Origin of the sequence: Ferriphaselus sp. R-1 (genome assembly GCF_000746095.1) — a bacterium.
Lineage (GTDB): Bacteria > Pseudomonadota > Gammaproteobacteria > Burkholderiales > Gallionellaceae > Ferriphaselus.
In genome coordinates, this window is sequence record NZ_JQKP01000012.1 from 1 (window position 1) to 57671 (window position 57671).

Below are 57671 nucleotides of genomic sequence, written 5' to 3' on the forward strand. Positions count from 1 at the left end.
ATATTGAGCAGAGAAGAAACGTATCGAGTCGCAGAATAGAAATAACAGGGCTGCTCGCAAGCGGAAGCAAACGGGCAGCAGACAACAGAGTTTTAGCAGGAGACAACCGACAGCGATTGCATGGCAAACGAATTGATGGCAAACAGGTCAGACCGGCGCAGGCAATTCAGTTAATTGCGATGGCTCCCTGCCGCAGCAACACACGGCAAAGCCGCTAGGGCGATTTGAAACTTGCGCGCGAATTCCATCATGGCTCGGACGGCTCGCCGCCCAACAGGAAGCCGGATATACGGAAGCAGTTGCACCCAAAACCATCAACACGCGTTGCTTGCAAAACGGGAGGTGTCCATATACGCAATCGTTATTGCGCCGGATGTTTCCCTTTTACCCATTCGGCGCAATAACGATTGCGCCCTACCTCTGGGTGCCGGAAGCATACCCGATTTCAATCCGGGTATGACAAATCGGCTTTCCCACCACCCGCCCAATCGGCGGGATAAACGCCCAATGCCACTTGGCGATGAAATGTCAAATGCGGCCAATCCACCACCCGCGTAACCAGGCCGTGTTTGTATGGATTGATGTGCACGTAATCCACATGCGCCTGGAAATCTCGTTCGTCGCGAATCAAGTGTTCCCAATATCTGCGCTGCCAAATCCCGCGCTCACCCCGGCGTTGTCGCACCTCTGAAATGTGCTCGTTGCGCGGCAACAACTTGGAAAACTTCATTTTGATGAGCCGCCAGCGCAGGGCGAAATCGGCATCGCCTTCGGGCAGTTCGATGACGCAATGAAGGTGGTCGGGCAGGACGACCCAGGCATGGATGACAAAGGGGTGCAAGGCCCGCACTTCCCTGACTGCTGCACGTAAAGGCTCGATGTGGCGCACCAGCAAGTCGTTGCCGTTGCGCTGGAGCAGGTTGACGGTGAAGAAGTAGGTGCCGCCGGGATGCCAAGCGCGGCGATAGTCGGGCATGTCGCGGCTCCTTGTGGTGGAAACATCGGGCGCAATAACGATTGCCATTCGGCGCATTACGAAATGCGCCCTACTCCACTCACCCCACCAGCTTCCAAACCATCATCTCCCCCGCCCTCAACGGCACGAGCTTGGAGCCGCCGAATTCGACGGTGTGGGGCATGTGCCATTCATCGCGGCGCAACGTGATGGTGTCGGCGTTGCGCGGGAGGCGGTAGTAGTCGGGGCCGTGGAAGCTGGCGAAGGCTTCGAGTTTGTCCAGCGCGCCCGCCGCTTCAAAAGCTTCAGCGTACAACTCAATCGCGGCGTGGGCGGAGTAGCAGCCGGCGCAGCCGCAGGCATTTTCTTTAGTGTGCTGGGCGTGCGGGGCGCTGTCGGTGCCGAGGAAGAATTTGGGGTTGCCGCTGGTGGCGGCTTTGACCAGCGCTTCGCGGTGCGTTTCGCGCTTCAGGATCGGCAGGCAGTAGAAGTGCGGGCGGATGCCGCCGACCAGCATGGCGTTGCGGTTGTAGAGCAGGTGCTGCGGGGTGAGGGTGGCGGCAACGTTCGCAGGGGCAGCGGCGACGTACTCGGCGGCATCCTTGGTGGTGATGTGCTCGAACACCACGCGCAGCTCGGGTAGGTCCCGCATCAGCGGCTGCATCACCCGTTCGATGAACACGGCTTCGCGGTCGAAGATGTCGATGTCGGGGCTGGTGACTTCGCCGTGCACCAGGAACGGCAAGCCGCATTCCTGCATGGCTTCCAGCGCAGCGTAGGTCTTGCGCAGGTCAGTCACGCCCGCGTCGGAGTTGGTGGTTGCTCCAGCGGGATACAGCTTGACGGCGTGGACGACGCCGCTGGCCTTGGCTTTGCGGATCTCGTCGGCACTGGTGTTGTCCGTCAGATACAGCGTCATCAGCGGCTCGAATTTCATCCCGGCGGGCAAGGCTTTGAGGATGCGCTCGCGGTAGGCCACGGCCTGTTCGGTGGTCGTCACTGGCGGGCGCAGATTGGGCATGATGATGGCGCGGGCGAACTGGCGCGCCGTGTCGGGCAGAACGGAGGCCATCAGCGCGTCGTCGCGCAGGTGCAGATGCCAGTCGTCGGGGCGGGTGAGGGTCAGGGTGGTCATGCTCAAACCTTTCAGATAAACCGTCATTCCCGCGCAGGCGGGAATCCAGCCGATCAAATATCGCCCGCGACGCGGGACAAAAGCTGTCGATCTTGTCCGCTACGCGGAATTGTTGATTAGGACTGGATACCGGCTTTCGCCGGTATGACAGCCTATTTTCCTTCCACCTGCGACACGTCGCGCACCGCGCCCTTGTCGGCGGAAGTCACCATCGCGGCGTAGGCGCGCAAGGCTGCCGACACCTTGCGCGGACGTTCGGCGGCGGGCTTCCACGCTTGCTTGCCGCGCGCTTCCATCGCGGCGCGGCGGGCGGTCAGTTGCTCGTCCGAGATCACCAGGTCGATGGTGCGATTCGGGATGTCGATGGCGATGGTGTCGCCCTCTTCCACCAAGCCGATGGCACCGCCGCTGGCGGCTTCCGGCGAGGCGTGGCCGATACTCAAGCCCGAAGTGCCGCCGGAGAAGCGGCCATCGGTGAGCAGCGCGCAGGCTTTGCCCAGCCCCTTGGACTTCAGGTACGAGGTTGGGTACAGCATCTCCTGCATCCCCGGCCCGCCCTTGGGGCCTTCGTAGCGGATCACCACCACGTCGCCCGCGACGATCTGATCTTCCAGAATGCCGTGCACCGCCGCGTCCTGACTCTCGAACACGCGGGCACGCCCGGTGAACTTCAGGATGCTGTCGTCCACACCCGCCGTCTTGACGATGCAGCCGTCCAGCGCGATGTTGCCGTGCAATACCGCCAAGCCGCCGTCCTGCGAGTAGGCGTTCGCCTTGTCGCGGATGCAGCCCGACACGCGATCCGCATCCAGATCGGGGTAGAGCATGGATTGCGAGAACGCGATCGTGGTGGGGATGCCGCCGGGCGCGGCGCGGAAGAAACGCTTCACGTCGTCGCTGTCGGTCGTCACGATGTCCCAATGTTGCAGCGCGGCGCGCAGGCTAGGGCTGTGCACCGTGGCGACTTCGCCGTGCAGCAATCCGGCGCGATCCAGCGCGCCGAGGATGGAAGCGATGCCGCCCGCGCGATGCACGTCTTCCATGTGGTATTCGGAGGACGGCGCGACCTTGCACAGCGTCGGCACGTGGCGCGACAAGCGATCCATGTCCTTCATGGTGAAATCCACGCCCGCTTCGCGCGCGATGGCGAGCAGGTGCAACACGGTGTTGGTGGAGCCGCCCATGGCGATGTCCAGCGTCATCGCGTTCTCGAAGGCTTCAAACGTGGCGATGCTGCGCGGCAGCACGCTCGCGTCGTCCTGCTCGTAATAACGCTTGCACAGTTCCACCGCCAGACGACCGGCGCGCAGGAACAACTGTTTGCGTTCGGCGTGGGTGGCGACCAGCGAACCGTTGCCGGGCAGGGACAGGCCCAGCGCCTCGGTCAGACAGTTCATCGAGTTGGCGGTGAACATGCCGGAACAGGAGCCGCAGGTCGGGCAGGCGGAACGCTCAATGGCATCCACTTCCTCGTCGCTGCAATGGCTATCTGCGGCAGCGACCATCGCATCCACCAAATCCAAGCCCTTCACCTTGCCCTGCCAGTTGACCTTGCCCGCTTCCATCGGGCCACCGGAGACGAACACCACTGGGATGTTGAGGCGCATCGCCGCCATCAGCATCCCCGGCGTGATCTTGTCGCAGTTGGAAATGCACACCAGCGCGTCGGCGCAGTGGGCGTTGACCATGTACTCCACGCTGTCGGCGATCAGGTCGCGCGACGGCAGCGAATACAGCATACCGTCGTGGCCCATGGCGATGCCGTCGTCCACCGCGATGGTGTTGAATTCCTTGGCAATGCCGCCCGCACGTTCGATCTCGCGCGCCACCAGCTGGCCCATGTCTTTCAGGTGGACGTGGCCGGGTACGAACTGCGTGAAGGAGTTGGCGATGGCGATGATGGGCTTGCCGAAGTCGGCATCGGACATGCCGGTGGCGCGCCACAGGGAGCGCGCGCCAGCCATGTTGCGGCCATGCGTGGAAGTGCGGGAACGGTATTGAGGCATGATGCGGATTCCGGTGAGGTTGCGAAGACCGGATTCTAAACCACGCCACCCGTCTCGACACATCGCAGTTTTCGTCCGCGCAACTTAAATCGGTATAATCCGGCGACAGAACAATGAACGGATGGCAGCCTCCGCTCCAGATCGAAGCCACAGCCCATGCACCCCAGCCATCCCGCACCCGACACCCCGCCGCTGCACCCGAAATACCGCCCCGACATTGACGGACTGCGCGCCATCGCCATCCTCGCGGTGGTGGTGTTCCACGCCTTCCCGCAGTGGCTGCCCGGCGGCTTCGTCGGCGTGGACATCTTCTTCGTGATCTCCGGCTTCCTCATCAGCAGCATCATCTTCGGCAATCTGGAGCGCGGCAGTTTCAGTTACGCCGATTTCTACGCGCGGCGTGTCAGGCGCATCTTCCCCGCGCTCATCGTCGTGCTGGCCAGTTGCTACGCGGCGGGCTGGTTCCTGCTGTTGCCGGACGAGTACAAGCAATTGGGCAAACACATCGCCGGTGGCACGGGCTTCGTCTCCAACCTGGTGTTGTGGAACGAGGCGGGCTACTTCGACCGGGCCAGCGAGGCCAAGCCGCTGCTGCATCTGTGGTCGCTCGGCATCGAGGAGCAGTTCTACATCTTCTGGCCGCTGCTGCTGGGCGCGGTCTGGAAGTACCGGCTGAACTTTCTGGCGACCACACTCATCATCGCCGCCGCCTCGTTCCTGCTGAATGTGCTCAACGTCGGCAGCGCCCCCGTTGCCGGTTTCTATTCGCCGCTCGCCCGCTTCTGGGAGCTGATGGTGGGCGGGCTGGCGGCCTATCTGTTGCTGCACCGCTCGCAATACCTGCCCAAGCATGCCGAGTGGCCGTCGCTGCTCGGGCTGCTGCTGATCGCCCTCGCCCTCGTCTGCATCGACCAGAGCAAGAGCTTCCCCGGCTGGTGGGCGCTGCTGCCCACGGCGGGCGCGTTCCTGATGATCTCGGCGCAACCCGCGTCTTGGGTCAATCGCCAACTGCTCGGCAATCGCGTGATGGTCTGGATCGGGCTGGTCAGCTATCCGCTCTACCTCTGGCACTGGCCGCTGCTCGCCTTCCTGCGCATCCAGGAATCCGGGCAGCCGTCGGCTCAGGCGCGGGCGGGTGCGGTGCTGGCCGCTTTCGTACTCGCGGCGCTGACCTACTGGCTCCTCGAAAAACCGATCCGGCAGCGGGCGCGCACGCGCTGGATCGTCGCCGTCCTGTGTCTGGCGCTGGCCCTGGTCGGGGCCGTCGGCTTCAAGACTTACCAGCGCGACGGGCTGAGCTTCCGGCTGATGCGGATCAGCCCGGAGTTGATGGGCATCAAGCCCGACATCGGCAGCGAGTGGCGCCGCGAGCAATGCTTCCTGGAAGGGGCGGACCGGTTCGCCGATTCCTGCGTGGAGGATGCCCGCCCCGCCCTGTTCCTGTGGGGCGACTCGCACGCGGCGGCGCTCTACCCCGGCCTCAAGCAGATGCAAGCGGAACACTCGTTCGGCATCGTGCAACGCACCGCATCGGCCTGTCGCCCCCTGCTGGGCAAGAACTTCCCGGGCAGCCGCTCATGCCGGGAGCTCAATGACGACACCCTCCGGCTGGTGGCCAGACTCAAGCCGGAGTACGTCCTGCTGCATGCCAACTGGACCGACCTCGGCGACCTGCCCACGCTGGAAGCCACGATCACGGCGATACGCGCCGCCGGAGCGGGCCGCATCGTGCTGGTCGGCCCCGACCCGACCTGGAACGACGAGCTGCCGCGCATCCTGTTCGCCTACCATCGCAAGGAGCACCGCCGCCCGCCGCTGCGGATGACGGAGAACAATGCGCAAGCCGCTCATGCGATCGATGTCGCGATGCGGGAGTTCGCTCAGACGCACGGCGTACACTACCTATCCAGTCTCAACCTGCTGTGCGACGCGACAGGCTGCCTGACCCGGACGGCGGAGACTGCGCAGGACATCATGACCATGGACGGCTCGCACCTCACCCCGCAAGGCGCGCGCTATCAGGCCAGCCACTTCCTCCCGGAGATATTCGCCGCACGGCCGTGATAGCCATCTTGCCGCCCCGGCATGAACGCCGCGCTCTGTGATACATTCCCGCCCCATGTTGACCTACCCGAATATCGACCCCGTCGCCATCCACCTCGGCCCGCTGGCCGTGCACTGGTATGGCCTGATGTATCTGACCGGCTTCGCCTGCTTCATCTGGCTGGGGCGCAAGCGCTTACGCAGCCTGGACCGCCCAGGCTGGGACGAGAAGTTCCTCGATGACCTGATGTTCTTCGGCGTACTCGGCGTGATCCTCGGCGGCAGGCTGGGCGAGGTGCTGTTCTACAACCCCGGCTACTATTTCAGCCACCCGGCCAAGATCCTCGCGGTGTGGGAAGGCGGCATGTCGTTCCACGGCGGCTTCCTCGGCGTGCTGGTGGCTATGGCATGGTTCGCGCGCAGCCGCAAAGTGCAGTGGCTGCCGCTGATGGATTTCGTCGCGCCGCTGGTGCCGCTGGGCCTGGGCGCAGGCCGCATCGGCAACTTCATCAACGGCGAGCTGTGGGGGCGACCGAGCGATGTGCCCTGGGCGATGGTGTTCCCGACCGCCGACGCGCTGCCGCGCCATCCCTCGCAACTGTACGAATTCGGACTGGAAGGCTTGGCACTGTTCGCCCTGCTCTGGCTTTATTCCGCCAAGCCGCGCCCGGTCGGCGCGGTGTCCGGCCTGTTCCTGATCGGCTACGGCAGCTTCCGCTTCCTCGCCGAATTCACCCGCAACCCGGACGACGGCATCTTCGGCTACATGACGTTCAACATCAGCATGGGCCAATGGCTCAGTCTGCCCATGGTGCTGGCGGGCATCGCGCTGATGCGCTGGAGCCGACGCGCGGTGTAGAATCCGCCCCCCGTCCTGGAGAGACATCGTGTCCCGTCATCTTCCTTACCTCACTTGCCTGACCGTCGCCCTCTGTGGCTTGGTTACGCCCGTACAAGCCGGGGCTACTGAGGCCGACTTCCTGCGCTGTGCTGCGCTGCACGATGCCCCCGAACGGCTGCGTTGCTACGATGCGGCGGCACACCCGACACCACCGGCTCCGGCAGTGCGTGAAGTGCAAGTTCCCGCCGCACCCAGCGCCGCAGCGCCGTCCGCGACCGAGTCGGCACCGCCGCCCGTCGTCGCCATCCCCGCCGCCGCACGTTCATACCTGACCCGGGTGTGGAATCTGGACGGGCGCGGCGACAACGATGACATCACCCGTGCAGGGCGGCTGCGTCCGCATCACCAAAGTTACCTGCTGCTGCGGCGCAGCAGCCACGTGAACAACTTGCCGTACACGCCCGCACCAGTACACCAAGCCATAAACGCGTCCCAGCTCGATTTGACCGAAGCCAAATTCCAGTTCAGCTTCAAGTCCGAGATCATGGACACTCACGATCTGAACTGGCTGGGATTCGACAACCTGCATGTCTGGGCCGCGTACACCCAGCAGTCGAACTGGCAGGCATTGAACGCCCCGTCTTCCTCGGCATTCCGGGAGACCAACTACGAACCGGAGATCATCGCCTCGTTCGCCACCCGGAACAACGACGGCCTGAAGCTGGTCAACCTGGGATTCAACCACCAGTCCAACGGCCAGAGCCTGCCATTGTCGCGCAGCTGGAACCGCGTCTACCTGCAAGGTGGCTGGGAGTGGGACGTGTACGGCAAGTTCTCGCTGCTGGCCCGTAGCTGGTGGCGTGTGCCGGAGAGTCCGCTCAAGGATGACAACCCTGACATCCTGAACTATCTGGGACGCGGTGACATCGTCGCCCACTGGGAGCCGAGCAGCCAACAGTCGGTCACGCTGCTGATGCGCAACAACCTCAGCCGCACCAAGAACCGTGGTTTCATCCAGCTCGACTGGGCCACCCCGTTCATGCTCGGCAAGATGGGCAAGACCCACGTCCAGATCACCGAGGGTTATGGCGAAAGTCTGGTGGATTACAACTTCCACCAGAACACCATCGGGATAGGTGTCTCTTTCCGCGACTGGTGATCAGCCCCGAGGGTGATGTTCGGCGTGCAGTTGCTTGAGCCGCTCGCGCGCCACGTGGGTGTAGATCTGGGTGGTGGAGATGTCGGCATGGCCGAGCAGCAGTTGCACCACGCGCAGATCGGCACCGTGGTTGAGCAGATGGGTGGCAAAGGCGTGGCGCAGTGTGTGCGGCGACAACGGTTTGTGCACCCCGCCCTGCCGGGCGTGCTTTTTGATGAGATACCAGAACATCTGCCGCGTCATCGCCTCGCCGCGCTGGGTCACGAACAGGTCGTCACTCAACCTTCCCGCCAACAGTAAGGGCCTGGCTTCCGCCAGATAGCGCCGCACCCAGTCCTGCGCATTCTCGCCGAACGGCACCAGTCGCTCCTTGCCGCCCTTGCCGGTGACGCGCGCCACGCCGTCGTTGAGGCTGACCTGCACCACCTGCACAGTCACCAGCTCCGACACGCGCAGGCCGCAGGCGTACAGCACTTCCAGCATGGTGCGGTCGCGCAGGCCCAGCGGGGTCGCCACGTCCGGCGCCTCCAGCAGCGCCTCGACATCGGCTTCGGAGAGCGTCTTGGGCAGGTTGCGCGGCAGTTTGGGAGAGCCCAGCAACTGGGTCGGGTCGTTGGCGATGCGGCCCTGGCGCAGCAGATAGCGGTACAGGCGCTTCAGGCTGGAGATCGCGCGACCGGTGCTGCTCGCCTTGGATTTGTGCTGATGCAACCAAGCCAGAAACTCCTGCATCTCGATCTGGCCGACCTGCGGCAGCGACGAGCCGCGCTGCGCCAGCCAGCCGGAGAACTTGTTGAGGTCGCGCCGGTAGCTCTCGATGCTGTTGCGCGCCAGCCCGTCCTCCAGCCACAGCGCGTCGCAGAACTCGTCCAGCAACTCGGCATCAGTCATGCAGATAGCCCTCGTGGCGGAGCAACCAGCGCTTGATCTCCAACGCGTAACCGTCGCCGTGGTGCATGAAACCGCCCAGCCCGGCGCGCCCTACCACGCGGTGACAGGGGATGACGATGGGGATGGGGTTGTTGCCGCAGGCCTGGCCGACCGCACGTGGCGCGGAGCCGATGTCGCGCGCCAGCTCGCCGTAGGTGAGCGCCTGCCCGCGCGGGATGGCGCACATGCGCTGCCAGACGCGGTTCTGGTGCAGCGTGCCGCCGGGGGCGAGCGGGAGGTCGAAGGCGAAATCGGCAGCGCTGAAATAGGCCGCCAATTGCGCGGCGACCTGTGCCGCCAGCGCATTCCGAGGTGGCTGTTCGGGCGTGTCTGGCGGCAAGAACTCGACGCCGGTCAGCGCCGCCGCAGTGCAGCGCACGCCCAACTTGCCGCAGGGCGCGAGCAGGATGGCCTGAAAGGCAGCGTCAGCGCACATCCTTGAGCGCACGCGCGCACTCGCCGACCAGCGCGTGGCCACGGTAGATGAGTCCGCTGTAGACCTGCACCAGCGCAGCGCCAGCGCGCATCTTCTCCACCGCGTCCGCGCCGGACAGGATGCCGCCCACGCCGATGATGGGCAGCGCGCCTTGCAACTCGGCAGCCAGCTGGCGGATGACGGCGGTGGACTTGTCACGCACCGGCGCGCCGGACAGCCCGCCGGTCTCGCTGCCATGTTCCAGGTTTTCCACACCGACGCGGGACAGGGTGGTGTTGGTGGCGATCACGCCGTCGATGCGGTGACGCATCAACAGGGCGGCGATCTGTTGCACCTGCTCGCTGTCCAGATCGGGCGCGATCTTCACCGCCAGCGGAATGTATTTGCCGTGCTGCTGCGCCAGCTTCTCCTGCTCGGCCTTGAGCTGGCCGAGCAGACCGTCCAGTTCGTCACCGCCCTGCAACTGGCGCAAATTCTTGGTGTTGGGCGAAGAGATGTTGATCGCCACATAGCTGGCGTGCGGGTAGACCTTGCGCAGGCCGATCAGATAATCGTCCGCCGCCTTTTCGATCGGCGTGTCGGCGTTCTTGCCGATGTTGATGCCAAGGATGCCGCCGTAATCGGCACGTTCGACGTTGGCGATCAGCTTGTCCACGCCCAGGTTGTTGAAGCCCATGCGGTTGATGATGCCGCGTACCTGGGGCAGGCGGAACAAGCGCGGCTTGGGGTTGCCGGGCTGCGGGCGCGGGGTCACGGTACCGATCTCGATGAAGCCGAAGCCCAGCGCGGCCAGGCCGTCGATGCAGTCGCCGTTTTTATCCAGCCCGGCGGCCAGGCCCACCGGGTTGCGGAAGGTCAGCCCCATCACGGTGCGAGTATCGTCTTCCGGCAGACGTGCCAACAGCGGCAGCACGCCGATCTTGTAGGCCGTTTCCAGCGCGTCCAGCGTCAGGTGGTGGGCAGTCTCGGGGTCTAGCGCGAACAGCGCCGGGCGGATGAGTGGGTACATCGGGAACCTTAATCTTTCTTGACGACGACGGGGATAGGGAAGGCTTTGCGTTTGAATATCTCGCCGCGCGTCTTGCCGCGCCAGCCGCTGGCGATCAACTCGTTCAGCTGGGCGGCGACCAGACCGAACAAAGCGCAGCCAGCCCAGCCTGCCGCGCCGATCCCGGCCATCCCGCCACCGTACGCGGCGAAGCCAGCCAAGGCCAGCGCACCGACGAGCAGACCGGACAACGCGGCCAGCAACGGGCGCTGCCAGTCGCCCTGAGGCAGGCCGGAGAACAGGGTGTGCTCTTGCCACAGCAGCTGCAAGGCGAGCAGCAGCCACAGCGGCGAGCTCCACAACAGCATCCCCAGTAGTTGCGGACGCGCCACCCCGCCCATCAAGCCGACGATGGCCAGCGTCAACAACCACAAGGCCGTCGGCTCCGGCTTGAGGGCGGGTAGCGCCGGGGCGTGGCGGGCGCACAGGCGCAGCAGGGACGGAAAGGTCGCCAGCCAGGCGCGGGTCGCCAGAACGGCGGGCATGACGACAGCGAACAATACGGAAGCGGCTATCACCGAGGCCGCATCCAGCCGGAACGCAACGCCGGTATCCGCATAATGGTGCAGGGACAGCGCGAGCCAGCCCAGCCCCAGACTGCCCGCAACGATGTAAGCCTGATAGCTGCGCGGAACCGACAGCAGATCGGCCCCACCGCGCAGCTTCGCCAGCCGGTTGACCAGCAGGGCGTAACCGGCCAGCGACAGCGCGGTGAGCCACAGGGCCTGAACCGGGAGGTCGGTCACAGCGACCTCGCCGCCCCAGTCGGCACCGGTCAACAGGCTGGAAAGCATGGGCAACAGCAGTAGCGTCGCCACGAAGATCGCCAAGCGCAGGTTCATTTCATATCCTCTACATTCATGGTCCGCCATTGTCCCTGTTTCAAGCCTTGCAGGGGGCGGAAGTTCGATTTGTACGACATCTTCTCGCTGTCGCGTATCCAGTAACCCAGATACAGATACTCAAGTTGCAACTGTCTACACAACGCGATCTGCCACAACACGTTGTAAGTACCGTAGCTACTGCCTGGCACGTCCGGATCGTAAAAGGTGTAGACCGAGGACAAGCCATCGGTGAGCAGATCGATGATGCTGACCATGCGCAGAATACCGCTCTCGCGAAACTCGACCTGCATGGTATCCACCTGGCTTTGCAGCAGGAAGTTGCGGTACTGCTCACGACTGTCACTGTCCATGCCACCACCTGCGTGGCGTGCGCTTTGGTAGCGCAGGTAGAGCTGATAGCACTCCTCGCTATCCTGCAACGGATGCACCGTGGCCTGCAAAGACTGGTGCCGTTTCCAGGCGCGACGCTGGGCGCGGCTGGATTCGAACTCGTTCACCGGGACCCGCGCCGGCACGCAGGCCTGACACAGGTCACAACGGGGGCGATAAGTGAAGGTGCCACTGCGACGAAAACCGTGATGCACCAGTTCAGAGTAGACGGGCGTGGTGATAAGAAAACCGGGCGTCGCCACTTGTGAGCGCGCCTGCTGCCGATCCAGATAGCTGCAGGGGTAAGTTGCCGTCAAATAAAACTGCAGACTGGACAACGGGATGTCTCGCAACAACGTCATGTCTCACCCAGAATCATGCTGAAGGGCTCTATATCTTTCGAGCCCGGGCCTAGTGCTTTGGATATATAGGAGGGATGGGAGCTTGCTGATACAGTGCGCCCGGGTGTTTAAGAGCAGGGTCGCCCGACTCGGCTTTCATAACTCTCCTCCTTTTCAGGGCGGTCGCAAAGGCCGCCTTTTTTTATCTGCCCAAATATTCTTTGGCCCGCCCTATAGCCGCCACTACCTGTTGTGGAGCCGTACCACCCGTGTGATCGCGCGCACCCAACGAGCCTTCCAGCGTCAATACGGCATAGATGTCATCGGCCACTAGCGGCGAGAACTGCTGCAACTCGTTCAACGTGAGATCGGCCAGATCGCAGCCGCGTTTCTCGGCGAAGCGCACGGCCAGCGCGACCGCTTCATGCGCATCGCGGAACGGTAAGCCCTTCTTCACCAGATAGTCGGCCAGATCAGTGGCCGTGGCGTAGCCTTGCAGCGCAGCAGCGCGCATCGCGTCCGGTTTGACGGTGATGCCGCCCACCATATCGGCGTAGATGCGCAGAGTTTGCGTCAGCGTGTCCACCGTGTCGAACAGCGGCTCCTTGTCTTCCTGATTGTCCTTGTTGTAGGCCAGCGGCTGGCCCTTCATCAGGGTCAGCAGCGCCACCAGGTGTCCGTTGACGCGACCGGTCTTGCCACGCACCAGTTCCGGCACGTCGGGGTTCTTCTTCTGCGGCATGATGCTGGAGCCGGTGCAGAAGCGGTCAGCGATGTCGATGAAGCCGAAACGCGGACTCATCCACAGGATCAGCTCTTCCGAGAAGCGCGACAGATGCGTCATCACCAGCGCGGCGGCGGCGGTGAATTCGATGGCGAAGTCGCGGTCGGACACCGCATCCAGCGAGTTCTGGCAGACGGCCTCGAAGCCCAGCAGCTCCGCCACGCGCTCCCGCTTGATGGGATAACTGGTGCCCGCTAATGCAGCCGCCCCCAGCGGCAAGCGATTCACGCGACGGCGACAATCCGCCATGCGCTCGGCATCGCGCTTGAGCATCTCGAAATAGGCCAGCAGATGATGGCCGAAACTCACCGGCTGGGCGACTTGCAGATGGGTGAAACCCGGCATCACCGTGGCGCTGTGCTGTTCCGCCAGCGTAACCAACGAGGTTTGCAGCGCGCGGATCAGCAGCAGGATGTCGTCGATGGCGGCGCGCAGGTACAGGCGCACGTCGGTCGCCACCTGGTCGTTGCGCGAGCGGCCCGTGTGCAGGCGCTTGCCCGCATCGCCCACCAGCGTGGTCAGGCGTTTCTCAATGTTGAGGTGAACATCTTCCAGATCGAGCTGCCATTCGAAACGGCCCGCCTCCACCTCGACACGGATCTCGTCCATGCCGCGCCGGATCAGCTCCAGGTCGGCCTGGGCGATGATGCCGCACTCGGTCAGCATCTGCGCGTGAGCGAGTGAGCCTTGGATATCGAACAGCGCGAGTCGTTTGTCGAAGTCCACCGAGGCGGTGTAGCGCTTCACCAGTTCAGCCACCGGCTCGTTGAAGCGTCCCGACCAGGTGTGATTGTCTTGCATCGTAGTCATGTCTTGTCCAGAATGTGCGGAATTCGAGGCCACCGCTATGCCAAGGGCGCAAAGTATAAATCAAAACCCCCTACCCGATGCGCTGCCCAACTGCCGCAACCTCGGCGTGGTGCTGCGTCTGGTGTTGCTGCTGAACGCCGCAGCGCTGTTGCTGGCAGTCGCACGCGCAATCTCATGGAGCGAGATCGTTGAACGCTGGCTGGCCAGCGCCGCACTGCTGGAGCCGGTATTGCTGACCTTGTTGCTGGTGCTCTACGGGCTGCAACCCAGACTCGACAGGCTGCCGTATCGCAGTGGAGTCGCCATCACCATCCTGCTGGGCTGCGTCACCACCACGCTCATCTACCTCTTGGGGGCGCCCGTCTATACGCCCACGGGCGAGGGACTGCCGTTCAACGCTTTACGCTATGCCCTCATTGCCGGGATCGGTTGCTGGGGAGTGCTGGCCTATTTCCGGCTGCGGCAGCTGGCTCTGTCGCCAGCGCTGCATCACGCTCGATTGCAGGCATTGCGCGCCCGCATCCGCCCGCACTTCCTGTTCAACACGCTCAACGCGGTGCTCGCCATCGTGCGCTCGCAACCACGCCGCGCGGAAGAGGCGTTGGAGGACTTGTCCGACCTGTTCCGCATGGCGATGGAAGATGCTGCCGACCGTGTACCTTTGCGCCGCGAGCTGGAACTGGCGCGGCGTTATCTGGCACTGGAACAGCTGCGACTGGGCGAGCGCTTGCAACTGGATTGGCAGGTGCAGGCTGATGTCGAGGCGGCACTGATCCCGCCGCTGTTGCTCCAGCCCGTGCTGGAGAACGCCATCTATCATGGCATCGAACGCCTGCCGCAAGGCGGCACGGTGACGATCAGCATAGGGCGCAGCCATCGTGACCTGACGCTGGAGATCAGCAACCCGCATCCGGGAACGACGGGGAGCTCCGGCCACCGACTGGCGCTGGACAACATCCGCGAACGGCTGGCTTTGCTGTACGACCTGGAGGCGAACTATCAAGTGGATGCCGGGCAAAACGAGTATCGGGTACGCATCACGCTGCCCTACCAGAGGGAAGAGTCATGAGCACAGCCTTGCGCGTATTCGTGGTGGATGACGAGGCGCTGGCGCGCGAACGTCTGAAGGAGTTGCTGGGTGATTGCGCCGCCGAGCTACCCTTGTCGCTGGTAGGCACAGCGGCCCATGGTCGCGAAGCGCTGGATGCCCTGAGCGACACACCCGCTGACGTGGTGCTGGTCGATATCCGCATGCCGCAGATGGACGGCATCGAGCTCGCCCGCCATCTTGCCCACCTGTCGCCCCCGCCAGCGGTGATCTTCACCACCGCCTACGACAGCTACGCCATCCAGGCTTTCGACCTCCACGCGGTCGATTACCTGCTGAAACCCATCCGGCGCGCGCGCTTGCTGGAAGCGCTGCAACGCGTGCAGCCCAACGACGCTGCCAAGCTGCGCCAGTTGCAACGCGAGCCGCGCCAGCACCTGCCCATCCACGAACGCGGCAAGATCGTATTAGTGCCGCTGGATGAGGTGCTCTACCTGCGTGCCGAGCAGAAATACGTGACCGTACGCACGGCCAGTCAGGAGTATCTGAGTGAAGAGTCACTGACCACGCTGGAACAGGAGTTTGCCGCCCGCTTCGTGCGCATCCACCGCAACTGCCTGGTCGCCAGAAAAGCGATCGCGGGTTTCGAGCGAGTGGCGGACGACGCACACTGGGCGGTCAGCTTGAGCGGGCTGGCCGAGCGGCTGCCCATCAGCCGCCGACAGCAATCCCTGATCAGGGAACTGAGCTGACCCGCGCGATTACGCCACGCGCAGCACCAGCCCCTTGAGGTAAGCCCCTTCGGGGAAACTCAGCACCACCGGATGATCGGCACTGGCGTGCAGGCGATGCACGATCTGCGCCTCCACGCCCGCGTCCAGCGCCGCTCCGGCGATGATCTTCTGAAACAGGTCTTCGCTAATGCCGCCGGAGCAGGAATAGGTGAACAGCAGCCCGCCCGGTCGCAGCAGCTTGAAGCCCAGCAGGTTGATGTCCTTGTAGCCGCGCGCGGCTTTCTCAGCGAAGGCAGCTGTAGGCGCAAACTTGGGCGGGTCGAGAATCACCAAATCAAACTTGCGGTTCTGGTCACGCAGTTTGCGCAGCGCAGCGAACACGTCGGCGCATTGCCATTCGGCTTGGCTGGAATCGAGGTCATTCAACGCCACATTGCGCTCCGCCGCTGCCACCGCGTCGGCGGAGATGTCGATGGACAGCACCGACTTGGCCCCGCCGCGCAGGGCGTAAAGCGAGAAGCCGCCGGTGTAGCAGAAGCAGTTGAGCACGTCGCGATCGCGGGCCAGTTCGCCGGTGAGACGGCGGTTGTCGCGCTGGTCGAGGAAGAAACCGGTCTTTTGCCCATCCGCCACATCCACCGCAAAGCGCAGGCCGTGCTCCACCACCTCCACCGCTTCCGGCAACGCCCCGCGCACCACGCCGCTGCGAGCGGGCAAGCCTTCCAGTTCGCGACCATCGGAATCCGAGCGTTCGTACAGGCAAACGGGCTGACACAGATCCCACAGCGCGTCGGCAATGGCCTCACGCCAGCGCTCGGTGCCCGCACTGCCGAGCTGCATCACCACCACCTCGCCGTAGCGATCCACGATCAGGCCGGGCAAACCGTCGGATTCGCCGTGGATCAGGCGGCAGCCGGTGTTTTGCTCCCCCTCTCCCCCAGCCCCTCTCCCGCTTGCGGGAGAGGGGAGAAAGCCGAGGTCGCGTCGCGTGGCCAGCGCACGCTCGATGCGACGGCGGAAGAAATTGGCAGCTATGGTCTCGCTCGCCTCGAACGACCACACCCGCGCCACCATTTGCGACTGCGGGTTGTAGGCCGCCCAGGCGAGTAAACCGCCCGCCGCATCGCACACCGCCACGGTGTCGCCGGAAGCTGGCGCTCCCTCGACGTGCTCGACCGCTCCGGAGAATATCCACGGATGGCGGCGCTGCAGCGACCTTTCGCGCCCTTCCTTGAGGATCAGCGCTGGCACGCCCTCCGGCCTGTCGGCCACCCGCTCACGCACGCGGGGAAGGGACGGCTGAGTCTGGGCTGAGCGAGAGTCGCGCGGCTTGCCGCCCCGCTGATTGCGGCCACCGTAACGCTGAGATGAAGGAGATTTGGGATGTCGGGTCGAACTCATGGTTTTCTCTTGGCGCGCGGGTGAGCGCCGTCGTAGATCTTGCTCAGGTATTGGAAATCCAGGTGGGTATAGACCTGCGTGCTGGAGATGCTGGCATGGCCGAGCATCTCTTGCACCGCGCGCAGGTCGCCGGAGGATTGCAGCACATGGCTGGCGAAGGAGTGGCGCAGCATGTGCGGATGAACGCCGTGGCTGATGCCTTGCTTGATGCCCCATTCGCGCATGCGCAGCTGCACCACGCGCGGGCTGATGCGCCCGCCGCGCGCGCCCACGAACAGCGCCGCTTCACCGGCGTTCGCCAGTTGCGGCCACACTTCCAGCCAGGCGCGCAATGCCTGTTGCGCCGGGCCGCCCACTGGCACGATGCGGGTCTTGCTGCCCTTGCCGGTGACGCGCACCTCGCCCTCGGCCAGATCAGCGCGCACCGCTTCGTGGTTCAGCCCGACCAGCTCGGCCAGACGCAGACCGGAGGAATAGAACAGCTCGAACATCGCCTTGTCGCGCAGGTCCGGCGCAGTCTCGGCGGGCAGATCGACCAGGCGCACCGCCTCGTCCGGCGACAGCGCCTGCGGCAGGGTCTTGCCGGTCTTGGGCGGGCGCAGGCCGATGCAGGGATTGTCGGAATAGCGGTGGTCGCGCAGCAAGTAGTTGAAGAAGCCGCGCCAGGCCGACAGCCTGCGCGCCAGCGACTTACCGCTCATGCCTTCGCCGTGCAACTGCGCGATGTAGCGGCGGATGTGCTGGGGCTTGAGGTCGGCCAGCGGCTGAGCATCAGCCAAGCGAAACAAGGCGCGCAGGTCGCGCGCGTAGTTGCTGGCGGTGTGTTCGGAATAGCGCCGCTCGCTGCGCAGCCAGGCCAGATAGCCCGCCAGCAACGCCTCGTTCGGCGCAGCCTCCGCCATCTCAGTGGTGAGAACGCAGGGCGGCGCTCACCGCCTCGGCGATGCGTTGCAGGAACACCGTGCCCATCTCGGGGTAGAAGCGCTTGGCATCTTCGCTGGCCAGGATCAGTAAGCCGATGGAATGCTCGCCATCACGCAATGGGATGTAGGCGAACGAGCGCAGCTCAGGCCCCGTCTCGCCGAACCAGGACGCGGTCTCGTGCACGGCTTCGTGGGTACACACCGGCTGCGCCAGCCCGTCCGCGAAGGCGAGGACTTCGGCGCTGGGCGGCAAGCCTTTCCACACGTGCAGCGCAGCGTGGGGGATGGCGAAGATGTCACGCAGGCTGGCCGTGACCGCCTCCTGCAAGCTCATCAGATTGTGTCCGGCGAGCAGCGCGAGGATGAAGTTGTGCAGCTTGTTCTGCAGCGCGTCGTTCTCCTTGGCGATCTCGATGAATTCGTGCAGCTTCTTCTCCAGCAGCCGGTTCTTCTCGCGCAGCGTCAGCATCTGGCGCTCGGACAGCGAGATGGTGCGGCCACCGTGCGGATGCGGGATGTTCACTTCGGCCAGCATCCCGGCATAGGCCTCGAAGAATTCGGGGTGGTCACGCAGATATTGTGCGATGTCTTCAGCTTGCATGTTCAGTCCTCATAGGTTGATCTCACCTTCAAATACCGTCAGCGCCGGGCCGGTCATCCACACCGGCTGGCCCTCGCCCGCCCAGCGGATGGTGAGTACGCCACCGTGGGTGGCGACGTTCACCTGCTCGTCCAGCAGCCCGCGCCGTATCCCGGCCACCACGGCGGCGCACGCGCCGGTGCCGCAGGCCAGCGTCTCGCCCGCGCCGCGCTCATACACGCGCAAGCGGATATGGCCGCGATCGACCACTTGCATGAAGCCAGCGTTCACCCTGCGCGGGAAGCGCGGGTGACTCTCGATGAGCGGGCCTTGCTCCGCCACGGGCGCGGCGTGGGCATCAGCCACCACCTGCACGGCGTGCGGATTGCCCATAGACACGGCGGTGATCTCGACCGTGGAACCCGCCACCTCCAAGGTTTGCACCACCGCTTCGCTGTCGCTGACGAAAGGGATGCGCTCCGGCGCAAAGATCGGCGCGCCCATGTTCACCGTGACACGACCGTCATCCTCCAGGCGCGGCGAGATCAGCCCGCTCTTGGTCTCCACCACGATCTCGCGCTTGTGGGTCAGCTTCTTGTCGTGCACGAAACGCACGAAGCAGCGCGCACCGTTGCCGCATTGCTCGACCTCGCCGCCATCGGCGTTGAAGATGCGATAACGGAAATCCGCCTCGGGATGCTGGGCCTGCTCCACCAGCAGGATCTGGTCGCAGCCGACACCGAAATGGCGGTCAGCCAGCAAGCGTATCTGCTCCGGTGACAAGGCCAAGTCCTGACGTATGCCGTCAAGGACGACGAAGTCGTTGCCCGCACCGTGCATCTTGGTGAAGGTGAGCAACATCACTCGCCCTTCAACCAGCGCGCCGCATCCAGCGCAAAGTAGGTCAGGATGCCATCCGCCCCGGCGCGCTTGAACGCCAGCAGGGATTCCAGCACACAGGCCTGCTCGTTCAGCCAGCCGTTCTGCGCGGCGGCTTTCAGCATGGCGTATTCACCGCTCACCTGGTAGACGAAGGTCGGTGCCTTGAACTCGTCCTTCACGCGGCGAACGATGTCCAGATAAGGCATGCCGGGCTTGACCATCACCATGTCGGCACCTTCCTGCAAATCCAGGCCGACTTCCCACAGCGCTTCGTCCGAGTTGGCCGGGTCCATCTGATAGGTGTATTTGTTGCCCTTGCCCAGATTGCCCGCCGAACCCACCGCGTCGCGGAACGGGCCGTAGAAGCTGGAGGCGTACTTGGCGGAATAGGCCATGATGCGGGTGTGAATGTGACCTTCGGCATCCAGCGCCGTACGCACCGCACCAATGCGACCATCCATCATGTCGGACGGGGCGACGATGTCGGCTCCGGCGGCGGCATGGCATTGCGCCTGTCGGGTCAGCACGGCGATGGTCTCATCGTTGAGCACATAGCCGCTGTCGTCGATCAAGCCGTCCTGACCGTGGCTGGTATAGGGATCGAGCGCGATGTCGGTCATGATGCCGAGCTCGGGAAACTGGTTCTTCAGAGTGGCCACCACACGCGGCACCAGTCCGCGCGGGTTGTAGGCTTCACGCGCATCATCGGATTTCAGACCGGCATCCACCACCGGGAACAGCGCCATTACCGGCACCCCCAAACGTACACACTCGGCGGCATCCTTGAGCAGCAGATCGAGCGACTTGCGCTGCACCCCCGGCATGGATTTGACATCCTCGACCCGATTCTCGCCCTCCAACACGAACACCGGGTAGATCAGATCGGCGGCGCTCAGCTGGCTTTCGCGCATCAGGTCGCGGGAAAAGGCATCGCGGCGCATACGGCGCATACGTTTGTTCGGGTACTTTCCGAGTGTTTGCATGATGGGTCCTGAAAAATATTTTCGAAAAATCGATATTCTTGGGAACTAATTAAGGGAGAGCTTATCTGATTGCCCAGATGATGCGAGTCATCTCCCGTTTCTCCTCCCTGAGCGGGTGTCTTAACCCCCTGTTAAGACGTTTTGCCCCTGCGCCTCCCCCTTTTGGCTGCAGGGGCATTTTTTTGTCCGTGCCCACACCGAAGCGCTTTACGCCCCGGTGACTGCGCCCACCCCCAACCACTCCCCGATCACCGCGTCCGCCTCGTCCACGCCCTGTTTCTTCAGGCTGGAGAACAGTTGCACCGTGCAGTTCGGGTAGTGTGCAGCCAGCTCGGATTTTACACGGCGCAAGGTCAGCGTGCTTTCCTGGCGGCTGAGTTTGTCCGATTTGGTGAGCAGCACGTGCACCGGCTTGCCGGTGGGGGCGAACCAGTCCAGCATGCCGAGGTCGCGCGGGGTCAGCGGGTGGCGTGAGTCCATGATCACCACCAAGCCGCACAGATACTCGCGAGTCTGCAGGTAGCGGCCCAGCAGTTGCTCCCAATGCGCCTGAATGTCCGGCGGCACTTTGGCGTAGCCGTAGCCGGGCAAGTCGACCAGAAAGCGGTTGTTGCCCAACTCGAAGAAGTTGATGTGCTGGGTGCGCCCCGGTGTCTTACTGACGTAGGCCAGCCGGGTGTGGTCGGCCAGGGTGTTGATGGCGCTGGACTTGCCCGCGTTGGAACGCCCCACGAACGCGACCTCTTTGCCGCCGTGCAGCGGCAGGTCGCGCAGGTGGTTGACCGTGGTGAAGAACTTGGCTTGCCGGAAGAGTGCCATTACCAGTTGGCGAAAATCTTGTCGGCGGCAGCGATGGTCGCGGCGATGTCGGCCTCGGTATGCGCTGCCGAGACGAAACCAGCTTCGAACGCAGACGGCGCGAGGTACACGCCCTCTGCCAGCATGGCGTGGAAGAAGCGATTGAACGCGGCCTTGTCGCTGGCCATCACTTCGGCGTAGGAAGTCGGCGGCGTCGGGCAGAAATAAATGCCGAACATGCTGCCGATGGATTGCGCGCTGAACGGGATGCCATGCTTGGCGGCCACGGCGCTCAGGCCTTCAGTCATCTGCTTGGCGAGTTGCGTCAGGCGTTCGTAGAAGCCGGGCGCTTGCACCAGCTTCAACGTGGTCAGGCCCGCTGCGACTGCCACCGGGTTGCCGGAGAGCGTGCCAGCCTGATACACCGCGCCCAGCGGGGCCAGGCACTGCATGATGTCGCGACGACCGCCGAAGGCCGCAGCGGGCAGACCGCCGCCCATCACCTTGCCCAGCGTGATCAGATCAGGCTTGACGTTGAAGTGGCCGTGCGCGCCTTGCAGGCCGACACGGAAGCCGGACATCACTTCGTCTAGGATCAGCACTGCGCCGTGCTTGGTGCACAGATTGCGCATCGCATCGAGGAACTCGCGCTTGGGCAGGATCAGGTTCATATTGCCCGCGACCGGCTCGACGATCACGCAGGCGATCTCATGGCCGAACTCGGCGAAGGCCTTTTCCAGACCGGCGGCATCGTTGTAATCCAGCACCGTGGTCAACCCGGCGATCTCGGCGGGTACGCCGGAAGAGCTCGGCTGGCCGAAAGTCAGCGCGCCGGAACCGGCTTTCACCAGAAGGCCGTCGGAATGGCCGTGGTAGCAACCTTCGAACTTGATGATGCGGCTGCGGCCAGTGAAACCGCGCGCCAGACGGATCGCCGTCATCGTCGCCTCGGTGCCGGAGCTGACCAGGCGCACCATTTCCAGCGCGGGCAGAATCTTGCACAGCTCTTCGGCGATCTCCAGTTCGGCGGCGGTCGGCGCGCCGAAACCCAGACCTTCAGCCGCCGCCGCTTGCACCGCCTTGACCACTTCCGGGTGGCAGTGGCCGACGATCATCGGGCCCCAGGAATTCACGTAATCGATGTAGCGCTTGTCGTCCGCGTCCCACACGTAAGCGCCCTGGCCGCGCTTGAAGAACAGCGGCGTGCCGCCCACCGAGCGGAAGGCGCGCACCGGCGAATTGACCCCGCCGGGGATGATCTTTTGCGATTCGTCGAACAGTTCCTGATTGTGAGAAGTCATTGCTTTGCCTTGCTGAAAAGTTTTGAAAAGTCTTGCGCTGCCTGCTGTACGTCGTCTGCCGCGAACACCGCCGAGATCACCGCCAGCGCATCCGCGCCCGCCGCGATCAGTTGTCCGCCGTTTGCTACGGTAATGCCACCGATGGCAACCACCGGCACGCCGTAGTCTGCGTGCAACAACTCCGGTGTCGCCCGCACTGCGTCCGGCTTGACTCCGGAAGGGAAGAACGCACCAAAGGCGACATAGTCCGCCCCCTCGGCCACCGCCTGCTGCGCCAGCGCGGCGCGATCATAGCAAGATGCGCCGATCAGCTTGCCCGAGCCCAGTTGTGCCCGCGCTGCCGCGATTGCGCCATCCGTCGCACCCAGATGTACGCCGTCGGCCTCCACCTCCGCCGCCAGTCGCGCGTCGTCGTTGACGATGAACAGCACCCCGAACTCGCGCGTCAATCCGCGCAATGCCAGTGCTTGCTCACGCCGCACAGCCGCATCGGCGAGCTTGTTTCGGTATTGCAGCACCTGCGCGCCACCCGCCAGCACCTGTCGCGCCCGATGCAACAGGTCGGCGCTGTCCAGCGTGTCCGGAGTGATGGCGTAGAGGCCGCCGATTATCAGCCGTGAACTCAATCTGCTCTCCGAATCATGCCCTTCACCTCAATCCTCTCCCAATTGCGGGCGAGGAAGCAAACGTGAAAGTCAATTCTGAATCCTGCCGTCAATGGCGCGTATCTTCCTGCCCATCCTCGTCATCGCGCGCCCAGAACAAACGGTCCGGAATGTATTGCCCCATGCCGGCGCGGAAACCGTAGTGCAGCGCCTGCCAGGTGTATTCCTGCGCCTCCTTGACCGCCTCTTCCATGCTCAGGCCATTGGCCAGCAGGGCAGCGATGGCCGAAGCCAAAGTGCAGCCGGAGCCGTGATAGGTACCGGGCAGACGCGCCCAGTTGTCGCTGCGCACCCGACCGCGTTCGCCGTACAAGGTGTTGATGACCTTGGGCATGTTCTCGTGCGTGCCGGTCACCAGCACATATTCGCAACCGAGCTGGATGATGCGCTTGGCGCATTCGGCCAGGCTCACATCCTCGTCGTTATCCTCTTCCAACGCCAAACGGCGCGCTTCCAGACTGTTCGGGGTAAGGATGGTGGTCTGCGGCAGCAACAGCTCGCGCATCGCATCGATCATGTCTTCGTTGGCCAACTCGTCGCCGCGCCCGGAAGCCAGTACCGGATCGAGCACCAGCGGGATGTCGGGATAGTCCGAGATGATCTCGGCGATGACGGCGATGTTCTCGACGCTACCGAGCAGGCCGATCTTGAACGCCGCCACCGGCATGTCTTCCAGGATCGCGCGCGCCTGATCCGACACCCACTCGTCGTCGATCGGCATCACATCGTCCACGCCGCTGCTGTCCTGCACCGTCACCGCCGTGACCACCGACAGCGGGTGACACCCCATGCTGGCGATGGTCAGAATGTCCGCTTGTAGTCCCGCCCCGCTAGTAGGATCTGTCGCAGCGAAGGTCAGGACAATGGGCGGTGTATCGGTCAGATTGGAGGGCATGTCGGCAGGCCGGTGGAAGTAGGGTGCATTCTAACTGAATTGAGCCTCAGGACTTGGGCGCGAAGGTGAACGCATCAGAGAAAAACTCGTCTTCCGGCAGACGGCGCTGCGTGGTGTAGTCACGGTGAGCTGCTTCCACTACCACCGGCGCACCACACGCATAGACTTGATGACCGGACAGATCGGCATAGTCTTCCATCACCGCTTGGTGAACGAAGCCGGTACGCCCCGTCCAACCATCTTCCGGCAGTGCATCAGACAATACCGGCGTGAACTTGATGCCACGCGTCTCCCATTCCCGGGCGCGTTCCAGCATGTAGAGGTCGGACAGCACGCGCGCGCCCCAGTAGAAGTGCATGGGACGTTGAATGCCGATGTACAAGGCATGTTCGATGATGGCCTTGATCGGCGCGAAACCGGTGCCACTGGCGACAAAGATGATGGGTTTGTCACTGTCCTCGCGCAGGAAAAAGGTGCCCAGCGGCCCCTTGAAACGCAGGATGTCGCGCACACGCAACTCCTCGAACACGAACTGGGTGAAGCTGCCGCCGGCGATGTTGCGGATGTGCAATTCCAGCAGCTCGCCTTCGTGCGGCGCGTTCGCCAGCGAAAAGCTGCGCGGCTTGCCTTCCTTGGTGAGGATGTCGATGTATTGTCCGGCGAAGAATTGCAGTTGCTCGTTGGCCGGCAGCTTCAGCCATAGCGCCATCACGTCCGGTGCCAGCTTCTCCATACGCTCGACCCGGCTGGGTAACATGCGCACCGAGATTTGGCTGACCGCACCGATCTCCTTGCTTTCGATCACCAGATCGGAGGTCGCCTTGGCGCAACAGAACAACGCCTGGCCCGCCGCCCGTTCCGCCGCCGTCAGCGCCCCGGCCACGTGCTGACCATGCTCGACGGTGCCTTCCAGCACCCTCCCCTTGCACACGCCACAAGCACCATTACGGCAACCATAGGGCAGGTTGAAACCATGCCGATTGGCTGCATCAAGGATGGTCTCATCGGCTTCGACGGGGAAGCTATGACCACTGGGCTGGATCAGGACATTGAATTTCATGACATACACTCGGAGGCGCAAAGGCGGCGATTTTACCGCATAATCAGCGCATGGAACGGATCCTGATCATAGGCTGCGGCGATGTCGCGAGCCGCATCGTACCCTTGCTGCGCGCGCGCTACCGTATGTATGGCTTGCTGCGCGACCCCGCTCGCAACGCCAGATGGCGCGCGATGGGCGTCACTCCCATCCGCGCCGACCTCGACCACCCGGCCAGCCTGCGTCGCCTAGCCGGGCTGGCCGACATCGTACTGCACCTCGCCCCACCCGCCGCGCAAGGCGAAGGCGATGCCCGCACCCAAGCTCTGCTGGCCGCCCTGTCGCGCGGCACCCTGCCGCGCCGCCTCATCTACATCAGCACCAGCGGAGTGTATGGCGATTGCCATGGGGCGTGGGTCGATGAGACTCGTCCCACCATGCCGCAATCAGCACGCGCCCAACGCCGCGTAGCCGCCGAACGTCTGGTGCGCGACTGGGCGACCCGTACCGGCGTGCAGGTCAATCTGGTGCGGGTGCCCGGCATCTACGCCGCCGACCGACTGCCCATCGAGCGCCTGCGCGCTGGCACACCAGCCATCACCGAGGCCGAAGACAGCTACACCAACCACATCCATGCCGACGACCTGGCGCGGGCGATCATCGCCACACTGCGTTACGGCGCACCCAGCCGCACCTACCACGCCAGCGACGACAGCCAGATGCTCATGGGCGCGTACTTCGATGCCGTGGCGGATGCCTGCGGGCTGCCTCGCCCCCGGCGCATCACGCGCGCCGAAGCCGAGCACGCCCTGTCGCCCATGCTGCTTTCTTTCATGCAGGAATCACGCCGACTGAGCAACCGCCGCCTGAAACAGGAACTGAGACTGAAGCTGCGCCACCCCACGGTCTGCGATACTCTGCACGACCTTCTGCGATAAAATCTCACGCAGCGGATTGACAGCGCCGCCACTCGTAGCTAAATTGCATACCCTAGCATTTCCCTCAACCTTTCAACCCGGACTTTTAAGGAGATTCAAATGGCCGTACTCGTAGGAAAGACAGCGCCCGACTTCACCGCAACTGCGGTACTGGGCAACAATGAGATCACCGACATCACCTTTTCCGAAGTCACCAAGGGCAAGTACGCCGTGGTGTTCTTCTACCCACTGGACTTCACCTTCGTGTGCCCGTCCGAACTGATCGCCTTCAACCACCGCCTGAACGAATTCAAGGCACGCAACGTGGAAGTGCTGGGCGTATCCATCGACTCGCAGTTCTCTCATCTGGCCTGGAAGAACACTCCGGTCGAGAAGGGCGGCATCGGTCAGGTAGGCTACACGCTGGTGGCCGACATCAAGCACGAGATCTGCAAGGCCTACGACGTGGAAGCTGACGGTGGCGTAGCCTTCCGTGGCTCCTTCCTGATCGACCGCGCTGGCGTGGTGCAACACCAAGTGGTGAACAACCTGCCCCTGGGCCGCAACATCGACGAGATGCTGCGCATGGTCGATGCCCTGCAATTCACCGAAGAGCACGGCGAGGTCTGCCCAGCCGGTTGGGCCAAGGGCAAGGCAGGCATGGACGCTACACCCGAAGGCGTGGCCAAGTATCTGGCTTCGCACGCTGGCGAACTGTAATCCAGCGTTCCTGCCGTGAAAAAAAAGACCGCCGTATGGCGGTCTTTTTTTGTATCTGCGAGCCTGCGCACTCACTTGCCGTAGACCGGCACCCCCTGCCCGTCACGCAGCACCTGCCAGTTGGCACGCACTTGCTCGACCACGCTCTTGGGAACAGACACGAAGCCCAAGCCGCCGCCGGTCACGTGGCCGTAGCGATAGCCCCAGTTCATCATGCGCAACACCTGCTGCGTGTTGGCCAGACTCTTGACCACCTTGGGCACCAGCACGAAGGTCGGTGCGGTGAGCGGCCAGCTTTTGGGGCCCGGCGAATTGGTCGCCGAGGCTTCGCCGAACCCGGCTGTACCGTTCCACTGCGCGCTGACCAAAGCTGCCTCGACGTTCTCCGGCAGCGGCTTCACGAAGGCCCCCTCAGCGTTCTTGAGCGAGGCATAGACCAAGTGGTTGGTGACTGACGTGGAGTATTCCGCATACCCGATCGCCCCATCCTTACTCTTTACCGCCTCCACCATCCCCTTGCCGCCCTTGACTGCCACACCGGTCGGCCACTTGACGGTCAAACCTTGACCGACACCGCTCTTCCAGTCGGCACTGACCTTGCTGAGGTAGTTGGTGAACACATAGGTCGAGCCGGACTCATCTTCCCGGTGCACCACGATGATGGACTTGGAAGGAAGGTTCAGCAGCGGGTTGAGATCGGCGATGCGCGCATCGCTCCACTTGGTGATCTTGCCGCCATAGATACCTGCCAGCACTTCGCCGGTAAGCTTGAGCTGGCCGGCATAGATTCCGGGAAGGTTGACCACGGGGACCAGGGCCGCCGCCGCCGAAGGGAACTGCACCAGCCCCTTGCTCTCCAGTTCGGCAGCCGTCAGCGGCGCGTCCGACGCACCGAAGTCCACCGACTTTGCCGTCGCCTGCTTGATCCCCTCGCCAGAGCCCGCTGCCTGGTAGTCGATACGCTCGGTGTTGTGGGAACCGAATATCCACGCCTCGTAGAGCGGGGCCGCAAACGAGGAGCCCGCACCATGGATGTCGGCAGCCATGGCCTGGCCGCCCATCGCCCATGCCAACAGACCCAATAAGATCGAACGCTTCATCATATCTTCCCGAGTTAGAGTCAAAACGGCGACCATCTTAATTCGGCAAGACAGGATACACAAGGCATTTCATGCCGCTGCCACAGGCACTTGCTTTACAATGCCGGACATCGTTTCAGCCCCTCTGATCCCATGCTGCTCTGGTTCGTCGTCCTCTACTTACTGGCCTCCATCGGCATCGGCGTGTACGCGTCGAGCAAGGTGCACAGCGCCAAGGATTTCGCCGTGGCGGGCCGCCATCTGCCGCTGCACATCGTCACCGCCACGGTGTTCGCCACCTGGTTCGGTGCGGAGACTGTGCTCGGCATCTCCGCCACTTTCGTCAAGGAAGGCCTGCACGGCGTAGTGGCCGATCCTTTCGGCGCCTCGCTGTGCCTGATCCTGGCCGGGCTGTTCTTCGCCAACAAGCTGTACCGCATGAACCTGCTCACCATCGGCGACTATTACCGGGTGCGCTACAGCCACGCCGTGGAGCTGGTCATCACTCTGTGTATCGTGCTGTCGTACCTGGGCTGGGTGTCGGCTCAGGTCAAGGCACTGGGATTGGTGTTCAATGTAGTATCGGGAGAGAGCATCAGCCAGCCGGCAGGCATGCTGATCGGTGCGGCCATCGTGCTGACCTACACCATGTTCGGCGGCATGTGGTCGGTGGCGCTGCTGGATTTCGTGCAGATGACCGTCATCATGGGCGGCATGCTGTTCATCGCCTGGTTCGTCAGCGCCCAGACCGGCGGCGTGGGCGCGGTCGTCGCGCACGCGCAGGCGGCGGGCAAGCTGGATTTCTTCCCGCGCGGCGACTACACGCAATGGATACCGTTCATCGGTGCCTGGCTGACCATGATGCTGGGCTCCATCCCGCAGCAGGACGTGTTCCAGCGCATCACCTCGGCCAAGACCGAGCAGATCGCCGTGCGCGGCTCGGTGCTGGGCGGCTCGCTGTATTTCCTGTTCGCCTTCGTGCCTATGTTCCTGGCCTACTCCGCCACGCTGATCGACCCAGCGGTGTTCGCCGACCTGCTAGAAAAAGACTCGCAACTGGTGCTGCCGACGCTGATCCTCAACTACACGCCAGTGTTCGCCCAAGTGATCTTCTTCGGTGCGTTGCTGTCAGCCATCATGAGCTGCTCCTCGGCCACCTTGCTCGCCCCCTCGGTGGCGTTCACCGAGAACATCCTCAAACATTTCATGTTCAAACAGATGACCGACCACCAGTTCCTGCGCGCGATGCGCATCACCGTACTGTGCTTCGGTGCCGTGGTCGTGCTGTTCGCACTGAACACCAACGCCAGCATCTTCAAGATGGTGGAGAACGCCTATAAGGTGACGCTGGTGGCGGCCTTCACCCCGCTGCTGTTCGGACTGTACTGGAAGCGCTCCACCAATCAGGGCGCACTGCTGGCGATCACGGCGGGGCTAAGCTCCTGGATTCTGCTGGAGCTCTTCAGCAACGCCCACGTACCAGCCATCGAGACGTTCTGCGCCGTCTGGCCGCCCCAGTTGGTCGGCCTGCTGATGAGCATCACGGGCATGATCGTCGGCTCGCTGCTACCGCAACGACTCGGCGGCCATCTGCCGGAAGAGCCCACCCACGCTTTCCTGCATCACCACGCCGCCAGCCTGACCGACCACGTCGCCGAGCCGGTGCACCATCACCCGGCAGATCACCACCCTCGTTGATCCTGTCATGTTCCTGTCACATTACTTTCATACCATCTGCAGCGGAGTATCCCCATGGAGAAAGTAATGACCGCCAACATCCTGTTGATCGAAGACGAACCCGCCATCCTTGAGCTGCTGGCATTCAACGTGACGCAATGCGGCTTCCGCGCCCTCCGGGCACTGGATGCCGAGGAAGCGATGACGCACATCAACCGCGCCTTGCCCGACCTGATCCTGCTCGACTGGATGCTGCCCGGCACCTCGGGCATCGAGATCGCTCGCCGCTTGCGCGCCGATGCGCGCACCCGCAACGTGCCCATCATCATGCTGACTGCACGCGGCGACGAGCGCGACAAGGTCCTCGGCCTGGAATCCGGTGCGGACGATTACATGACCAAACCCTTCTCGCCGCGCGAGCTGATGGCGCGCATCCGTGCCGTGTTGCGCCGTCGCACGCCGCAGATGAGCGACGATCTGGTGCAAGTGGCCGGACTGGAACTATCGCCGACCTCGCATCGGGTGAGCGCCCACGGCTCGCCCATCGAACTCGGCCCGACCGAGTTCCGCCTGCTCCATTTCTTCATGACCCATCAGGAGCGGGTGTACAGCCGCGCCCAGTTGCTCGACCAGGTGTGGGGCGACCACGTGTTCGTCGAAGAACGCACCGTCGATGTCCACATCCGCCGCTTGCGTCAGGCGCTGGAAGCCTCCGGCTGCGACCGTCTGGTGCAGACCGTGCGCGGCAGCGGCTATCGTTTCTCCGAGAGTTGACCGCACAGCGAACCCAGCCCGTATAATCAGCGCCCACAACGGGAGGATGACGTGACAGACTTTTGGCAAAGGGTGACGCTGCCCATCGCGGGCTTATTGATACTGGCACTGCTGCTGTGGGCGGTGTTCGGTGCCGTGGCCGCCCTGCTGCTGTTCGCGCTGGCCCTGCTGGTGCTGTACGTACTGCACTTGCGCCAGATGGCTGCCTTCGAGTTCTGGCTGGCCAGCCCCAAGGAGCGCGAGATTCCCGAAGGTCATGGCGTATGGGAAGACCTGTTCGCCACCCTCAACCAGCTCATCAAGCGCCTGCGCAAAAAGCAGGACCAGCTCTCCCAGGCCTTGCACTACATGGAACAGGCCACCTCGGCCCTGCCCGAAGGCGTGGTCATCCTGGACGGTGCCGACCGCATCGAATGGTGTAACCCGCTGGCCGAGAAGCACTTTGGCCTGGACACCCGCCACGACATCGGCCAGCAGATCACCTACCTCGCCCGCCAGCCCGAATTCGTCCAGTACCTGGCCATGGCACAATTTGCCGAACCCTTGTTGCTGCGCGGCGTGCGTCAGGACGACCTGGTACTGTCGATCAAGGTCATCGCCTACGGCGGCGACAAGAAACTGCTCATCAGCCGCGACGTGACTCATCTGGAGCGCATCGACACCATGCGCCGCGACTTCGTCGCCAACGTCTCGCACGAACTGCGCACCCCGCTCACCGTGGTCAACGGCTTCGTCGAGACGCTGCTCGACATGGAAGACCGCGACTGCGACATGGCCAAGCGCGGCCTGCAACTGATGGGCGAACAGACCGAGCGCATGACCCGGCTGGTGGACGACCTGCTCACCCTGTCACGCCTGGAGAGCGACAACAGCGCACTGCACGAAGAGCCCGTGGACGTGCCGCAACTGCTGGAGCAGGTGATGCAGGAAGGGCTGCGCCTGAGCAACGGCCAGCACACACTCAGACTTGATCTGGAAACGCAGGACAAGCTGCTGGGCAACCTCGCCGAACTGCACAGCGCCTTTGGCAACCTGTGCAGCAACGCCATCCGCTACACCCCGGCGGGCGGCGCAGTCACCCTGCGCTGGCAGACCGTCGACGGCCAACCCGTGTTCAGCGTGCAAGACAGCGGCATCGGCATCGCCCCACAACACATCCCGCGCCTCACCGAACGCTTCTACCGCGTAGACCGCAGCCGCTCCCGCGAGACCGGCGGCACCGGCCTGGGCCTCGCCATCGTCAAACACATCGCCAACCGCCACCAGGCCAAACTCGTCATCACCAGCGAAGAAGGCCAAGGCAGTACCTTCGCCCTGCAATTCCCGGAAAAACGCAACACCCGCTAGAAACCGGCCCACCCTGCATGAATGCAGGGGCTAGGCGATCCCAATATCAGCCACTACCGCCTCTCGCTCACGCAAGGTCTGTGTAAGAAAACTACTGGAACTCGGAGTTCGGTGCGCGGCTGAGCAGGGCTTCGACGGCGGTGGCGGCGGGGATGTTTTCGTAGAGGATGCTGTAGACGGTCTGGCAGATGGGCATGTCGACATCGAGCTGGACGGCGAGGCGGTGGACTTCACGCACGGTGTAAACGCCTTCGGCGACGTGGCCGAGCTGTTCGAGGATGTGGGGCAGGGTCATGCCTTGCGCCAGCAGCAGGCCGACCTGGCGGTTGCGCGAGAGGTTGCCGGTACAGGTGAGGATGAGGTCGCCTGCACCAGACAATCCGCCCAGCGTCTCGCCTTTGCCGCCCAACTTCAGCCCCAAGCGGGAGATCTCCGCCAATCCTCGGGTGATCAGGGCAGCGCGGGCGTTGCAGCCGAAGCCCAGGCCGTCGGCGATGCCGGCGGCGATGGCGAGGACGTTCTTCACTGCGCCGCCGACTTCCACGCCGATCACGTCGTGGCAGGTGTAGACGCGCAAACGGGCGTGGTGCAGGGCGTTGGCAGTATGGCGTGCGAATTCGGTATCGCCGGAGCCGAGGGTGAGCGCGGTGGGCAGGCCGCGTGCCACTTCGAGGGCGAAGCTGGGGCCGGACAGGACTCCGCGCGAGAACGTGGCGGGCAGGACCTGGGCAACGACCTGATGCGGCAGTAGCGAGGTCTGAGCCTCGAAACCTTTGCACAGCCACAGCACGCCGGTGGGTGCGGAGCGCTGGGCGATACGTTGCAGGGTGGCGCGCAGGGCGGACACCGGCACGGCGACGATCAACAGCTCGGCAGCCGCGAGGGCAGTATCGAGATCGGCGCTGAGCCGCAGGGCCTCGGGCAGGGTCACGTCAGGCAGGTAGTGCTGATTGATGCGGGTCGCCGCCATCTCGGCCAGCTGCGCCTCATTGCGCCCCCACAGGGTGACTTGATGATGGGCAGACAGGCTGATCGCCATGGCCGTGCCCCAGGCTCCCGCGCCGAGTACGCTGATGTTCACTATTCGCCCCAGACTTCGTTGGATCTTATGTAGCCGGAGATGCCGTCCGGGTGGCGCACTTCCAGCCAGCCGGTCTCGGTGTTCTGCTTGAGCTCCAGCAGTACGTTCTGTGCCACTTTGAACAGTACGGAGGATGCGACATCGGCGGAAAGGTGCACGTCGGCGGTCGGCACGGTCACCATCAGGGTGCGCCGCTTGTCGAGCGCCTTGCTTTCCATCCAGGACATCTTGCCTGCGCTGTCGCGCACTTTGACCCAGTCGGCGTTGTCGATGACGATCTCCAGCGGCATGCCGCGACTGGCGATGGCGAGCTTCTTTGAGGTCGCCTGCGGCAGGTCGTAGCAGATGGCGGGATGCGCGCCCACTGAACGGTATTCCAGCGCCGACACCTGGCCCGCCGCGAACGTCAGTCCGGCGAAGCAGGCAAGGTAGGCGATGGTTCTCATCAGTGGGTGGTGGCGGAGGCGGCTTCCTGCTGCGCTTGCTGTTCCTTTTGCTGCAGGTACAGCGATTCGAAGTTCACCGGGTTGAGCAGCACCGGGGCGAAACCGGCACGAACGGAAGCGTCCGAGACGACTTCGCGCAGGTAGGGGTAGAGCATGTTCGGGCACATCACGGCCAGCAGCGGGTCGATGTTCTCGGCGGGCACGTTGCGGATCTGGAACACGCCGCCCTGGGTCGCCTCGATCAGGAACATCACCTTGTTCTCCTGTTCGGGGATGCTGGCAGTGACGGTGACGGTGATCGTCACTTCGAACGCGCCCTCTTCCAGTTGCTTGGCCTGGCTGTGCAGTTGCAGGTCGATCTGCGGGTTGACGCGCTCCAGATAGATGGCGGGCGCGTGGGGGACTTCCAGCGACAGGTCCTTGACGTACAGTTTCTCGATGCTGAACAGCGGGGCTTGCTCTTGATTGGTAGCTTCAGTCATGCTCATTCCTTCGATTTCAGGGGTTCAATAATTGGTTCAGTTTGCCGGCGTGTTCAAGCGCGGCCAGGTCGTCATAGCCGCCGACATGGGTGTCGCCGATCCAGATCTGGGGCACGGTACGGCGACCCGTCTTTTCCATCATGGCGATGCGCAGCTCGGGTTGCAGATCCACGCGCACTTTCTCGATGCCGGTCACGCCCTTGGCATGCAACAGCCGCTCCGCCATCACGCAATAGGGACAGACCGCCGTGCAATACATGACGACAGGCGCCATCATCGCTCCAGTGGCAACTTGGCCTTCTGCCAGGCAGTCACGCCGCCGCCCAGATTGTGCACTTGGGAGAATCCTTCCTTGACCAGCAAAGCACAGGCCGCTGCCGAACGCTGCCCGCTGCGACACACCACCACCATAGGCTTGTCGCGATGGTTCTCCAGCTCGTTCAGCCGCCCGCGCAGCTTGCCTACCGGGATCAACTTGGCTTTCAGAATATGTCCGGCATCGAACTCGCTTTGCTCGCGCACATCCAGCACCAGTGCGCCCTTGTGGTTGATGAGCTGCAACGCAGCGGTGGTGTCGATCTCGGTGATGCCACGGATCTTGTTGCCGATGAACGACCAGATCAGCATGACACCGCTGAACACGACCACCGACAACATGATGAAATTATCCAGCAGAAACTGCACGTTGATGCTCCTCGAATTTTTGCAGCGCGAATTTTAACAGAGCGGCATAGCGCGCGGGGTCTTTCCGCGCCAGCGCTTCCAGCTGTTCACGCGCCGCCGCGAACTCGCCGGGATAGGACCAGATAGCCTGCTCCAGCAGCACTTCGGCTTCCTGCGTGCGTCCCGCGATGGCGAGGAACTCCACTTCCCGATACGCCGTCTGGCCGACGGGGAAGGCGCGCAACACCCGCCGATTGAGCGGATGCTTGAAGTTCAGGTGCTGTTCGTCCACCCGATACATGGGATTCAGGTACAGCTCGGCATAGGCGCTCAGTTCCGGCTGTCGCGCCAATGTCTGCAACTCGGTCACGACGTGCTGAGTGCGGGCCGTATCGTCTGCCGATGCAAGGCGCGATGCCGTCGTCGCGGCTTCCATCTGGCGATAGCTGGACAGCAGCTGGGCGGCAGCGAACACGCCGCATAGCGTCAGCGCTGCCGCCACACCCCAGCCCAGACGCGGCAACAGCAAGCGCCGCCCCTCCGGCTCCAGCGCGCCCAGCACCAGAGCGGCGATGCCGAGGAAATAGGCGTACCACAGCGGATATTCCAGCAGACTGTGCAAGCCAAGCACGACGCACACGGCATAGCCCCACCACTTCCATGGCGATGCGGGCAAGCTGCGCGTCCGTCGCCACCAGGTGAACAGCGCGCCGACCACGACCAGCAGACCGGCCAGCCCGGTCTCTGCGGCCAGCTGCAACGGCAGGTTGTGGGCATTGTTGTACAGGCCGCTGATGGCCGGATTGGCCAGACCGGGCAGCCGGACGAAATGCTGCCAGGCGAACTGCCCGAAACCCGCGCCAAACAGGGGGTAGTCGGCCCAGATCTGCAAAGCTTCGCGCCACAGGTACAGCCGGATGCTGTTGCCCCCGGACTCCTGATACAACCGCGCGAACGAGGTCAGCCCGTCCGTCGCCAACCACGGCAGCTTGACCACGCCGTGCATCACGGCAAAACCGGCCAGCACGGCCAGGGAATATCGCCACAGCCAGCGCGACTCCGTAGTGGCACGCCTGCCCGGGAAGGCCAGCAACAGCAGCGCGACGAAGTAGAACCAACTGGTGCGCGAACCGCTCAGCACCATCACGAACAGTAACGGCGCTGCCGCCACTGGGGCGAGCCGACCCGGCAACTTGCGCGTCGCGGCCAGCAGGCCGAGCGAAACCAGGCCGAGTGCCATCTGGTCGGCGTAGTGGTTGGGCTGCGCCAGATTGCCATAGACCGCCACGGCCACCTTGTTGGTCACGAAACGGTCAAGCGGGGTATGCCAGTGATAGTGCTGCAGGATGCCTGCCAGCGCGTTCAGCTCGGCACCGAGCAGGCAGAATCCCGCCAGCGCCGTGACCAGACCGGCCAGCCCGAGCTGCTGCCGCAAGCGCAAGCCCAGCAGCAGCAGCAGCGCCATCCACAACAGGTATTCGGCCAGCAGCTGCGCCTGGCCGACATAGCTCAACTTGCCCTGAGCCAGTTGCACCAGCAACACCAGCAGCAGGCCGAGCGGCAAGGCCATGACTGCGGGCACGCTGAACTCGCGCCAGCCGCCCAGAGTCAGCAAACCCAGCACCGCCGCCAATCCCAACGCCACCGCGACCCATTCTTGATAGAAGGTGGTCAGGGGATAGGCGTGACTGGGATACAGAAAAGGCAAGACCCACATCAACCCGACCAAGGTCAGGCTGAGGTGGGCCGGAATGCGGGAAGGGACGTTCAGGCTTGGCAACTACCGCTCTTGATGCCGAACTTGGCAAGGATGCTGGTCAGCGGGCAGATCTGGGTGAAGCCGCTCTGGAACAGGTTCAGACCAACGAAGGCAGTGAAGCCCAGAAAATACGGGCTGACGAACAGCGGGCTGGCTTCCACGCCCAGCGCCAACGACAACATGACAAAGAAACCCGCAACGATGCGGACGATACGTTCTGCACTCATGAAACTCTCCTAAGGGTGTATTTTACTGAAACTTTTTGTACAAGGTGGCGTAATACAGCACCGGGATGACCACCAGCGTGAGCACGGTGGAGACCAAAATGCCGAAGATCAGGGCCAGCGCGAGGCCGTTGAAGATCGGGTCATCAAGGATGAACAGCGCACCCAGCATGGCGGCCAGGCCGGTCAGGATGATGGGCTTGGAACGCGCCGCCGCCGAGTTGATGACCGCATGTTGCAAATCCACTCCGTCACGCAGCTGCAGGTTGATGAAGTCCACCAGCAGGATGGAGTTGCGCACGATGATCCCCGCCAGAGCGATCATGCCTATCATCGAGGTGGCGGTGAACTGCGAGCCAAACAGGGCATGTCCCGGCATCACGCCGATGATGGTCAGCGGAATGGGTGCCATGATGACCAGCGGCACGACGTAGCTCTTGAACTGCGCCACCACTAGCAGGTAGATCAGGATCAGGCCGACGCCGTAGGCGATGCCCATGTCGCGGAAGGTCTCGAAGGTGACCTGCCATTCGCCGTCCCACTTCAGCGCGTAGCTGGCGTAGGGATCGACCGGCTGCTTGAAGAAGTAAGGCGCGAGCGTGCCGCCCTGTTCCAGCGGCATGTCGGCGACCTTGCCGTTGATGCCGAACATGCCGTACAGCGGGCTGTCCAGCTTGCCCGCCATGTCGCCGACGACATACACCACCGGCAACAGATCCTTGTGATGGATAGGATAGTCGCGCTGCACCTGCTCAACCTGCACCACCTCGGACAGCGGCACCAGCACGCCGTCGCGGGCGCGCACCTTGAGCTTGAGCACATCGTCGATGCGGCTACGGCGCTCGGACGGCAAGCCCAGACGCAAGGGCGGTGCGTACTTGGACGAAGTTTCGTGCAAGGCGGTCACATCCTGCCCGGCCAGCGCCACTTGCACCACATCGGCGATGTCGCGCGGGGCCACGCCCAGCAGTGCAGCCTTGCTTTGCAGCACGTGCAGCACCAGCTTGGGTGCGGCTTCCGTCACGCTGTCGTCGATGCCGACGATGTCCGCCGTCTTGCCGAACTGCTCATGCACCTTGCCCGCCACCTTGCGCGCACCTTCGTAGTCCGGCCCGTAGATCTCGGCCACGATGGGCGACATCACCGGCGGTCCCGGCGGCACTTCCACGACCTTGACCTTGGCGTTCCACTTCTTGGCGATGGCCTCGATCGGTACGCGCACCGCACTGGCGATCTCGTGGCTGCTGCGGCTGCGGTGATGCTTGTCCTGCAGGTTGACCTGGATGTCGCCCTGCTCGGAAGCCTCGCGCAGATAATACTGGCGCACCAGCCCGTTGAAGTTGATCGGCGAAGCCGTGCCGGCGTAAGCCTCGAAGTCGGTCACTTCCGGCACTCCGGCCAGATACGCGCCGATCTCGTGCATCACGCCGGAAGTCTGTTCCAGCGCTGTGCCGCTGGGCATGTCCACTACAACCTGAAATTCCGACTTGTTGTCGAACGGCAGCATCTTCAGCACCACCAGCTTGACTACGGCCAGCGACACCGCCAGCGCCAGTCCGCCCAGGATGCCCAGCCACAGCTTGCGCCGTGCGGCCTTGCCGTGCTCACCGTTGAGGAACGGCGACAAGCGGTTGCGGAAGAAGCGCACCAACGGCGTATCCGCCTCGTCCCGCACTGTGGCGTGATGCGGCCCCGCCAGCTTGTGCGCCAGCCAGGGCGTGATGACGAAGGCGATCACCAGCGAGATCAGCATGCCCATGCTGGCATTGATCGGGATCGGGCTCATGTACGGGCCCATCAAGCCGGACACGAAGGCCATCGGCAGCAGCGCCGCGATCACGGTAAAGGTGGCCAGGATGGTCGGGCTGCCGACCTCGTCCACAGCCTCGGGAATAATCTCGGACAAGGGCTGGTGCTGCGCCAGTTCGCGGCGACGGTGGATGTTTTCCACCACCACGATGGCATCGTCGACCAGGATGCCGATGGAGAAGATCAGCGCGAACAGCGACACGCGGTTGAGCGTGAAGCCGTAGGCCCACGAAGCGAACAGCGTGACCGCCAGCGTCAGCAGCACGGCGATGCCGACGATGACGGCCTCGCGCCGCCCCAGCGCGAACCAGACCAGCGCCACCACCGCTGCCGTCGCGAACATCAGCTTCTTGATCAGCTTCATCGCCTTGTCGTTGGCGGTCTCGCCGTAGTTGCGGGTGGTGGTCACCTGCACGTCGGACGGGATCACGCTGCCCTTGAGCTGCTCCACGCGCTGCAACAGCGCATTGGCGATGTCCACGGCGTTCTCGCCCGGCTTCTTGGTCACCGCCACGGTCACGGCGGTGAACTCACCATGGGCGGCGATGCCCTTGTCGCCAGCCGCCGCGCCCGCCCCCAGCCAGACATAGCTGGAAGGCTGGTCGGCACCGTCCTGAATGTCGGCCACATCGCGCAGGTAGATAGGCTTGCTGTCGGACACGCCGATCACCAGTTGACCGACCTCGTTGGCATTGCCGAGGAAGTTGCCGGTCTGCACCAGCACTTCGCGGTTACCCTCGACCAGCGACCCGGCATCCTGCGACACATTGGCGGCCTGCAAGGCGCCGCGCACTTCCTGCACGGTCAGCTGGTGCGCATTCAGCGCTTCGGGGTTGAGCTGGACGCGCACCACATGCGGGGTCGCGCCCAGCGTGGTGACTTCGCGGGTGCCCTTGATGCGCTTGAGCTCGGTCTCGATGGCGTGGGCGACCTGGGTCAGCTCCAGCCCGCCGCCGACCTCCTGGTCGCGCCACAGGGTGAGTGCCAGCACCGGCACGTCGTCGATGCCCTTGGCCTTGATGATGGGCTGGGCCACGCCCAGCGTGGGCGGCAGCCAGTCGGCATGGGACAGGATGACATCATAGAGTTTGACCAGCGAGGGGACATGCTGCTCGCCGACCTTGAATTGGACCGTCAGCACCGACATGCCGGGCTGCGAGACGGAATAGACGTGATCCACACCGGCGATCTGCGACAGCACTTGCTCGGCGGGAGTCGAAACGGTGCGCGCCACATCCTGCGCGGAAGCACCGGGGTAGGCAATCAGGACGTTCGCCATGGTCACATTGATCTGCGGCTCCTCTTCGCGCGGCGTCACCACCACCGCGAAGATCCCGAGCAGCACCGCCACCAAAGCCAGCAGCGGCGTCATCTGTGAATGTAAGAATGTCCTTGCGATACGTCCTGATATGCCCATAACTTCCTTTTACTTCAGTTTGTCGATCCCCATGGCCTTGAGGATCAGTTTTTCATAGATAGGCTCGGATTTGCCGGTCTTCATCTTGCGGATGAAATACTTCTCGAACGCGATCTTAGCCAGATGCACCCACTTGCCGGACGAGAACCAGTCCACGTTGCGCGGCGGAATCTGCGGCAGCGCGACGAAGGCTACGCCAGTGTCGCCGAAGTCGGCCAGACAGACTGCGTTCCAGGTCGCCTTGTCGGTGGGCGGGTTTCCGGTCAGCTCGGAATGGATGTTGTGCGCAGTGGCGGTGACCATGGACTCGATCATGTAGCCGGTCTTGGGCACACCCACGGGCAGCGGCGTTCCGCCCATCGGCGGGATGGCGATACACACGCCGACCGAGTAGATGTTCTTGTACTTGGGGTTACGCTGATGCTCATCCACGATGGTGAAGCCGCGCGGATTGGCCAGACCTTCGATACCGGCCACGGCATCCACGCCCTTGAAGGCGGGCAACATCATGGCGAAGTTGTGCGGCACCACATGCTCTTTCTTGACCTCACCTTTTTCATCCACCTCGGTGACGTACATCTTGTCCGCCTCGATCTTGGTAACCTTGGCGTTGCAGATCCAGTTGATGCTGCGCTCGCGCAGGGCCGATTCCAGCAGGCCCTTGGAGTCGCCCACGCCGCCCAGACCCAAGTGGCCGATGTACGGCTCGGCAGTGACGAAAGTCATCGGCACCTTGTCGCGGATCTTGCGGCGACGCAGGTCGGTGTCCATGATGAAGGCGAACTCGTAGGCGGGGCCGTAACAGGAAGCACCTTGCACGGCACCGACCACGATGGGACCGGGCTGCTTGCAGAAGGATTCCCAACGTTTACCAGCACTTACCGCGTGGTCGACGTGGCAAATGGAGTGGGTGTGACCGTCAGGCCCCAGCCCCTCGACCTCGTCGAAAGCCAGCTTCGGGCCAGTGGCAATGATCAGATAGTCGTAATCGACGGTTTCGCCGTTCATCAGCTCGATCTGGTTCTTTTCGGGGTGGACGCGCTTGGCACCCGCCGAGATGAAGTCGATACCCTTGCGCTCCAGATAGGGGCGGATGGGGAAAGCGATATCGTCACGAGTACGCCAGTTGACGGCGACCCATGGGTTGGATGGTACGAAATGGAAACTTTCCGAATTGGAAATCACGGTGACCCGGTCACCCTTGCGTATCTTCTCTTGCATCTCATACGCCATCGGCATGCCGCCGATACCCGCACCCAACACTACGATATGTGCCATCTTCGCTCTCCCTGATGAATAGTTGATTGTCACTACTTCTTTTGTTGCACTCCTGCCATACCCGCCTTGACCGGATCGAGCGCAACTTTCTCGCCCGGGTTCAAGCCTGCCATCACTTCCACTTCATTCTGTCCCACAGGTTCGCCCAGGCGCACCTGGCGCAAACGCACCCCGCCCTTGTCATCGACGACATAGACCGCCACCACCTCGCTGCGGCGCAACACCGCACCGACCGGGAGCAACATCTTGCCGGTCTTGCCGGTCACAAAGTGCGCTCGCACGAACATACCGGGGTAGATGCCCGCCTCATTGGCCGGCAATGTCACGCGGACCTGCGTGCTATGGGTGCGCGCATCCGCCACCGGCTGAACCGTCACCGAGGCCGCGTTCAGCCATCGCTTCAACGCGGGCAACTCCAACTGCACCTCCGGCTGCGCGCCCAGACCGCGCATCACCTGCTCCGGCACATTGACCACCGCACGCAGCTGACTCGGATCGAAGCCAGTCATCAGCGGCTTGCCCACCGTGACCAGTTCGCCCACTTCCACCATGCGCGCCGCGACCACGCCACCATAAGGAGCGATCACCGCCGAATAACCGCGCGTCAACGCCGATTGCCCCGCCCCGGCCTCACTTGCCGCCGCTTGTGCCAAGGCCAGCTTGTAGTCAGCCTGCGCCTTGTCCAGCGCGGCCTGGCTGATGAATTTCTGCTCGAACAGCTGACGCGAACGATCATAGTTGGCCTTGGCATTCGCCAGTGCCGCCTGCGACTGCATCACCTGCGCCCGGCTTCCCGCCAGCGCCTGCGCCGCCTCGCGCTCGTCGATGCGCACGATCACCTGCCCCTTGCTCACCGTATCGCCGACATCGAAATTGACTTCCTTGACCCGCCCGGAGATCTGCGCCGACACCGTGGACTGACGCACCGCCTCGATCACACCCTCGGCCTTGTAGCTTTGCGCCACCTCCCGAAACTGGACAGTGGTCGTCGCCAGGGACTCGCCCGCGCGCACCTCGGCCATCGCGAAGACCCCCAATCCAATCAGACCGATAGCTGCATATTGCCGCATCCAGACCACCCCAAGATTAATAGTTGAGTATATAAGTATATTCTAATGTTTGTGGGAAATCAAACTCTCACTTGCTGCAGAACAGCTCGCGCATCATGCCGACCAGCTTCAAAGTGCGCAGGTCATCTATCCGGTAATACACTCGATTGGCATCTTTGCGCGTGCACAGCACACCCTTGTCCCGCAGTATCGCCAGATGCTGGGAGATGTTGCTCTGTGAAGTGCCGACACTGTCGACGATGTCCTGCACGCTCATCTCGTCCTCACCCAGTACGCACAGGATCTTCAGGCGCAAAGGATGTGCGATGGATTTGATCGCCAGAGAAGCCTGCTCGATGTCCTCATCGCGATCGATCAACTGGTTTGCCATGTTCTCCCTATCATTTCGACAACGCCGTCGTGCTCGGCAGCGACTTAAGTTAAAATACCCGACCTAAAAATCGGGGAACTTGCGACCGGCTGAACCACTCTATCGCTCCAATCGCAAGTCCTTAAGCAATCGCTCATATTCTGATACAACACGCCATGAAAGTCACTCCTGTCTTACTGCTCATTCTGGATGGCTTCGGCTATCGCGAAGATACCGACTACAACGCCATCACCAGCGCACACAAACCCAACTGGGATCGCCTGTGGGCAAGCTATCCGCACACCCTGATCCACACCTCGGAGATGGCCGTCGGTCTGCCTGACGGACAGATGGGCAACTCCGAGGTCGGCCACCTCAACATCGGTGCCGGACGTGTGGTGTATCAGGAGCTGACCCGCGTGGATGTGGCGATCCAGGATGGCAGCTTCAACACCAATCCCGCCTTCACTCAGGCCATCGCCCAGGTCAAGCAGAGCGGCAAGGCGCTGCACGTTCTGGGACTGCTCTCCCCCGGCGGCGTACACAGCCATGAAAGCCACATCCACGCCATGCTGGAACTGGCGCAACGGTCCGGACTGAGCCGGGTATATGTCCACGCCTTCCTCGATGGGCGCGACACGCCGCCGCGTTCCGCCGCTGCCTCGTTGCAGCGCCTGCAAGCCAAGTGCGATGCCCTGGGTACTGGCCGTATCGCCTCGGTCGTGGGCCGCTATTTCGCCATGGACAGAGACAATCGCTGGGACCGAGTGCAGTCCGCCTACGATCTGCTCACTCAAGGCCGCGCCGCGTTCGCCGCCACCGATGCCCTCACCGCATTGAACAATGCCTATGCGCGCGACGAGAACGACGAGTTCGTCCGGGCCACCGCCATCGTGCCCCCAGGCAGCCAACCGGTGGGCATGGAAGACGGCGATGCAGTGATATTCATGAATTTCCGCGCCGACCGCGCGCGCCAGCTCACCCATGCGCTGACCGACGCAGAGTTTTCCGGCTTCACCCGCGAAGTGCTGCCGCGACTCTCCAGCTTCGTCACCTTGAGCAATTACGGTGAAGACATACACGCCACAGCAGCGTTCTCGCCGGAGGCCATCCGCAACGGCATCGGCGAATACCTGTCGAATCTGGGACTGAAACAGTTGCGCATCGCCGAGACCGAGAAGTACGCTCACGTCACCTACTTCATGAGTGGCGGCTCGGAGCAGCCCTATCCCGGCGAAGATCGCATCCTGGTGCCGTCACCCAACGTGGCGACCTACGATCTGAAGCCGGAGATGAGTGCGTTCGAGGTGACCGACAAGCTGGTGGCCGCCATCCAGAGCGGCCAGTACCAGGCCATCATCTGCAACTACGCCAACGGCGACATGGTCGGCCATAGCGGCGACTTGGCGGCGGCGATCAAGGCCGTCGAAGCCCTCGACATCTGCATCGGTCGCGTGGTCGAAGCCATGCAGGCTGCTGGTGGCGAAGTGCTCATTACCGCCGACCACGGCAACGTCGAGCAGATGCTCGACCGCAGCACACATCAGGCGCATACGGCACACACCCTGAACACCGTGCCCTTCCTGTACATAGGCCGACCAGCGCAACTGGCTGCGACCGGCGCGCTTAAAGATATCGCCCCTTCGCTGCTGACCATGATGGGACTACCCCAACCGGTCGAGATGACGGGACATAGCCTGATCCAGTTGCAGTGAGTCTGCCCCTTCGTCTGCTGCTTTGCCTCGGCCTGCTGCTAAGCCAGCCGGCCGGGGCCGGAAATCCCCGACAAGAGGAACTGGAGCAGTTGCGCGAACGCATCCGCAGCATGCAGCAGGCACTGGAAAAGACCACCGAGACCAAATCCGAAGCCGCCGACTCACTGCGGGATTCGGAGCGGGCCATCAGCAACAGCAACCGAGCGCTCGCCGATCTGGCCGAACAGAAGCACGACAGCAATCAGGAGCTTGAGCAACTGGCGCGCCGCTCCGCGCAGATCGGCCAGGACATGGAAGGCCAGCAGGCCCTGCTGGGCAAGCTGCTGTATCAGCAATACGTCGGCGGACAACACGAATACCTGCGTCTTCTGTTCAATGGCCGCAATCCCAACCAGATCGCCCGCGACCTGAGTTATTACGAATACATCGCCCGTGACCGTGCCGCCTGGCTGGACAAGCTGCGCGCGAATCTGGCTCAACTGGCCAGCGTGACCGAACAGACCCGCGAAAAGCGCGCCCAGATCGTTGCTCTGCAACGCGAGGAGCAAACACAGAAGGCGAAACTGGAGCAGGAAAAGGGGGCGCGCCAGAAGATGCTCGTCGATCTGGCCCAGAAGCTGAAGCAACAACGGCGCGAGATAGCCCGTATGCAGGAGAACGAGAGCCGCTTGAGCAAGCTGATGGAGCAACTCGCGAAGCTGCGGGCCAAACCGCGCAGCAAGGAACGCGCACCGACCGTCGCCACGCCTGCCGTCCCCGCCCGGCAAAACGACAAGCTGCCCGACGCGCGCCATGACGGCAGCAGCTTCGCCCAGCTGCGCGGCAAGCTGGCGCTGCCGGTGAAGGGCGCGATCAGCAACCAGTTCGGTGCCACCCGCCCGGATAGCAGCATGCAATGGAAGGGGCTGTTCATGCGCGCCTCCGCCGGTCAGCCGGTCAAGGCCGTAGCGGCTGGCCAGGTGGTCTATGCCGACTGGCTGCGCGGCTTCGGCAACCTGCTCATCGTCGATCACGGCGATGGCTACATGAGCTTGTACGGCAACAACGAAACGCTGTACAAACAGGTCGGCGACGAGCTGCGCGGCGGCGACACCGTGGCCGCCGTAGGCAACAGCGGCGGAAACGAGACTTCCGGTTTATACTTCGAGCTACGCCATGAGGGCAAACCGTTCGACCCGATGAAATGGGTGAGCGGCAGGTAATCACAGGACAGACAGATGCGCAATCGAATCGAGAAATTTGGCCTGATCGGCATGGGACTTATCGCAGGCGTGGCACTCAGCCTGCATTTTTCTGCCAGCGCCGAGAAGGAAGCTGCCCAGCCCCTGCCGGTGGAGGAGATGCGCGCCTTCGCCGACGTGTTCGGCAGGATCAAGAGCGATTACGTCGAGCCGGTCAGCGACAAGAAGCTGATGACCGAAGCCATCAACGGCATGCTGAGCGGCCTGGACCCGCACTCGGCTTACCTTGAGGGCGACGCCTTCAAGGAGTTGCAGATCAACACTCAGGGCGAGTTCGGCGGGCTGGGCATCGAGGTCGGCATGGAAGACGGCCTGGTCAAGGTCATCTCCCCCATCGAAGACACCCCGGCCTATCACGCGGGCATCAAGGCGGGCGACCTGATCCTCAAGCTGGACGACACGCTGGTCAAGGGGTTGACGCTGAACGATGCGGTCAAGCGCATGCGTGGCAAGCCTGGCTCCAAGATCACGCTCACCGTGATCCGCAAGAGCGAGCCCAAGCCGTTCCCTGTGGTCATCACCCGCGCCGTCATCAAGACCCAGAGCGTCAAATCCAAGATGATCGAGCCCGGTTATGGCTTCATCCGCGTCACCCAGTTCCAGGAGCACACCGGTGAGAATCTGGCCAAGGCCATCGACAGCCTGTACAAGCAGAACAACGGCGAGTTGCACGGCCTGGTGCTCGACTTGCGCAACGATCCGGGCGGGCTGTTGAATGGCGCAGTCGGTGTTGCCGCCGCCTTCCTGCCCAAGGACACGCTGGTGGTCTATACCGAAGGGCGCACCGAGGATGCCAAGATGAACCTGACCACGGCCCCCGAGAACTACTTGCGCGGGGACAAAGAGGACTACCTGAAGAACCTGCCCGCCTCGGTCAAGAACGTGCCCATGGTGGTGCTGGTCAACGGTGGCTCCGCCTCCGCCTCCGAGATCGTCGCCGGTGCCTTGCAGGACCATAAGCGCGCCCTGATCATGGGCACCCAGACCTTCGGCAAAGGCTCGGTGCAGACCATCCTGCCGCTCAGCAACAACTCGGCCATCAAGCTGACCACCGCGCGTTACTACACGCCGAATGGCCGCTCGATCCAGGCCAAGGGCATCGTTCCGGACATCGTATCGGAAGACCCGGCCACCGCCGCGCAGGAGAGCGCCTTCCGCCTGCGCGAAGCCGATCTCTCGCACCATCTGAGCAACGACAAGCAGCCTGAGGATACGGCGGCCAGCAAGCCGGCCGCTCCCGCCAAGGAAGCCCCGAAGCCCAAGGAAGGTGATGCCGCCAAGCCCGAGATCACCGAGTTCGGCGCGAAGAACGACTTCCAGTTGAACCAGGCGATGAGCCTGCTCAAGGGCATGCACATCCTGCAAGGCAAGAAACCCTAGGTGAACCGATGATCAATCCATTCGAGACGCAAAAGGAGCGCGAGCTGTTTTTCGCCGAGCAGCCGCCGGGGCAGGTCGAACGCGCCCTCGAACTGCTCACCGGCTTGTACGAGTTCAGGGTCGAACGCGGCTCCCTGCCGAACAGCCTGCGTATCGGCTACGACATCCAGCATTACTCGCTGGAAGGACTGGAGCATGCGCTGATCGAAGAGGGCTTCCAGTTCGAGGACAACGTCGTGCGCAAGCTTGGCCGCAAGCTGATCTATTACTGTGAAGATGTGCAGTACCACAACCTCAGGATGCCGGAATGGCAGACCAAAACGCGTGGTCGGGAGATCTTCGTCAAGGTCTACGAACACCATTCCCACGGCGATCACGACGATACGCCGAAAGAGCTGCGCGAATTCAAGTAAGCCCGTGAACGACGCTGAGCTGCTGCGTTACAGCCGACACATCCTGCTGCCGGAGATCGGCATCGAAGGGCAGGACAAGCTGAACGCCGCCCATGCACTGGTGATAGGCGCGGGTGGCTTGGGTTCGCCTGCCGCGTTGTTTCTGGCCGCCAGCGGTGTCGGCACGGTCACCCTCTGTGATGGCGACACCGTCGACCTGACCAACCTGCAGCGCCAGATCCTGCATCGCACCGCCAGCGTCGGGCTGAACAAAGTCGATTCGGCCAGAGCAGCGCTGGCCGAGATCAACCCCGCGATACAAGTGCGCACCGTGGCGGAGCGCGTGGATGAGGCCCGTCTGGCGGAGTTGGCCGCCGAGGCCGACGTAGTGCTGGATTGCAGCGACAACTTCGACACCCGCTACGCCATCAACCGCGTCTGCTCCCGCTTGCGCAAACCGCTGGTATCCGGCGCAGCCACGCGCTTTGACGGGCAGATCACGGTGTTCGACCTGCGCCAGCCGGACAGCCCCTGCTACCACTGTCTCTATCCTGAGCACGCCGAAAGCGCCGAGACCCGCTGCGCGGTGATGGGCGTGTTCGCGCCGCTGGTCGGTGTCATCGGCAGCCTGCAAGCTGCCGAGGCATTGAAACTGCTAATGGATGTGGGCAAGCCCCTGACCGGGCGCCTGCTGGTGACCGACATGCTGGGTATGAACTGGCGCACGCTCACACTGGTGCGGGATGCGCAGTGTCCGGTGTGTCAGGCACGGGATGCGCAGAACTAGCGTCCCATCGCTTCCAGTGCTTTTTCCAGACGCTTCACCGACACGATCACCGGCGTCTTCAGTTCCTGCGCAAACAGCGAAACGCGCAACTCCTGCAACAGCCAGAAGAAATCCTCCAGCCGCGGGTCGGCCTCGCCCTGCTGGGCCGCGACACGGCGTTGCCATTGCTGCTGCAAGGGCTGCAACTGCGCCTGCTGCTGGGCATCGCGGGCGGGGTTGGCGCGCAATTTCTCCAGCCGCACGTTGATCGCCTTGAGGTAGCGCGGCAGGTGCTGCAACCGCTCGTAAGGCGTGCGCTCGATGAAGGTCTTGCCCAGCAGGATGTCGAGCTGGGCGCGGATGTCCTGCGCCGCTTGTGCATGTGACTTGGCGGCTTGCAGCGCTTTCTGGGCCTGGGCGTGCTCGGTCATCACTGCCGCCGCCAGCCGCACGATTTCCTGCGCCACCAGCGAGATGCGGCCCTTGGCATCCTTGGCGCGGGCAGCGAAGGTCTTTTCGCTCATCGGCCAGGGCTCCATCAAACAGCAGCGCTCGAAAGTCACGGCGAGGATTTGCCGCAGCAGATCCTGCTGGCTACCGAAAGGCATGAACTGCATCGCCAGTGCCTGCAAGCCCGGCAAGCTCTTTTCCAGGAATTTCACCTGCTCCTTCAACGCCAGCATGAACAGCCGCGACATGCCCTTGCGATGCATGGTCTGCGCCTCCTCGCGCGTATCGCAGGTGCGCAACGTCACCGCATCGCCCTCGTCGTGCAGAGCGTTGAACACGGTAAGCGTCTGACCGGCACGGCTGATCTGGGTGGTGTCGGTGAAGTCGCCGAAGTCCCAGATGGTGTGGCGAGTGGCTGCGCCCCTCTCCCCCTGCCCCTCTCCCGCCTGCGGGAGAGGGGAGTTAACTGCGGCGCCCCGCCCACCCGGCTCCCCTCTCCCCCCGGGAGAGGGGCTGGGGGTGAGGGCACCCTTAGGTGCCAGCTCCCCGCGCAACTGCACAAAGTTGCGCGACATGCCGAGTTGTCGGCCGTGCTCGTCCACCACACGGAAATTCATCGCCAGATGCGGCGGGAGTTGTTCCAGCCGGAAAGCGTCCAGCGGTGCGGTTAGCTGTTTCTGTTCACGGATGTAGCGTGCCAGCGCTTGCAGCAGCGGGGTGTCGGAAGGTGGCACGGCGGCGCAGAATCCGGCAGCGAATTCCGGCACCGGCACCAGATGGCGACGCAGTTTCTGCGGCAGGGTTTTGAGCAACTGCGTCACCTTGTCGGCCAGCAAGCCGGGCGCCAACCATTCGCAGCGCGCCGCCGACACCTGGTTGATGAGCGCCAGCGGCACCGCCAGCGTCACGCCGTCGTCCTTGTCGCCGGGGGCGAAATGGTAGCCGAGGGCATAGCTCACGCCGTTCATCACCAGTTGCGGCGGGAATTGCTCGGTGGTGATGCCGGCCGCCTCGTGGCGCATCAGGTCGTCTTTTTTGAGGTGCAGCAACTTGGGCTCGGCGCGCTCGGCCTCCTTGCGCCAATGCTCGAAAGCCGCGCCGTTGTGGATGCCCGCCGGGATGCGCGCGTCGTAAAAGGCGAAGATCAGCTCGTCGTCCACCAGCACGTCCGGACGGCGCGCCTTGTGTTCCAGCGCCTCGATGTCGCGGATCAGCTTCTGGTTGTGGGCAAAGAACGGCGCGCGGGTCTCGAACTCGCCCTGCACCAGCGCCTGGCGGATGAACACCTCGCGCGATTCCTCCGGCGCCATCGGCCCGTAATGCACCCGCTTCTTGGGGTTGATGACCAGCCCGAACAGCGTGCTGCGCTCCCAGGCCGCCACTTGCGCGGCCTTCTTTTCCCAGTGCGGATCGAAGTAATGGCGCTTGATCAGGTGAGCGCCGACTTCCTCCAACCACTGCGGCTCGATGCGGGCGTTGCAGCGGGCGTAGAGCTTGTGCGTCTCCACCAGCTCGGCCGCCATCACCCACTTCGCGCCCTTCTTGGCCAGCACCGAATTGGGCGCGACGAAGAACTTGATGCCGCGCGCGCCCTGGTAATCCATGCCGTCCACCGTCTTCATGCCGATGTTGCCGAGCAAGCCGGTGAGCAGCGCCTTATGGATTTGCTCGTAGCTGCCGGGCTGCTCGTTCGGGCGCATGCCCATTTCCATCGCCTGCGCGTGCAACTGCTGGTGCAGATCGTGCCATTCGCGCAGCCGCAACGGCGACAGGAACAGCTCGCGGCACTGGTCGGCCAGTTGGCGCTTGGATTTCTTGTGCTGCACCGCCTGCTGGAACCAGGCCCAGATCTTGAGGTAGGCGAGAAAATCGGAACGCTCGTCGTTGAAGCGCTGATGCGCCGCGTCCGCCGCCTCGCGCCGTTCCTGTGGCCGGTCGCGCGGGTCTTGCAGTGACAGCGCGCTCGCAATGATCAGAATCTCGGTCAGACAGTGGTATTGCCGCCCCGCCAGCAACAGCCGCGCCACCTTGGGGTCGAGCGGCAATTTGGCCAGCTCGCGGCCAAGCGAAGTAAGAACGCGAGTTCCCTCACCCCCTCTCCCGGCAGGAGAGGGGAGTAAGCTCCCTCCCCCCTCGGGGGAGGGTTGGGGTGAGGGAACTCTCTCGGAAAATGCCCCCAACTCAGTCAGCAACTGATAGCCGTCGGCGATGGAGCGCGAGCCTGGCGGCTCGATAAAGGGGAATTCCGTCACGTCGCCAAGATTCAGCGATGCCATGCGCAGAATGACGGTCGCCAGCGACACGCGGAATATCTCGGCATCGGTGAACTCGGGGCGCTCGGCAAAGTCGGCCTCGTCGTAGAGCCGCACACACACGCCGCTCATCACCCGGCCGCAACGCCCGGCGCGCTGATTGGCCGCCGCGCGCGACACCTTTTCGATGTGCAACTGCTCCACCTTCTGGCGCAGGCTGTAGCGATTCACCCGCGCCAGCCCGGAATCGATCACGTAGCCGATGTTGGGCACGGTCAGCGAAGTCTCAGCCACATTGGTCGCCAGCACCACCCGACGCTGGTTGGTGGGCTTGAACACCCGATCCTGCTCGGCCGCGGACAGGCGCGAGAACAGCGGCAGAATTTCCACATGCTTGGGATGATGCTTGCGCAGCGCCTCGGCGGTTTCGCGTATCTCGCGCTCACCGGGCAGGAACACCAGCAAGTCCCCTCTCAGGCCCCCGATGGATAACTCATCGAGTGTCCTGCACACCGCCTGCGGCACATCTTCCGGCTCGCCTTCGGCAGTGTCCTGCAAGGGGCGGTAACGGATCTCGACGGGATAGCTGCGTCCCGAAACTTGCAGCACCGGGGCACCACGCCCCTCCCCCCCAGCCCCTCCCCCGCTTGCGGGGGAGGGGAGTGCAAAATGCCTAGAGAAGCGCTCCGCATCCAGCGTGGCCGAGGTGATGATGAGCTTGAGGTCGGGGCGCTTGGGCAGCAAACGCTTGAGGTAGCCCAGCAGGAAGTCGATGTTGAGCGAGCGTTCGTGCGCCTCGTCGAGGATGATGGTGTCGTACTGGCGCAGTTGCGGGTCGCTGTGGATTTCGGCCAGCAGGATACCGTCGGTCATCAGCTTGACGCAGGTGTCGGGCGAGACCTTGTCGTTGAAGCGCACCTTGTAGCCGACTGCGCCGCCGAGTTCGCATTTCAGTTCGTGGGCGATGCGGTTGGCCACGGTGCGGGCCGCCACCCGGCGCGGCTGGGTATGGGCGATGACACCCAGCACGCCGCGCCCGAGGTCGAGACAAATCTTGGGCAGCTGGGTGGTCTTGCCCGATCCGGTCTCACCGCAGACGATCACCACTTGATTCTCGGCGATAGCATGCGCCAACTCTTCGCGGCGCGCCACCACCGGCAACTCAGCCGGATACTCGATAGGCAGAAGTTGGGCGCGACGCGCCTGGCGTTTCTCGGCCTGAGCGGAAAGCCGGTTGCTCATGCGACGATCAGAGCGCTTCCAGCGCTTCGTCCACCAAACCGTTGTGGCGCAGCAGCGCGTCCAGATTCGGCTCGCGGCCACGGAAGGCGACGAAGGACTGCATCGCTGGGCGATGGCCGCCCGCTGCCAGCACTTCTCGACGGAAGCGCGCGCCCGCCTCGGGATTGAGCACGCCCATCTCCTCGAACAGGCTGTAAGCATCGGCGGACAGCACTTCGGCCCACTTGTAGCTGTAATAGCCCGCCGAGTAGCCGCCCGCAAAGATGTGCGAGAAGCTGTTGGGGAAGCGGTTGAAGGCGGGCGGAATCAGCAGCGCCACTTCCCGGCGCACCTCGGCCAGCAGTTCGAGCACCGTCTTGCCCGAGTTCGGGTCGAAGTCGCTGTGCAACCGCATGTCGAACAAGGAAAACTCGATCTGACGCAAGGTCGCCAGACCGCTCTGGAAGTTCTTCGCCGCCAGCATCTTGTCGTACAGCGCACGCGGCAGCGTCTCTCCGCTATCTACGTGACGACTCATGCCTTGCAGCACCGACCACTCCCAGCAGAAATTCTCCATGAACTGGCTGGGCAGCTCGACCGCATCCCACTCCACGCCATTGATGCCGGACACAGCGAGGTCTTCGATCTCGGTCAGCAGATGATGCAAGCCGTGGCCGAACTCGTGGAACAGGGTGATGACCTCGTCGTGGGTGAAGGTGGCGGGCTTGCCACCCACGGGCGCGGAGAAATTGCAGTTCAGGTAGGCCACCGGAGTCTGGATGTCGCCCGCCTTTCGGCGACGGGTGATAGCATCGTCCATCCACGCGCCGCCGCGCTTGCTGGCGCGCGCGTACAGGTCGAGATAGAACTGACCGACCCGCTGACCTTCGGCATCGAGAATATCGAAGAAGCGCACATCAGCGTGCCACACCGGCGCAGTCGCGGGGCGCAGGGTAACGCCGAACAGCGTCTCGGTGACGCGGAACATGCCCGCCAGCACCGCATCTTCAGGGAAGTACTGCTTCACTTCCTGCTCCGAGAAGGCGTAGCGGCGCTCGCGCAGTTTTTCGCTGGCGTAAGCCACGTCCCAGGAGTTGAGTTCGGCCAGCCCCAGTTCAGCGCGGGCGAATTCGCGCAACTCGGCCAGATCCTTTTCGGCAAAAGGCCGGGCGCGGCGCGCCAGTTCGCGCAGGAATTCCAGCACCTGCTGCGGTGACTCGGCCATCTTGGTGGCCAGTGACAGCTCGGCAGCGTTGTTGAATCCCAGCAAACCGGCTTCTTCGGCGCGCAGTTTGAGTAGCTCCGCCATCAGGGGAGTGTTGTCCCAGTCTGACTTGCCGAACTCGGCAGCGCGGGTGCTGTAGGCGCGGTACAGTTCCTCGCGCAGGGCGCGGTTGTCGGCGTACTGCATCAGCGGCAGGTAGGACGGCGCTTTCAGGGTGAACAGCCAGCCGGGCTTGCCAGCCGCCTCAGCCGCTTCGCGTGCGGCCAGCTTCACATCGTCCGGCAGACCGGCCAGTTCGGCCTCGTCTTCGATCACTTTCTCGAAGGCATTGGTGGCATCCAGCAGATTGTCCGAAAAGCGTGCACTCAGGCTGGAATGCTGCTCCTGGATGGCCAGAAAGCGCGCTTTCTGCTCTTCCGGCAACTCGGCCCCGCCCAGGCGGAAATCGCGCAGGTCGTTCTCGACGATCTTCTTGCGGGCATCGGACAGCGTGGCGAACTCGGCGCTGGCGTGCAGTGCGCGCACCTTGTTGAACAGGTCCAGGTTTTGCCCCAGCTCGGCGAAATACTGGGTGACCGTGGGCAGGTTGGCGTTATACACCTCGCGCAGTTCGGGCGAATTCATCACCGCGTTGAGGTGACCGACCGGCCCCCAGCAGCGAGACAATCGCTCATTCGCATCCTCCAGCGGCAGCATGAAGCTGTCCCAGGTGGGCGCTGCCTCGTCCGCCAACAGGCGGGCGATCAGCGCACGGTTGTCAGCCAGCACCTGCTCCACGGCAGGTGTGACGTGTTCGGGTTGGATCTCCGCAAAGCGCGGCAGACCGGAAGTGTCGAGTAATGGGTTCATGTCGTCATACGTCTTTCAAAATCAGAAACCCGCCGCAGCGGGTTCCAAGGGATTAACCAGAATCTTACTGCTGGAACACGACCTGGCCATCGAGCACGGTGTAGCGCACGCGACCGCGCATCTCGTAGCCGGTAAACGGGGTGTTCTTGCCCTGGCTACGCAGGGTGGCGGCTTCCACCTTCCATTCGGCGGCGGGGTCGAACAGGCACAGGTCGGCGTGGGCACCGACCGACAGGTGGCCCATCTTCACGCCCAGCACCTGAGCCGGATTCAGCGTGATGTGCGCCAGCGCATCCACCAGCGGCACGCCTTCCTGTTCCGCCCATTTCAGCACCAGCGGCAGCAACAGTTCCACGCCGGTCGCCCCGGCTTCCGCGTCGGCAAAGGGTTGCAGCTTGGCATCGTCATCCACCGGCGAGTGGTTGGAGCAAACGGCATCGATCGTGCCGTCGGCCAGACCGGCGCGCAGGGCGGCGCGGTCACGCTGGCTGCGCAACGGGGGCGCCAGATGGCAGTTGGCATCGAAGAAGCCGATGTCCATGTCGGTCAGATGGACGTGGTTCATCGACACGTCGCAGGTCAGCTTCAGACCCTCGCGCTTGGCGGCGCGCACCATCTCGACCCCGGCGGCGCTGGAAATGCGGCAGATGTGTAGCGACACGCCGGTCTCGCGCGCCAGTTGCAGCATGGTGGCGAGCGCAATGGTCTCGGCCACCACCGGGATGGCGGGCAGACCGAGCCGGGTCGCCACCACGCCGTCGTGCGCCACGCCATTCTTGGCCAGGAAGCTGTCCTGCGGACGCAGCCAGACGCGGTAGCCGAAAGTGGCGGCGTACTGCATGGCGCGCATCAACACGCGGGTGTCGGTCAGCGGCGCGTCGGCCTGGCTGAAACCCATGCAGCCCGCATCGGTCAGCTCGATCATTTCGGTCAGTTCCGCGCCCTTCAGACCGTAAGTGAGCGCACCCACGGGGAACACGCGACACTGGTTGAGCGAGCGGGCGCGCCGCTTGAGCATTTCGACCAGACCCGGCTCGTCCAGCGGCGGATCGGTGTCGGGCGGGCAGGACAGTGAGGTCACGCCGCCGGCGACCGCAGCCAGCATCTCCGATTCCAGCGTGGCCTTGTATTCGTAACCCGGCTCGCGCAACCGCACCGCCACGTCCACCAGCCCCGGCATCACGATCAAGCCGTCGGCATCGATCACCTGATCGGCGACAAAACCCTCCGGCGCCTGGCCGATGGCAGCGATCTTGCGGTTGCTGAGGTACACGTCCTGCCGCGCGTCCAGCTTGTTCTTGGGGTCGATCAAGCGACCGTTCTTGATATGGATGTTCATTGCTTGCCTCCTGCCAGCAGGCTCATCACCGCCATGCGCACCGCGATGCCGAAGGTCACTTGCGGCAGGATGACGGACTGCGCGCCGTCGGCCACGCTGGAGTCGATCTCCACGCCACGGTTCATCGGACCGGGGTGCATCACGATGGCATCCGGTTTTGCCAATGCCAACCGCTCCTGCGTCAGGCCGTAGTATTTGAAATATTCCTGTGCCGAGGGCAGCAGCGCACCTTGCATGCGCTCGTTCTGCAGGCGCAGCATCATCACCACGTCCACGTCGCGCAGACCGGCTTCCATGTCGTGATAGACCTGCACTCCGAGGTTCTCCACCGCCGTCGGCAGCAGGGTCTTGGGTGCGATCACCCGCACTTCCGGCACGCCCAAGGTGGTCAGCGCGTGTATCTCGGAGCGGGCCACGCGCGAGTGCAGGATGTCGCCGACGATGGCGACGCGCAGGTTGTGGAATTCTTTCTTGTAGTGGCGGATGGTGTACATGTCCAGCAACCCCTGCGTGGGGTGGGCATGGCGACCGTCGCCCGCATTGATGACGTGGATGCTGGGCGCAACGTGCTTGGCGATGAGGTGGGCCGCGCCGCTGGAGGAGTGGCGCACCACGAACATGTCGGCATGCATGGCGCAGAGGTTGTCCACCGTATCCAGCAGAGTCTCGCCCTTGCTGGTGGAGGACGAGCCGATATTGAGGTTCACCACGTCGGCGGACAGGCGCTTGGCCGCGATCTCGAAGGTGGTGCGGGTGCGGGTGCTGTTCTCGAAGAAAATGTTGAACACCGACTTCCCGGCGAGTTGCGGCACTTTCTTGATCTCGTTGCCTTCGGCGCTGCCGAGAAAGCCCGCTGCACGGTCAAGGATCTCGCGCAGGATGCGCGCCGGCAAGCCTTCGATGGACAGCAGGTGCTGCAGCTCGCCGTGCTTGTTGAGTTGAGGATTGTTCACGCCAGTATCCCTGTTCTTGGTTCGTCAAAATAGGCTTGCAGTATCTGCTGGGCAGCCACCTGGTCCAGCAGCGGCTTTTGCTTGATGCCGCGTATACCGCGCGCGTTCAGGGCCGCGCTGGCGGCGGCGGAAGTATAGCGCTCATCCACCAGGATCACCGGCAATTTGTAGCGTCCTTTCAGTCGGTTGGCAAAGCGGCGGCACAGGGCGGTGAGTTGGTGCGGCGTACCATCCTCATGGCAGGGCAGGCCGACCACCAGCGCAGCGGGCTGCCATTCAGCCAGCAACTTGGCGATGGCAGCAAAGCGCTCGTCGGTCTTCTCACCATGCAGGGTGGTCAAGGGTTGCGCCGCCCCCAGCAAGGTGTTGCCGGTGGCGACACCGATGCGCTTCTCGCCGAAATCGAAAGCCAACAGGAGCCCGGATGGATGCGGTGCGGACATGCCCTCAGGCATGACCGGCATCCTCCGACAGGGTGGCGTAATCCACGCCCAGCTTGGCCATCGCCGCCGCATAACGCTCCTCGGCGGGCAAGTCGAACAGGATGTGCTCGTCAGCCGGCACGGTCAGCCAAGCGTTCTGCGCCAGCTCATCTTCCAGTTGACCCTGCTCCCACCCCGCGTAACCCAGGGTGATCAGCAGATTATCCGGACCGATGCCCTCGCCGACCGCCTGCAGGATGTCCTTGGATGTCGTCAGGCCGACCTTGTCGTTGATCGCCATCGTGGATTGCCAGCGCCCCTTGGGCTCGTGTAGCACAAAGCCTCGATCCGTCTGCACCGGCCCACCAAAGTGGACCAACTCGCGCCCGCGCTCCATGTCCTGCAAGGGTAGCTTGACTTGCTCGAACAACTCGCCGACCGTCAGGCTGATGGGTCGATTGACCACGATGCCCATCGCGCCCTGGTCGGAGTGTTCGCAGATGTAGGTGAGCGTCTTGGCGAAATAGGGATCCTGCATCGCCGGCATGGCGATCAGGAAGTGGTGGCTGAGATTGAAGTTCGACATGGGCGCATTGTAATCGGATGCCGCGCCCGGCACAATTTCCGGCTACTGGAAGGCGACCCGATTGCGTCCGCCCTGTTTGGCCTGGTACATGGTCTGATCCAGCCGCCGCAGGAACGCCGAGCCGCTTTCGCCTGGGGTGAACTGCGAGACGCCGAAGCTGCAGGTGATGTGGCCGATGACGGGCATCGGACTCTGCTCGATCAACGCCCGCAGCTTCTCGGCGGAGGCCACCGCCTCATCCAGAGCGGTCTCCGGCAAGAGCACGACGAACTCCTCTCCGCCCAGACGACAGAAGTGGTCCGTTTTGCGGATATTGGCGGCCAGCAGCCGACCCAACTCGGTCAGCACGTCATCACCCACCAGATGGCCATGCTCATCGTTGACGCGCTTGAAGTGGTCGGTATCGAAGATGATAGCGGACAGAGCCCGCGCATAACGCGCATGGCGCTCGATCTCCAATTCGAGCAAATGAAAGAATTTTCGGCGGGTATTGGCTCCAGTGAGCATATCGGTCTCGGCCAGGGATCGCAGCGCCTCTTCTGTCGCAACACGCTCGGAGATGTCCTGATTCACCACCAGGATGGCTTGCACTGCGCCCGCCTCATCCCGTGCAGGTAAGGCCGAACTTTCGATGTATTCGCTCCGGTCATCCGGATATTCGATCCGGATCTGGTCGGCCAGATGAGCCTCACCGTCACTCAGCGACCTGATATAAGACCACTCTTCGCGCCCGACCGTCTCCCCGCTTTTCCGCCAGTAGGCCACCGGCACCGGAACGCCGACCGGCTGTGGGTCGCCCAATCCCGCAGCTGGCAGCTGCCTGCATCCTTGAGGGTT

The 57671-nt window shown here is 63.4% G+C and carries 54 protein-coding genes (1 of these 54 running past the window's edge); 16 read left to right on the forward strand and 38 right to left on the reverse strand.

Going from position 1 to position 57671, the window contains the following annotated elements:
* Positions 1-218, forward strand: a 218-nt coding sequence (locus DM08_RS13175; RefSeq protein WP_237560250.1) for a hypothetical protein, incomplete at its 5' end; no start/stop codon positions are given.
* A gap of 227 nt (positions 219-445) precedes the next feature.
* On the opposite strand, the gene DM08_RS08145 is transcribed toward DM08_RS13175, so the two are convergent.
* The 3 genes from DM08_RS08145 to ilvD form a co-directional block, all read right to left on the reverse strand.
* Entirely contained in the window at positions 446-976 is a 531-nt protein-coding gene (locus tag DM08_RS08145) for an REP-associated tyrosine transposase (RefSeq protein ID WP_035384173.1), read from the reverse strand.
* A gap of 79 nt (positions 977-1055) precedes the next feature.
* Positions 1056-2090 carry a dihydroorotase gene (pyrC, locus tag DM08_RS08150; RefSeq protein WP_035384239.1) on the reverse strand — a complete coding sequence of 345 codons (1035 nt, stop codon included), beginning with the start codon at positions 2088-2090 and terminating at the stop codon, positions 1056-1058.
* Between the two features lie 152 nt (positions 2091-2242).
* Positions 2243-4096 carry a dihydroxy-acid dehydratase gene (ilvD, locus tag DM08_RS08155; protein WP_035384174.1) on the reverse strand — a complete coding sequence of 618 codons (1854 nt, stop codon included), beginning with the start codon at positions 4094-4096 and terminating at the stop codon, positions 2243-2245.
* 156 nt (positions 4097-4252) lie between these two features.
* Between ilvD and DM08_RS08160 the strand changes: the two genes are divergently transcribed.
* Genes DM08_RS08160 through DM08_RS08170 form a run of 3 tightly spaced genes read left to right on the forward strand, consistent with a single transcriptional unit; the run spans position 4253 to position 8139 of the window.
* Positions 4253-6160 (forward strand): acyltransferase family protein, encoded by a 1908-nt coding sequence (locus DM08_RS08160; protein WP_051938010.1) that lies wholly within the window; start codon positions 4253-4255, stop codon positions 6158-6160.
* Between the two features lie 55 nt (positions 6161-6215).
* Positions 6216-6998, forward strand: a complete 783-nt coding sequence (gene lgt, locus DM08_RS08165) for a prolipoprotein diacylglyceryl transferase (RefSeq protein ID WP_035384175.1) — start codon at positions 6216-6218, stop codon at positions 6996-6998.
* A 28-nt stretch (positions 6999-7026) separates the two neighbouring features.
* On the forward strand, positions 7027-8139 hold the full coding sequence (locus tag DM08_RS08170) for a phospholipase A (RefSeq protein ID WP_051938012.1): 1113 nt from the start codon (positions 7027-7029) through the stop codon (positions 8137-8139).
* Here the strand turns inward: DM08_RS08170 and xerD are convergent, their stop codons facing one another.
* From xerD to argH, 6 genes are all read right to left on the reverse strand, one after another.
* A complete protein-coding gene (gene xerD, locus DM08_RS08175; RefSeq protein WP_035384177.1) occupies positions 8140-9030 on the reverse strand; it encodes a site-specific tyrosine recombinase XerD in 891 nt (296 codons plus the stop codon).
* Entirely contained in the window at positions 9023-9505 is a 483-nt protein-coding gene (locus tag DM08_RS08180; RefSeq protein WP_035384178.1) for a methylated-DNA--[protein]-cysteine S-methyltransferase, read from the reverse strand. Before DM08_RS08180 ends, xerD begins: the two co-directional genes overlap by 8 nt.
* Positions 9495-10514, reverse strand: a complete 1020-nt coding sequence (locus DM08_RS08185) for a quinone-dependent dihydroorotate dehydrogenase (RefSeq protein WP_035384179.1) — start codon at positions 10512-10514, stop codon at positions 9495-9497. Before DM08_RS08185 ends, DM08_RS08180 begins: the two co-directional genes overlap by 11 nt.
* Before the next feature lie 8 nt (positions 10515-10522).
* Positions 10523-11395 carry a hypothetical protein gene (locus tag DM08_RS08190; RefSeq protein WP_035384180.1) on the reverse strand — a complete coding sequence of 291 codons (873 nt, stop codon included), beginning with the start codon at positions 11393-11395 and terminating at the stop codon, positions 10523-10525.
* Entirely contained in the window at positions 11392-12129 is a 738-nt protein-coding gene (locus tag DM08_RS08195) for an arginyltransferase (protein WP_035384181.1), read from the reverse strand. The genes DM08_RS08190 and DM08_RS08195 overlap by 4 nt, the downstream gene beginning before the upstream one ends.
* Before the next feature lie 181 nt (positions 12130-12310).
* Entirely contained in the window at positions 12311-13702 is a 1392-nt protein-coding gene (gene argH, locus DM08_RS08200) for an argininosuccinate lyase (RefSeq protein ID WP_035384182.1), read from the reverse strand.
* On the opposite strand from argH, the gene DM08_RS08205 reads away from it, so the two are divergent.
* Together DM08_RS08205 and DM08_RS08210 are read left to right on the forward strand one after the other, a co-directional pair.
* A complete protein-coding gene (locus tag DM08_RS08205) occupies positions 13701-14771 on the forward strand; it encodes a sensor histidine kinase (protein WP_237560251.1) in 1071 nt (356 codons plus the stop codon). The genes argH and DM08_RS08205 overlap by 2 nt on opposite strands.
* Entirely contained in the window at positions 14768-15502 is a 735-nt protein-coding gene (locus tag DM08_RS08210) for a LytR/AlgR family response regulator transcription factor (protein WP_035384183.1), read from the forward strand. The genes DM08_RS08205 and DM08_RS08210 overlap by 4 nt, the downstream gene beginning before the upstream one ends.
* A 9-nt stretch (positions 15503-15511) precedes the next feature.
* On the opposite strand, the gene DM08_RS08215 is transcribed toward DM08_RS08210, so the two are convergent.
* The 10 genes from DM08_RS08215 to DM08_RS08260 all read right to left on the reverse strand — a co-directional run bounded on the left by DM08_RS08215 (position 15512) and on the right by DM08_RS08260 (position 24972).
* On the reverse strand, positions 15512-16885 hold the full coding sequence (locus tag DM08_RS08215; RefSeq protein ID WP_081908837.1) for a class I SAM-dependent rRNA methyltransferase: 1374 nt from the start codon (positions 16883-16885) through the stop codon (positions 15512-15514).
* The gene (xerC, locus tag DM08_RS08220) at positions 16882-17787 is read right to left on the reverse strand and encodes a tyrosine recombinase XerC (protein ID WP_035384184.1); all 906 of its coding nucleotides are present in this window, start codon (positions 17785-17787) and stop codon (positions 16882-16884) included. Before xerC ends, DM08_RS08215 begins: the two co-directional genes overlap by 4 nt.
* A 1-nt stretch (position 17788) precedes the next feature.
* Positions 17789-18409 (reverse strand): DUF484 family protein, encoded by a 621-nt coding sequence (locus DM08_RS08225; RefSeq protein WP_035384185.1) that lies wholly within the window; start codon positions 18407-18409, stop codon positions 17789-17791.
* Between the two features lie 9 nt (positions 18410-18418).
* Complete coding sequence (gene dapF, locus DM08_RS08230) at positions 18419-19249, reverse strand: diaminopimelate epimerase (RefSeq protein ID WP_035384186.1); 831 nt, start codon at positions 19247-19249, stop codon at positions 18419-18421.
* The gene (hemB, locus tag DM08_RS08235) at positions 19249-20253 is read right to left on the reverse strand and encodes a porphobilinogen synthase (protein WP_035384187.1); all 1005 of its coding nucleotides are present in this window, start codon (positions 20251-20253) and stop codon (positions 19249-19251) included. The genes dapF and hemB overlap by 1 nt, the downstream gene beginning before the upstream one ends.
* A 207-nt stretch (positions 20254-20460) precedes the next feature.
* On the reverse strand, positions 20461-21072 hold the full coding sequence (gene yihA, locus DM08_RS08240; protein WP_035384188.1) for a ribosome biogenesis GTP-binding protein YihA/YsxC: 612 nt from the start codon (positions 21070-21072) through the stop codon (positions 20461-20463).
* A complete protein-coding gene (gene hemL / locus DM08_RS08245; RefSeq protein ID WP_035384189.1) occupies positions 21072-22352 on the reverse strand; it encodes a glutamate-1-semialdehyde 2,1-aminomutase in 1281 nt (426 codons plus the stop codon). The genes yihA and hemL overlap by 1 nt, the downstream gene beginning before the upstream one ends.
* Positions 22349-22978, reverse strand: coding sequence for a thiamine phosphate synthase (gene thiE / locus DM08_RS08250; protein WP_237560252.1), 630 nt, complete (start codon positions 22976-22978; stop codon positions 22349-22351). Before thiE ends, hemL begins: the two co-directional genes overlap by 4 nt.
* 88 nt (positions 22979-23066) lie before the next feature.
* On the reverse strand, positions 23067-23900 hold the full coding sequence (gene thiD / locus DM08_RS08255; RefSeq protein WP_202593391.1) for a bifunctional hydroxymethylpyrimidine kinase/phosphomethylpyrimidine kinase: 834 nt from the start codon (positions 23898-23900) through the stop codon (positions 23067-23069).
* A gap of 58 nt (positions 23901-23958) precedes the next feature.
* Positions 23959-24972 carry a CDP-6-deoxy-delta-3,4-glucoseen reductase gene (locus tag DM08_RS08260; protein ID WP_035384191.1) on the reverse strand — a complete coding sequence of 338 codons (1014 nt, stop codon included), beginning with the start codon at positions 24970-24972 and terminating at the stop codon, positions 23959-23961.
* A 50-nt stretch (positions 24973-25022) separates the two neighbouring features.
* Here DM08_RS08260 and DM08_RS08265 point away from each other — a divergent pair, with 50 nt between their 5' ends.
* Positions 25023-25889, forward strand: coding sequence for an SDR family oxidoreductase (locus tag DM08_RS08265; protein WP_035384192.1), 867 nt, complete (start codon positions 25023-25025; stop codon positions 25887-25889).
* Between the two features lie 99 nt (positions 25890-25988).
* Positions 25989-26588, forward strand: a complete 600-nt coding sequence (locus DM08_RS08270) for a peroxiredoxin (protein ID WP_035384193.1) — start codon at positions 25989-25991, stop codon at positions 26586-26588.
* Between the two features lie 71 nt (positions 26589-26659).
* On the opposite strand, the gene pstS is transcribed toward DM08_RS08270, so the two are convergent.
* Positions 26660-27688, reverse strand: coding sequence for a phosphate ABC transporter substrate-binding protein PstS (pstS, locus tag DM08_RS08275; RefSeq protein WP_035384194.1), 1029 nt, complete (start codon positions 27686-27688; stop codon positions 26660-26662).
* Between the two features lie 132 nt (positions 27689-27820).
* On the opposite strand from pstS, the gene DM08_RS08280 reads away from it, so the two are divergent.
* From DM08_RS08280 to phoR, 3 genes are all read left to right on the forward strand, one after another.
* Positions 27821-29365 carry a high affinity choline transporter 1 gene (locus DM08_RS08280; protein ID WP_035384244.1) on the forward strand — a complete coding sequence of 515 codons (1545 nt, stop codon included), beginning with the start codon at positions 27821-27823 and terminating at the stop codon, positions 29363-29365.
* A gap of 66 nt (positions 29366-29431) precedes the next feature.
* Positions 29432-30118, forward strand: a complete 687-nt coding sequence (gene phoB / locus DM08_RS08285) for a phosphate regulon transcriptional regulator PhoB (protein ID WP_035384195.1) — start codon at positions 29432-29434, stop codon at positions 30116-30118.
* 51 nt (positions 30119-30169) lie between these two features.
* On the forward strand, positions 30170-31465 hold the full coding sequence (phoR, locus tag DM08_RS08290; protein ID WP_035384196.1) for a phosphate regulon sensor histidine kinase PhoR: 1296 nt from the start codon (positions 30170-30172) through the stop codon (positions 31463-31465).
* 91 nt (positions 31466-31556) lie between these two features.
* Here phoR and DM08_RS08295 read toward each other — a convergent pair whose 3' ends face one another.
* From DM08_RS08295 to DM08_RS08345, 11 genes are all read right to left on the reverse strand, one after another.
* Positions 31557-32546 carry an NAD(P)H-dependent glycerol-3-phosphate dehydrogenase gene (locus DM08_RS08295; RefSeq protein ID WP_035384197.1) on the reverse strand — a complete coding sequence of 330 codons (990 nt, stop codon included), beginning with the start codon at positions 32544-32546 and terminating at the stop codon, positions 31557-31559.
* Positions 32546-32992, reverse strand: a complete 447-nt coding sequence (locus tag DM08_RS08300; protein WP_035384198.1) for an SH3 domain-containing protein — start codon at positions 32990-32992, stop codon at positions 32546-32548. The genes DM08_RS08295 and DM08_RS08300 overlap by 1 nt, the downstream gene beginning before the upstream one ends.
* Positions 32992-33480, reverse strand: a complete 489-nt coding sequence (secB, locus tag DM08_RS08305) for a protein-export chaperone SecB (RefSeq protein ID WP_035384199.1) — start codon at positions 33478-33480, stop codon at positions 32992-32994. Before secB ends, DM08_RS08300 begins: the two co-directional genes overlap by 1 nt.
* 10 nt (positions 33481-33490) lie before the next feature.
* Positions 33491-33748 (reverse strand): glutaredoxin 3, encoded by a 258-nt coding sequence (grxC, locus tag DM08_RS08310; protein ID WP_202593390.1) that lies wholly within the window; start codon positions 33746-33748, stop codon positions 33491-33493.
* Positions 33748-34158: a rhodanese-like domain-containing protein gene (locus DM08_RS08315; protein ID WP_035384201.1), complete on the reverse strand. Its 411-nt coding sequence runs from the start codon at positions 34156-34158 to the stop codon at positions 33748-33750. Before DM08_RS08315 ends, grxC begins: the two co-directional genes overlap by 1 nt.
* Positions 34139-35917 (reverse strand): PglL family O-oligosaccharyltransferase, encoded by a 1779-nt coding sequence (locus DM08_RS08320; protein WP_152555812.1) that lies wholly within the window; start codon positions 35915-35917, stop codon positions 34139-34141. Before DM08_RS08320 ends, DM08_RS08315 begins: the two co-directional genes overlap by 20 nt.
* The gene (locus tag DM08_RS08325) at positions 35905-36123 is read right to left on the reverse strand and encodes a YgaP family membrane protein (RefSeq protein ID WP_035384203.1); all 219 of its coding nucleotides are present in this window, start codon (positions 36121-36123) and stop codon (positions 35905-35907) included. Before DM08_RS08325 ends, DM08_RS08320 begins: the two co-directional genes overlap by 13 nt.
* Positions 36124-36145: 22 nt before the next feature.
* On the reverse strand, positions 36146-39301 hold the full coding sequence (locus DM08_RS08330) for an efflux RND transporter permease subunit (RefSeq protein WP_343282993.1): 3156 nt from the start codon (positions 39299-39301) through the stop codon (positions 36146-36148).
* Between the two features lie 54 nt (positions 39302-39355).
* A complete protein-coding gene (locus DM08_RS08335; RefSeq protein ID WP_035384205.1) occupies positions 39356-40624 on the reverse strand; it encodes an NAD(P)/FAD-dependent oxidoreductase in 1269 nt (422 codons plus the stop codon).
* Positions 40625-40656: 32 nt separating this feature from the next.
* The gene (locus DM08_RS08340) at positions 40657-41694 is read right to left on the reverse strand and encodes an efflux RND transporter periplasmic adaptor subunit (RefSeq protein WP_035384206.1); all 1038 of its coding nucleotides are present in this window, start codon (positions 41692-41694) and stop codon (positions 40657-40659) included.
* Positions 41695-41761: 67 nt separating this feature from the next.
* Complete coding sequence (locus DM08_RS08345; protein WP_035384207.1) at positions 41762-42064, reverse strand: ArsR/SmtB family transcription factor; 303 nt, start codon at positions 42062-42064, stop codon at positions 41762-41764.
* A gap of 155 nt (positions 42065-42219) precedes the next feature.
* Here DM08_RS08345 and gpmI point away from each other — a divergent pair, with 155 nt between their 5' ends.
* Genes gpmI through moeB form a run of 5 tightly spaced genes read left to right on the forward strand, consistent with a single transcriptional unit; the run spans position 42220 to position 47558 of the window.
* Positions 42220-43758, forward strand: a complete 1539-nt coding sequence (gene gpmI / locus DM08_RS08350) for a 2,3-bisphosphoglycerate-independent phosphoglycerate mutase (RefSeq protein WP_035384208.1) — start codon at positions 42220-42222, stop codon at positions 43756-43758.
* Entirely contained in the window at positions 43755-44960 is a 1206-nt protein-coding gene (locus tag DM08_RS08355; protein ID WP_035384209.1) for a murein hydrolase activator EnvC family protein, read from the forward strand. Before gpmI ends, DM08_RS08355 begins: the two co-directional genes overlap by 4 nt.
* A 15-nt stretch (positions 44961-44975) precedes the next feature.
* The gene (locus tag DM08_RS08360) at positions 44976-46379 is read left to right on the forward strand and encodes a S41 family peptidase (RefSeq protein WP_035384210.1); all 1404 of its coding nucleotides are present in this window, start codon (positions 44976-44978) and stop codon (positions 46377-46379) included.
* Between the two features lie 8 nt (positions 46380-46387).
* Positions 46388-46792 (forward strand): hypothetical protein, encoded by a 405-nt coding sequence (locus tag DM08_RS08365; RefSeq protein WP_051938018.1) that lies wholly within the window; start codon positions 46388-46390, stop codon positions 46790-46792.
* A 4-nt stretch (positions 46793-46796) separates the two neighbouring features.
* Complete coding sequence (gene moeB, locus DM08_RS08370) at positions 46797-47558, forward strand: HesA/MoeB/ThiF family protein (protein ID WP_035384211.1); 762 nt, start codon at positions 46797-46799, stop codon at positions 47556-47558.
* Here moeB and hrpA read toward each other — a convergent pair.
* The 7 genes from hrpA to DM08_RS08405 form a co-directional block, all read right to left on the reverse strand.
* Positions 47555-51481, reverse strand: coding sequence for an ATP-dependent RNA helicase HrpA (gene hrpA / locus DM08_RS08375; RefSeq protein ID WP_035384212.1), 3927 nt, complete (start codon positions 51479-51481; stop codon positions 47555-47557). The genes moeB and hrpA overlap by 4 nt on opposite strands.
* A gap of 7 nt (positions 51482-51488) precedes the next feature.
* Positions 51489-53534 carry a M3 family metallopeptidase gene (locus DM08_RS08380; protein ID WP_035384213.1) on the reverse strand — a complete coding sequence of 682 codons (2046 nt, stop codon included), beginning with the start codon at positions 53532-53534 and terminating at the stop codon, positions 51489-51491.
* A gap of 64 nt (positions 53535-53598) precedes the next feature.
* Positions 53599-54873 (reverse strand): dihydroorotase, encoded by a 1275-nt coding sequence (locus DM08_RS08385; protein WP_035384214.1) that lies wholly within the window; start codon positions 54871-54873, stop codon positions 53599-53601.
* A complete protein-coding gene (locus DM08_RS08390) occupies positions 54870-55826 on the reverse strand; it encodes an aspartate carbamoyltransferase catalytic subunit (RefSeq protein WP_035384215.1) in 957 nt (318 codons plus the stop codon). Before DM08_RS08390 ends, DM08_RS08385 begins: the two co-directional genes overlap by 4 nt.
* Complete coding sequence (gene ruvX / locus DM08_RS08395; protein ID WP_237560253.1) at positions 55823-56290, reverse strand: Holliday junction resolvase RuvX; 468 nt, start codon at positions 56288-56290, stop codon at positions 55823-55825. The genes DM08_RS08390 and ruvX overlap by 4 nt, the downstream gene beginning before the upstream one ends.
* Positions 56274-56834 (reverse strand): YqgE/AlgH family protein, encoded by a 561-nt coding sequence (locus tag DM08_RS08400; protein ID WP_035384246.1) that lies wholly within the window; start codon positions 56832-56834, stop codon positions 56274-56276. Before DM08_RS08400 ends, ruvX begins: the two co-directional genes overlap by 17 nt.
* Before the next feature lie 42 nt (positions 56835-56876).
* Positions 56877-57671, reverse strand: partial view of a sensor domain-containing diguanylate cyclase gene (locus DM08_RS08405; protein WP_051938021.1) — the 3' portion only. The gene runs 129 nt beyond the window's last position; only the last 795 of its 924 coding nucleotides appear in the window; its start codon lies beyond the right edge, outside the window; its stop codon occupies positions 56877-56879.

Bases quoted from the DNA above. Each gene is read 5' to 3' on its own strand.
- DM08_RS08205 (WP_237560251.1), top strand. From the start codon at position 13,701: ATGTCTTGTCCAGAATGTGCGGAATTCGAGGCCACCGCTATGCCAAGG.
- DM08_RS08215 (WP_081908837.1), bottom strand. From the start codon at position 16,885: ATGAGTTCGACCCGACATCCCAAATCTCCTTCATCTCAGCGTTACGGT.
- DM08_RS08360 (WP_035384210.1), top strand. From the start codon at position 44,976: ATGCGCAATCGAATCGAGAAATTTGGCCTGATCGGCATGGGACTTATC.
- DM08_RS08335 (WP_035384205.1), bottom strand. From the start codon at position 40,624: ATGGCACATATCGTAGTGTTGGGTGCGGGTATCGGCGGCATGCCGATG.
- DM08_RS08270 (WP_035384193.1), top strand. From the start codon at position 25,989: ATGGCCGTACTCGTAGGAAAGACAGCGCCCGACTTCACCGCAACTGCG.
- pstS (WP_035384194.1), bottom strand. From the start codon at position 27,688: ATGAAGCGTTCGATCTTATTGGGTCTGTTGGCATGGGCGATGGGCGGC.
- DM08_RS08190 (WP_035384180.1), bottom strand. From the start codon at position 11,395: ATGAACCTGCGCTTGGCGATCTTCGTGGCGACGCTACTGCTGTTGCCC.
- DM08_RS08225 (WP_035384185.1), bottom strand. From the start codon at position 18,409: ATGCAAGCTGAAGACATCGCACAATATCTGCGTGACCACCCCGAATTC.
- pyrC (WP_035384239.1), bottom strand. From the start codon at position 2,090: ATGACCACCCTGACCCTCACCCGCCCCGACGACTGGCATCTGCACCTG.
- DM08_RS08260 (WP_035384191.1), bottom strand. From the start codon at position 24,972: ATGAAATTCAATGTCCTGATCCAGCCCAGTGGTCATAGCTTCCCCGTC.
- DM08_RS08145 (WP_035384173.1), bottom strand. From the start codon at position 976: ATGCCCGACTATCGCCGCGCTTGGCATCCCGGCGGCACCTACTTCTTC.
- xerD (WP_035384177.1), bottom strand. From the start codon at position 9,030: ATGACTGATGCCGAGTTGCTGGACGAGTTCTGCGACGCGCTGTGGCTG.
- hemB (WP_035384187.1), bottom strand. From the start codon at position 20,253: ATGCAAACACTCGGAAAGTACCCGAACAAACGTATGCGCCGTATGCGC.
- secB (WP_035384199.1), bottom strand. From the start codon at position 33,480: ATGAGCATGACTGAAGCTACCAATCAAGAGCAAGCCCCGCTGTTCAGC.
- DM08_RS08160 (WP_051938010.1), top strand. From the start codon at position 4,253: ATGCACCCCAGCCATCCCGCACCCGACACCCCGCCGCTGCACCCGAAA.
- DM08_RS08180 (WP_035384178.1), bottom strand. From the start codon at position 9,505: ATGTGCGCTGACGCTGCCTTTCAGGCCATCCTGCTCGCGCCCTGCGGC.
- ilvD (WP_035384174.1), bottom strand. From the start codon at position 4,096: ATGCCTCAATACCGTTCCCGCACTTCCACGCATGGCCGCAACATGGCT.
- DM08_RS08345 (WP_035384207.1), bottom strand. From the start codon at position 42,064: ATGGCAAACCAGTTGATCGATCGCGATGAGGACATCGAGCAGGCTTCT.
- phoB (WP_035384195.1), top strand. From the start codon at position 29,432: ATGACCGCCAACATCCTGTTGATCGAAGACGAACCCGCCATCCTTGAG.
- DM08_RS08185 (WP_035384179.1), bottom strand. From the start codon at position 10,514: ATGTACCCACTCATCCGCCCGGCGCTGTTCGCGCTAGACCCCGAGACT.
- hemL (WP_035384189.1), bottom strand. From the start codon at position 22,352: ATGACTTCTCACAATCAGGAACTGTTCGACGAATCGCAAAAGATCATC.
- xerC (WP_035384184.1), bottom strand. From the start codon at position 17,787: ATGGCGGAGGCTGCGCCGAACGAGGCGTTGCTGGCGGGCTATCTGGCC.
- DM08_RS08380 (WP_035384213.1), bottom strand. From the start codon at position 53,534: ATGAACCCATTACTCGACACTTCCGGTCTGCCGCGCTTTGCGGAGATC.
- ruvX (WP_237560253.1), bottom strand. From the start codon at position 56,290: ATGCCGGTCATGCCTGAGGGCATGTCCGCACCGCATCCATCCGGGCTC.
- yihA (WP_035384188.1), bottom strand. From the start codon at position 21,072: ATGGCACTCTTCCGGCAAGCCAAGTTCTTCACCACGGTCAACCACCTG.
- gpmI (WP_035384208.1), top strand. From the start codon at position 42,220: ATGAAAGTCACTCCTGTCTTACTGCTCATTCTGGATGGCTTCGGCTAT.
- argH (WP_035384182.1), bottom strand. From the start codon at position 13,702: ATGACTACGATGCAAGACAATCACACCTGGTCGGGACGCTTCAACGAG.
- DM08_RS08300 (WP_035384198.1), bottom strand. From the start codon at position 32,992: ATGAGAACCATCGCCTACCTTGCCTGCTTCGCCGGACTGACGTTCGCG.
- DM08_RS08400 (WP_035384246.1), bottom strand. From the start codon at position 56,834: ATGTCGAACTTCAATCTCAGCCACCACTTCCTGATCGCCATGCCGGCG.
- DM08_RS08330 (WP_343282993.1), bottom strand. From the start codon at position 39,301: ATGACGCCGCTGCTGGCTTTGGTGGCGGTGCTGCTCGGGATCTTCGCG.
- DM08_RS08340 (WP_035384206.1), bottom strand. From the start codon at position 41,694: ATGCGGCAATATGCAGCTATCGGTCTGATTGGATTGGGGGTCTTCGCG.
- DM08_RS08265 (WP_035384192.1), top strand. From the start codon at position 25,023: ATGGAACGGATCCTGATCATAGGCTGCGGCGATGTCGCGAGCCGCATC.
- dapF (WP_035384186.1), bottom strand. From the start codon at position 19,249: ATGTTGCTCACCTTCACCAAGATGCACGGTGCGGGCAACGACTTCGTC.
- DM08_RS08365 (WP_051938018.1), top strand. From the start codon at position 46,388: ATGATCAATCCATTCGAGACGCAAAAGGAGCGCGAGCTGTTTTTCGCC.
- DM08_RS08385 (WP_035384214.1), bottom strand. From the start codon at position 54,873: ATGAACATCCATATCAAGAACGGTCGCTTGATCGACCCCAAGAACAAG.
- lgt (WP_035384175.1), top strand. From the start codon at position 6,216: ATGTTGACCTACCCGAATATCGACCCCGTCGCCATCCACCTCGGCCCG.
- DM08_RS08210 (WP_035384183.1), top strand. From the start codon at position 14,768: ATGAGCACAGCCTTGCGCGTATTCGTGGTGGATGACGAGGCGCTGGCG.
- DM08_RS08195 (WP_035384181.1), bottom strand. From the start codon at position 12,129: ATGACGTTGTTGCGAGACATCCCGTTGTCCAGTCTGCAGTTTTATTTG.
- DM08_RS08325 (WP_035384203.1), bottom strand. From the start codon at position 36,123: ATGAGTGCAGAACGTATCGTCCGCATCGTTGCGGGTTTCTTTGTCATG.
- hrpA (WP_035384212.1), bottom strand. From the start codon at position 51,481: ATGAGCAACCGGCTTTCCGCTCAGGCCGAGAAACGCCAGGCGCGTCGC.
- grxC (WP_202593390.1), bottom strand. From the start codon at position 33,748: ATGGCGCCTGTCGTCATGTATTGCACGGCGGTCTGTCCCTATTGCGTG.
- DM08_RS08280 (WP_035384244.1), top strand. From the start codon at position 27,821: ATGCTGCTCTGGTTCGTCGTCCTCTACTTACTGGCCTCCATCGGCATC.